This is a genomic window from Cupriavidus sp. U2 (assembly GCF_009663685.2).
GTDB lineage: Bacteria > Pseudomonadota > Gammaproteobacteria > Burkholderiales > Burkholderiaceae > Cupriavidus > Cupriavidus necator_C.
Genome location: NZ_RCOG02000031.1, coordinates 1 through 55404 on the forward strand (window position 1 = coordinate 1; position 55404 = coordinate 55404).

The following is a 55404-nucleotide window of genomic DNA, read 5'->3' on the forward strand; positions in this document are numbered from 1 at the left end:
CATCACGTATGTGCGCACGGGGGAAGGCTGGTTGTATCTGGAGGTGGTGTTGGACCTGTATTCGCGCAAGGTAGTGGGCTGGGCCAGCGCAGCGGCCATGCCCGCCGCGCTGGTGGCGTCGGCCTTGAAGATGGCCATCGTGCAGCGCAATCCGGCGCCTGGGCTGATCGTGCATTCGGACCGGGGCAGCCAGTATGCAAGCGAGGAGTACCAGGGATTGCTGGCGCGCCACGGCCTGGTTTGCAGCATGAGCCGGTCGGGCGATTGCTGGGATAACGCCGTAGCCGAACGCTTCTTCCTGAACCTGAAGATGGAGCGCGTCTGGCAAAGGCGGTACGCCGACCGCGCCGAAGCCCGGCGCGACATCACACAGTACATCGTGGGCTTCTACAACCCGGTGCGCTTGCATTCGACACTGGGCTACGCGTCGCCAACAGACTACGAGGACAAGTTCCAACAGACCACCCTAACACCTGTCTGAAAAAACTTGACCACTACAGAGCAACCCGGTGGCGCTGGGCATGCTTCGGGTGTTCTCCCTCTCCCGAAGGAGCAAGCCGGTGGAGCTCTGGATGCCTGGTGTGTTCTCCCCTCTCCCGCGCGCGGGAGAGGGGCGGGGGAGAGGGCCGGCGCTGGCGTCGCGGTTGTGTCTACCGCAGCGGCCGCCGCCGCGTGCCGAAGCCGACCAGCCCGATCACCAGCAGCACCGCCGCACTCCACGGCGAGAACGCACCGCCGCCACCGCCACCGCCGCTATCGGCGGCCGTGCTGGTCGATGTGGACCCGGTGGACGGCGGATTTGGTGCCGCCGCCAGCGCAGCGTCGGCATCGAGCAGGCCCGCGCCGCACTTGCCGGTGTTGGCGCTGCGCGTGCAGTACGTCCCCGCCGGATGGGCGCGTGCCGTGTTCTTCAGCACCGCGGTGACCTGGGCGGGCGTCAGCGCCGGGTTGACCGCCAGCATCAGCGCCGCCACGCCCGACACCATCGGCGCCGAGAAACTGGTGCCCTGCGAGCTGATGATGTTGTAGGTGGTCGGTCCGGCCGTGCCCGCGTTGGACAGCGTGCGGATGAACGACTGGCCGCCCGTGCAGCCTGTCGCCACATTGTTGGAAACGATGACCTTGGAGTTGCCGCAGCCGCCTCCGGGCGCGCTGATGGTCACTTGCGGGCCCACGTTGGCAAAGCTGGCGTTTTCGCCATCGTTGGCGTGTGCCGTGACGGCGATCACGCCCGCGCAGTCGGCCGGAGCCTCGACCGCGCCGGCCGAATTGCCGGCGGCGGCCACCACGATCACCCCTGCGGCGTTCAGGTCGTTCACGGCCTGCTGCTCGATGCTCGAACAGGTGCCGCCGCCCAGGCTGACGTTGACCACCTTGGCCGGCGTGGGGTTGTTCGGCACCCCGGGCACGGTCAGGCCGCCCGCCCACCGCATGCCATCGACCGTATCGGACAGCAGGGCGCCGCAGCGCCCCGACACACGCACGGGCTGGATGCGCGCATTCCAGTCGACCCCCGCGATACCGCTGCCGTTATTGGTCACCGCGCCCAGCACGCTGGCCACGCGCGTGCCATGCCAGCTGCTGTCTGTGGCGCCGGAGCCATCGGGGCAGGTGCTGCCGGACGGCACGTAGTCGCCGGGGTCATGTGCGTCGGTGTCGCGTCCGTCGCCATCGACCGATACCGAGGTGGCACTGATGAAGTCATAACCGGCAACCAGCCGGCCCGCCAGGTCGGGGTGATCGAGATAGCCGGTGTCCACCACGGCGATCACCACGCTGGCGCTGCCCCGCGAACGGTCCCAGGCGCGCGACAGGTTGGCCGCGCCGGGCGTCACTACCGGCGATCCCATATAGAGCGACTGGGTCGCGAAATCGGGGTCGTTCGGTGCGGTGTCGTGCAGTTGCAGCCAGCGGTCGGGCACGGCGTCGGCCACGCGCGGGTCCTGGCGCAGCCGCCTGGCCACGGTTTCCGGATCGTCGCCCCGGCTGTCCTTGACCGTCAGCAACTGCATGGCGTTGGCCATCGGCCGCCTGACCGACAGTGCCAGGCCGGTATTGGATTCCACGCGGCGCATGCGCGTGGTGTCGGCGCTGGTGTCGATGGTCTGGCCGCCGTCGCGCCAGCGGACGATGTAGTTGCCGGTGTAGCGTGGCCCCGGTCGTCCGATGCGGGCGGTGGCGGCCGAGGCGGGCGCGACAGCCGATGCCGACGTGGATGCTGACGGCGATGCCGCCGGCATGCCGGCGTCGGCCCGGGAGATGCCCGGCAGGCCGAGCAGGGCGCTGGCCGCCATCGCCAGCAAGATCGGCGCGATCGAACCTTTGCGGAATTTCAGCGTTGCGTACGACATCTGCACTCCCGTGGAGAACGTTTGATGCGGACTGCTGACCGAACTGCTGATAAATCAGTATGGGTGGCGTTGCGCGCCGGGTGCCTTGGGCTTTGGGCTTACGGGTTGGGCATGTCGCGGCTGACCGGCTTGCCGCGATGCGGTCGCAGCATCCGGTCGGGCGTGGCCGATGCCACGCGCGGCGCGGCCTGCAGCGTGGCCACGGCCTGATCCAGCGTGACATCGGCCGATGCCGTGATCGCCGTCACCAGCCAGACGCCGCCCGACATCGGCCGCTTGACGACGTAGCGCACCGGACCCTGCACCTCGGCCAGCAGCTTGCCGGCATCCTCCGATGCCGTGACCTCCGGCGGTGCGAACTTGACCAGGATGTCGCCGATGGCACGGTCGTCGGTGATGCTGCCGCGCGGCGGCGCGAACGACTTCGATTCCGAAGCGCAGCCCGACACGGCGGTCAGCGCGGTCAGGCCCAGCGCCACCAGTACGGAGGCACCCAGGTGACGGGCGAACCGGCCGGCGGTCGGTACAGCAACCGGGCCAACCGTGGTGCGGCGGGTTGATGGCAGCTTGCCATGGGTCATCGGTTTGAAACTCCTGTCCTTGTTTGCGTGGGGGCCGGTTTGCACGGGCGAAGGGGCTCAGCCCGCCGCGCGGCGCGGCTTCCTGCCGCCGCCTTCGCGCGGCGCATTGGCCGCCTGCGCCGCCGCGCGGGCACCCTGCGCCAGCATCTCTTCGGCGTGTTGCACCGTCGTGGCCGTGACCGTGGCGCCGCCCAGCATGCGCGCGGTCTCGCTGACGCGGCCTTCGGCATCCAGCAGGCGGATGCGCGAACGCGTGACCGCGCCGGCCTTGTCGGTCTTGCTCTCCTTGCTGACCAGCAGATGGGCGCCGGCCTGCGCGGCCACCTGGGGCAGGTGCGTCACGCACAGCACCTGGCGCGAGCGGCCCAGTTCCTGCAGGCGACGGCCCACCACCTCGGCCACGGCACCGCCGATGCCGGTGTCGACCTCGTCGAAGATCAGGGTCGGGGTGGGCGCGGCCTCGCTGGTGATCACCGAGATCGCCAGGCTGATACGCGCCAGTTCTCCGCCCGATGCCACGCGCGCCAGCGGCCGCGCCGTGACACCCGCGTGGCCGGCGACCAGGAATTCCACCTGTTCCAGCCCATGGCTCTGGCCTTCTTCGAGCGGGTGCAGGGCCACGGCGAATGTGCCGCCGGCCATCGACAGCCCCTGCATGGCATCGGTGACGGCGGCCGACAGGGCGGCGGCGGCCACCTTGCGGGCGGCCGACAGGTGCTGCGCCAGCGTCAGGTAGGCGGCGCGGGCGGCGGCTTCGCGCGCCAGCACCTTGTTGATGTCCTGGGCGGCCTGCAGGTCGTCCAGTTGCTGCTTGCGGGCCAGCAGTTCGTCGGGCAGCTGCTCCGGCGGCAGCCGGTACTTGCGCGCCGTGGTGTGCAGCGCCTGCATCCGTTCTTCCACGGCCTGCAGCCGCTCGGGATCGAGTTCGAGCCGGTCCACGTAGCGGGTCAGCGAATGGGCCGCCTCCTCGACCTGCACCAGCGCCGGTTCCAGGGCGGCCAGCACGTCGCGCAGGCCCGGATCGACATCGGCAAGCTGCTGCAGCCGGTGCACCACGCCGTTGAGCACCGAGGCCACGGCGCCATCGGATTCGGACAGCGCGTCGAGCGCCGCGCGGCTGCCGTCGATCAGGCCGGCCGCATGCGACAGGCGGTTGTACTCGGCCTGGATCTCTTCCCACTCGCCGGCTTGCGGCGCGAGCTTGTCGAGCTCGCCCACCTGCCATTCGAGCCGCTCGCGTTCGAGCTGCATCTCGCGCGACTGGTGTTCCACGGCTTCGCGCTGCGCACGCGCGGCACGCCAGGCGCGCCAGGCCTCGGCCACCGCGCCGGCCTGCTCGGTCAGCCCGGCGTGGGCGTCGAACAGGTGCCGCTGGGCATCCGGGCGCAGCAGTTGCTGGTGCGCGTGCTGGCCGTGGATGTCCACGAGCTGGTCGCCCACCTCGCGCAGCTGCGCCAGCGTGGCGGCGGCGCCGTTGATGAACGCCTTGCCGCGGCCCGAGGCATCGACGGTGCGGCGCAGCAGCACGGTGTCGTCGTCGCCGGCCAGTTCGCGCTCGGCCAGCCAGGCATCCAGCGCGGGGTGGGTCAGGAACGTGGCGCTGATGCTGGCGCGCGCCGCGCCCTCACGGACCACGCCGGCATCGGCGCGTTCGCCCAGCACCAGGGCCAGCGCATCGATCAGGATCGACTTGCCGGCGCCGGTTTCGCCGGTAAATACGGTGAATCCGGCCGAAAAGTCGAGGTCGAGCGTGTCGACGATGACGAAATCGCGGATGGACAGGCTGCGCAGCATCTTGAGCGGTTGGTGGCGTCAGGCGGAAACGGGGAAGGGCGGGCTCAGAGCCGGTTGTCTTCGGTCGGATACTCGTGCCAGTGCAGCTTCTTGCGCAGCGTGGCGTAGTAGTTGTAGCCCAGCGGGTGCAGCAGGTTGACGGTCTTGGCAGCGCGGCGCACGACGATCCGGTCGCCGGGCAGCAGCGACGCCAGCGACTGCATGTCGAAGTTGACGCTGACATCGCGCGCGCTGGCGACCTCGATCGTGACTTCCGCGTCGTGCGGCAGCACGATCGGCCGGTTCGACAGGGCATGCGGGGCGATCGGCACCAGCACCAGGCCCGACAGCGTGGGATGCAGGATCGGTCCGCCGGCGGCCAGCGCATAGGCGGTGGAGCCGGTGGGCGTGGATACGATCAGGCCGTCCGAACGCTGGTTGTACATGAAATAACCGTCCACGGAGACGGCCAGTTCCACCATGCCCGAGATGCCCGAGCGGTTCACCACCACGTCGTTGAACGCCAGCGCCGAGAAAATGACGGCATCGTCGCGGATCACGCGCGATTCCAGCAGCATGCGGCATTCGGCCTCGTAGCGGCCGGCCAGCATTTCGGGCAGCGTCCGGGTGACGTCCTCGAGCGGAATGTCGGTCATGAAGCCCAGCCGGCCATGATTGACACCGATCACCGGCACCTCGTGGCCGGCCAGCTGGCGGGCCAGGCCCAGCAGCGTGCCATCGCCCCCGAGCACCACGGCGACGTCGGCCTCGCGGCCGATTTCGTCTGGACTGAGCACCGGATAGCCGGTCAGTCCGGTCGCCATGGCGGTCTCGCGCTCGAACACCACATCCTGGCCATTGCGCAAGATGCAGGACGCCAGTTCCTCCAGCGGGCCTTCGATACCGGCGGTCGAATGCCTGCCCACCAGGGCGACGGTCTTGAACGGAGCGCGCAAGGCGCTGGTCTTTGAGGGGGCAGACATGGCGGGATTAGAACATACCGGGATGACCATTGCCAGCTTCGGCCCGGCGCCGCCGGAACGGGTGCCGGCGGCACCTGCCGGCCGCGCCGATCGTGCGCCCGCCATGCGCGGGCGGACGCCCGAACGGGCCAGTTTTGATTAAAATCCCCAGCATCATGGACGAACGTTCTAAAACGCTGCTCAAGACCCTGATCGAGCGATACATCGCCGAGGGGCAGCCCGTGGGCTCGCGGACCCTGTCGAAGTACTCGGGTCTGGACCTGTCGCCGGCGACCATCCGCAATGTGATGTCGGACCTCGAGGAAATGGGTTTCATTGCCAGCCCGCATACGTCGGCCGGCCGGGTTCCCACGCCCCGCGGCTACCGGCTGTTCGTCGACACGATGCTGACGGCGCGCCCGCTGGAAGGCACGCCCGGCCTGAACGCCGAACTGGCCGGCCTGAAGGACGAGATACAGGGGCAGATGGCCAGCCAGCAACTGGGCCCGCAGCGGATGATCACGGCGGCGGCCCATACGCTGTCGAACCTGTCGCGCTTTGCCGGCGTGGTGATGACGCCACGGCGCGCCCAGGCGTTCCGGCAGGTGGAATTCATGCGGCTGTCGGACAAGCGCATCCTGCTGATCATCGTCAGCCCCGAGGGCGACGTGCAGAACCGCATCATCCAGACCGAACTGTCGTACACCCCGGCCCAGTTGATCGAGGCCGCCAACTTCTTCAACACCCACTACGCGGGCATGAGCTTCAATGCCGTGCGCGACCATCTGCGCGGCGAACTGCAGGCGCTGCGGCGCGACATGTCGTCGCTGATGCAGGCCGCCGTGGAGGCCGGCAGCAGCGCGATGGCCGAGGACAATACCGAGCAGGTGGTCATCTCGGGCGAGCGGCGGCTGCTGGAGGTGGAAGACCTGTCGTCGAGCATGGACAAGCTGCGCCGGCTCTTCGACGTGTTCGAGCACAAGACCAGCCTGTTGCAGCTGCTGGACGTGTCCAGCCACGCGCAGGGCGTGCAGATCTTTATCGGCGGCGAAAGCCAGCTGGTGCCGCTGGAGGACATGGCCGTCATCACCGCGCCCTACGGCGTCGATGGCCAGATCGTCGGCACGCTGGGCGTGATCGGCCCGACACGGATGGCCTACGAGCGGGTGATCCCGATCGTCGACATCACGGCCCGGCTGCTGTCGAGCGCGCTGAGCCAGAACTCCTGATGCGGTGCCGGTGTCTGTCCTTACGGGCCGGGCACCGCCGGCCGACTACCATTGCATGCTCCAGACCCAATTCCCGATTGCCAGCGCCCCGGCATCCGAAACGGAAACCCCATGACGTTTTCGCCTGAACCGGCATACCAGCACGGCCAGCCGCCGCGCACCGCGATCCTGCTGATCAACCTTGGCACCCCCGACGCCCCCACGCCCAAGGCGGTGGGCCGCTATCTGAAGGCGTTTTTGTCCGATCCGCGCGTGGTGGAGATCCCGCGCCTGGCCTGGCTGCCCATCCTGCATGGGCTGATCCTGCCGTTCCGTTCGCGGGCGTCGGCCATGAAATACGAATCGATCTGGCTGCGCGAAGCGCATATGACCGGATCGCCGCTGCTGGTCCACACCGAGCGCCAGGCGCATGCGCTGCAGCTGCTGATGCAGAAGCTCGGTCATGACGTGACCGTGGCCTGCGCCATGCGCTATGGCAATCCGTCGATCGGCTCGGTCATGGAGGCGCTGCGCCGGCAGGGCACCGAACAGATCCTGGTGCTGCCGCTTTATCCGCAGTACTCGGGCACCACCACGGCCACCGCGTTCGACGCGCTGTTCCGTGTGCTGGCCGGATGGCGCAATCAGCCCGAAGTGCGGCTGATCAAGCACTTTCACGATCATCCCGCCTATATCGCGGCCCTCGATGCCCAGGTCAGGGCGTACTGGACCCGCCATGGCGTGCCCGACTTTGCGCAGGGCGACAAGCTGATCCTGTCGTTCCACGGCCTGCCGCGCCGGCTGCTGGACTTGGGCGACCCCTATCACTGCGAATGCCTGAAGACCGGCCGCCTGCTTGGCGAGGCGCTGGGCCTGCAGCCGGGCCAGTACCAGGTGACGTTCCAGTCCCGTTTTGGCAAGGCCGAATGGTTGCAACCCTATACCGCGCCGACGTTGACGGAACTGGGCCGGGTTGGCACGCAACGTGTCGATGTGTTCTGCCCCGGTTTTCCGGCAGACTGCATCGAGACGCTTGAGGAAATCGCGATGGAAGGGCAGAGCGAGTTCCGGGTGGCAGGCGGGCAGGACTTCCATTTCATTCCATGCATGAATGATTCCGAGCCCTGGATCGCCGGTCTGGCCGACATTGCCCTGCAGCATCTGCAGGGCTGGCCGCTCGCCATACCCCACCCGCACGAACTGGAAGCGCGGCGCGGGCGCGCCCAGGCACGCGGCGCGGCGGCCTGAGGGGCAGCCATGGCGGCGGGCAAGCAGTCAGGAAGGATTTGACCGATGCAAGTGGATTTCGAGGCGGGTGCGCGGATGCGCATCGACAAGTGGCTGTGGTGCGCGCGGTTCTTCAAGACCCGTTCGCTGGCGGCCGAGGCGGTTGACCGTGGCCGGGTGACGGTCAACGGGCAGCCGGTCAAGAATTCAAGGGAAGTGAAGCCCGGCGATACCGTGGTGCTCGAAGCCCATCAGCAGCGTTGGGAGGTGGTGGTGAAGGGCGTGCCGGCGTCGCGCGGCGCGGCGCCCATCGCGCAGAGTACTTATGAGGAAACCCCGGAAAGCCAGGCCCGGCGCCAGGCGGAGTCTGATCGGCGGCGCATGCAGCCGGAGCCGACCGCGGAATTGCAGGGGCGCCCGACCAAGCGCGACCGGCGCAGGATCGACAATTTCAGAGGGTAGGAAATCGGAAATGTCAGCGATCCGGTCACGGCAGGGCTGCCGCGGCCGGGCGGTGTGAGGGCGGGGTTAACGGACGTACTGCACGAGGTAGTGCTTGAATACAGCCTTGCCGCTGCCATACTCGGTGTCGCGTGGCGCCACCGCTTCGGACAGACAGATAAAGGCCGTCATCGCCGACAGAACGGCGACCACACAGAACGTCACGACTGGTAGCTTGTGCATGGCGAAGCGTCCCGAAGATGCACCAAATTGATCCACCTTTCTGCTCCCGTTATTTTTGTCATTTTTTCCTGCATTGAATCTTAGTGTTTGCGTTGCAGCAAATCAATGAACAGGGGATTGCATCAAACAGGCCTTTGTAACGGCGTATTTCGGGGTCTCTGAACCCGCACACTTGAAAAACTGGAAGCGTGGCGCCATGTGCGGCTAGACTTGCCGATTGGCATCCGATCCACCCCGCGGTCCGCAGACGTTGCGGGCCGAGGTTTTGCATTTTTGATACGAATCGACATGGAAGAACAGAATCAGACGCCAGATACGAACACGCAGCAGGCGGCCAACGCCGCGGCAGCGCCGGCGCCCGAGGCTGCGGCCGCCGGTCCCGACGACGTGGCACGCTTGACCCAGCAGGTGGCCGAGCTGGAAGCCAAGGTCAAGGAAACCTACGACCTGTTCATGCGTGCCACGGCCGAGGGCGAAAACATCCGCCGCCGCTCGCAGGAAGAGATCGCCAAGGCACACAAGTTCGCCATCGAGAACTTCGCCGACAATCTGGTGCCGGTCATGGACAGCCTCCAGGCTGCGCTGGCCGACAACACCGGCGACCTGGCAAAGATGCGCGAAGGCGTGGAGCTGACGGCGCGTCAGCTGGCTGCTGCCTTCGAGCGCGGCAAGATCGTCGAGGTGAACCCGGTCGGCGAGAAGTTCGATCCGCACCGCCACCAGGCCATTTCGATGGTGCCGTCCGAACAGGAACCGAACACCGTGGTCGCGGTGCTGCAACGCGGCTATACGATCGCCGATCGCGTGCTGCGTCCCGCGCTGGTGACCGTCTCGGCGCCGCGCTGAGCCGTATTCGTTTCGATGTAACGCTTGAAGGACGCCCGGTGGCCGCGAGGTTGCCGGGCGTTGCTGTTTCCGGAGGTCCCCAACGATGTCCGACGCGCAAGACCCTGAGCATGCACCCCACCTCGATCACCGCGCCTTCGAAGCGCTCGGCATGCAGCCGGTAGGCCCCGACACCATCGATGCCGCCATCGCGGGGGCAGGCGACGACCTGGTCTGCGTTTTCTTCTGGGGTGTGGACTGCTTCAATTGCGAAATGGCCAAGAAGGCGATCCTGGCCGATCCCGACAAGCTGCGCGTGCTGAACCTGCGCTGGCTGCACACCAACGTCTACGCGCATCCCGAACTGGGCCGCCGCTTCGGCCTGCACGGCATTCCCGTGTTCATGTTCTTCCACAGGGGCAAGAAGCTCGGGCGCGCCACCGGCTGGCACGGCTACGGCCAGTTCGCGGCGGCGGTCGGCAATGCGCGCCTCAAGGCCGAGGGCAAACCGCTGGCGGGTTGACCGTCGTCACGCGAAGGCGAATTCGCGCGCTCAGCGCGACAGCGCGTACCCGATGCGGAACTGCCACGGCGTCTTCTGGTTGTAATAGAGCAGGCTCTCGCCGTAGCCGTAGAAGAACCCTGCCATGAGGAAGCCCGCCGTGCCCGGCAGCAGCCGCGCCAGGGGGTAGGTCAACTGCGTATCGACGCTGCCATAGCCCTTGCGCGTGCCCTTGCGCAGCGTGGCGGCCAGCTCCCAGGAATCGGGCTTGCCGTAGGCGATGTTCAGGTCCATGTAGCCGCGATAGTGGGCGATGTCCTCGTTGTCGCTCTTGCCCACATAGGCGTAGAGCTTGGGCGCCACGCGCCAGTGCCAGTCGGTCTGATCGCCGAAATACATCGTCGGCTTGACGAACAGCGTGTTGATCCCGCGCGATTCGTCGCCGGAGCGGCCATTCGATTCGTGCTCGAACCCGGTGGCGACCGACAGGCGGCTCAGCACGCTGTTCTTCACGCCGGTATCCGACAGGTAGTAATACAGGCTGGGCCGGTAGTTGGTGTCCTTGAATGGGCGCGAATCGCCGGCCAGGTCCCAGAGCGAGAACTGCGTGTAGGCGAAGTACAGGTTGTCCAGCACCGACTTCGAATTCGGGTCCTTGCCTTCGAAGATCCGGTACTTGAAGCTGATCTGGAACTTGGCGTTGGCGCCGTCGTGCGCGCCGAACATGAGGTACATCGGCTCGTTGAACGACAGGCGCTGGGCATCGCGCAGGTCGGCCGGGGCGGGCGCCGGGGCGTTGTTGTCCGCGGTGACGATGGGCGTGACAGGCGGCTTGGCGTCCGGGGCGGAAGCCGCAGGCGTGGCGGCCGCCTGGGGCGCTTGCGACGTCCCGGGCGCTGTCTGGCCCGGCACCGGCGCGCGGTTGAGCGTCACCAGAACCGGCGCGGCGTCGATGCCGGTGACGTCCAGGCGCACCTGGCCGCGCAGGTCGGCTGGCCATTCGGCGCGGTAGCTGATCGTACGGGATTCGCCAGGACGCAGGTTCAGCACAGCCGGCCCCCCGCCCACGCGCGTCAGTTCGATGCGGATCGGGGCGGCCAGGTCCCCGGAGGCCGTCACCTGCAGCGAATCGGGCACGGCGTAGCGGCGGGTATCGGCATCGGCACTGACCAGCAGCGTCAGCGTCAGTGGCCGGGTGCCGTCGATCTGGCGCGGCGGCTGCAACAGCGCCACGGCACCGTGGGCCGCCATCGGCACCATGACGGCGCCCGCGATGACTAGCGCGGACACCAGCGCAGACACCAGCGCGGACACAGGCCGGCTAGCGGCGCGCCGCCGGGCAGCGCGCACGGGAAGGGTAAATGGCATGGGACAACGAGCACGCCGCACCGGAAGGCACAACCGTCGGGGTCGGGCAGGGCGGGCATGGCCGGGAGTTGCGACCGCAAGAGGTTAGCATGCGGCGCCCAAGGCGCTTGTCGGTGTTTGTCGGACGCTCAGCCCGCCGCGCGGCGCTTGATATCGTCCACGTAGGCTTGTCCGTCGGGCGGCATGCCGTTGCGCTGGGCATTCCAGAGCATCTGGCCCAGGGCTTCCATGATCTCGTGCTGGGCGGCGTGCGGCGAATCCAGGCGGCGGGTCAGTGCCTCGTACGCGGCGCGGATACCGGGCGGCTGGTCGATCGACACCTGTTCGGAGATCGACAGGTGCATGGCCAGGTGCAGGAACGGGTTGGTCTGGCCGCCTTCGGGCGTGTAGTCGCGTGCGACGGCGCCTTCGGCATCGTCGAGCTGGTCGTGGTATTCGGGATGCTGGTCGATCCAGTCGACCGCGATGGCCTCGAGCGGGGTGAGGACATTGCCCGCGACGCGCTTCTGCCAGGCTTCGCAGAAGAAACGGCGGACTTCTTCTCGTGAGGGATTGAACATGATGGCCGCTATTGTAGTGCAGCGGTCCGAATGCTGCCGGGGCAGCCCGCCGCGTGAGTAGAATGCGAGCTTTCGGATTCCGTTCGCCCCTATGACCGCCTCCGCCACCGGCACCCTGGGCCACGCCCGCGACACGCTCGCGGGCGTGCTGCTGATCGCGCTGTCGGCCAGCGCCTTTGGCGCCATGGCCATCTTCGCGCGATTCGCCTACGCCGCAGGTGCCGATGTCTATGGCCTGCTGGCCGTGCGCTTCGTGGTGGCGGCCATCGCCATGGCGTTCGTCATGCGCACGCGCGGCATCGCACTGCCGCCATGGCGGCGCGTGCTGGCGCTGGCCGCGATGGGCGGCATCGGCTACGTCGGCCAGTCCTATTGCTTCTTCACGGCGCTGAACCATGCGCAGGCCAGCCTGGTGGCGCTGCTGCTCTATCTCTATCCGCTGTTCGTGACGATCCTGGCGGCGATCTTCCTGAAGGAGCGGCTGACCACGGCGGCGGTGATCGCACTGGTGCTGTGCTCGGTCGGCGCGGGCCTGACCGTGGGGGGTGGCGAGGGCGAGCCGCTCGGCATCGCGCTGGGCGTGGCAGCCGCCGTGATCTATTCGGTCTACATCGTGGTGGGCGCGCGCGTGACGGCGGGCATCCATGCCATCGCCACGACCACGGTGATCTGTTCGGCGGCGGCGCTGGTCTATGTGACGGTCGGCATCCTGCGCACCGGTGCCGGCGTGCCGCCGCAGTTTCCGACCACGGGCGGCGGCTGGCTGGCGCTGGTGGCCATCGCGCTGGTATCGACAGTGCTGGCCATCCTGACCTTCTTCGCCGGCCTGCAGAAGCTGGGGGCGTCGAAGGCGTCGATGCTGTCGACGCTGGAACCGGTCGTCACGGTGGCGCTGGCCGCCGCGCTGCTGGGCGAGCATATCGGCGCCACGCAGGCCGTGGGCGGCGCGCTGATCCTGCTGGGTGTCCTTTGGCTCACCCGCCGCGCCAGCGGCACGCCGCCGCTGGATGCCGCCGACGAACGGAATTGAACGGATTCATCAAACCGCTTGTGGGCCGACGGCCCTCGCTTGGGTACAATCGCGCTTCCTTCCTTCACAAAACCCGGAAAACGCGCAATGAAATCCGTCGATCAGGCCGCCATCGCACAATTGTTCACCGAAGCCCGCACCCATAACGTGTGGCAAGACAAGCATGTGGACGATGCGCTGCTGAAGCAGGTCTACGAAGCGATGAAGTTTGGCCCCACGGCGGCGAACAGCTCGCCGGCCCGCATCGTGTTCGTGAAGTCGGCCGAGCAGAAGGCCCGCCTGGTGGAGTGCGTGTCCGCCGGCAACGTGGAAAAGACGCGTTCGGCGCCGGTCACCGCGATCATCGCCTTCGACAACGCGTTCCACGACCAGCTGCCGAAGCTGTTCCCGCACGCCGACGCGCGGTCCTGGTACGCCGGCAACGACGAGAAGATTGCCCGCGATGCCCTGATGAACAGCTCGCTGCAGGGCGGCTACTTCATCCTGGCCGCCCGTGCGCTGGGCCTCGACTGCGGCCCGATGGGCGGCTTCGATGCCGCCAAGGTCAACGCCGCGTTCTTCCCCGACGGCAAGTGGTCGGTCAACTTCCTGATCAACCTGGGCTATGGCGAGGCCGACAAGCTGCATCCGCGCCTGCCGCGCCTGTCGTTCGACGAAGCCTGCCGCATCGTCTGATCCGGGCTTCCAGCGAGTTTGCCGCAAACGAAAAAGCGACCCACCGGGTCGCTTTTTTGTGGCCGGATGGGGCGGCGTGCCGATGGGCCGGCTCAGGCCGACCACTCCTGCGCCGGATTGCAGGCCTGGTAGCGCACCGGCTCGGCAATGCCCAGCCGCGCACGTGCCGCCTCGAACGGTTCGTTCAGCAGTGTTTCGTAGTCCTCGCCCAGCAGCCAGGCGGCGCGGCGCCCGTGCCGGTAGCCTTCGAGCACCGCGCGGGCGAAGGCCAGGCTGCGCGTCACGCGCCAGCTTTTCAGCGATGCGGCGATGGCGATAAAGGCCCAGCCCTTGCCGCCGGTCTGCGCGTAGCTGAACGCCACCAGCGCCGCTTCGCCCAGACTCTCGTCGGCGCGATATCCGGTCAGCACATGCCAGATGTCATGGACGTCGCGCGTGCGCCGGCCAAACCACATATAGGCGTCCTCGACGATGGGCTCCTGATTCAGGTTCGACACCTTGGCCAGGCCATCGGCGCTGTAGCCCGTTTTTTCCAGGAAGGCGCGATACGCGGCACCTACCGTGCCCGGTGCGAAGCGCGCCACATAGTCCGGATCGGATAGTTTTTCCGCCAGTTCGACGCGCTGGTAGGCCATGCGCCGGCCGTCGGGGGTGGAAAGCAGGCGGCTGAAGTTGCGCGGCATCGACGGGCCGTTCAGCGCGCGCATGATCTTGAACACCTGTTCGGTGTCGTTGCCGTCGGCCAGCAGCTTGCGGATGGCCTGGAACGCGGTGCCCAGGTCGCGCCTGTAGGGGTTGTAACCGGTGGAGGAAGCCATGGCGAGTCCTTTCGGTGGGGGCTGCAGGTCAGGCGGTTGCCGGCTCGCGCAGGCGGGCGGCCGCGTTGCGCACGAAATCGACGCTGGCATCGATCGCGGTGACCGGCAGCATATGCCCGCCGGTCACCAGCGTCAGCCGGGCGGCCGGCACCCGGGCGACGAAGGCTTCGCCATTCTTGCGGTAGTCCAGAATCCGGTCTTCGCGGCCGAACAGGATGCTGACCGGCACGCGCAGGTCGCCATATTGCGCCACCAGCGGCGGCAGGCTGTGTGCGGCACCGATCAGGTCTTCGGACGCGCCCAGGAAATGTCCGGGTCGCAGTGCCAGCAGTCCGCCCCCGCGCACGGGGAAGTCGGCCGGCACGGCATCGGGGCCGAAGACGATATCCATGACCTGCTCGCGATTGCGGATCGACATGGGGATCAGCAGCGTCCAGGCGATCAGCTTGCGCATGGCTGCGCTCGGAATCGTCATGGCCTTGAACACCGGCGAGATTTCCTCGGGCGGATGGGTCAGCGGGGCGATCAACGCCAGCCCGCCCACGCGCTCGGGATGGTAGGTGGCCAGCGCCAGCGCAATGGCGCCGCCGAGCGAATGGCCCACCACCAGCGGTTTTTCGAGCCCGAGCCGGTCGATCAGCGCGGCGAGCGTATCGGCCTGGGCGCGCAGGTCGGCCGGCGCGCCGGGCGTGCGCGTGGACCACCCTGCGGCGGGCCGGTCGACGGCCACCACGTGGAAATCGCGCGCCAGCGGCTCGACCATCCCGTAAGCGAAGTTGGCAAGCTGGCCGGACAGCCCGTGAACCAGCAGCACCGGCTGGCCCTGGCCCTGCTCGACGACGTGCAGGCGGGCGCCGGGTACATCGACGAAGCGGCCGGTGGGCGGCAGTCCGGCTTCGATCTTGCGCACCGTCTGGCGGGTGAACAGGAACAGCAGGACGAGCAGGGCGGCGGCCAGGGCCACCACCACGGCGATCAGCGCAAGAAAAATGTTCAAGATTGAGCCTCGGCAATCGGATCGTTGGTCGGCAGCGTGGCGGCCACGCGGTCGAAGCGCAGCACGCCATCGTCGATGCGGCCATGCCGGATGGTCAGCATGTCCATCAGGTAATTCTGATACACGCGCCACGGCTTGCGTTGGCCCTGCCGGGGCAGCACCGACGCCGCGCGCTGCACGTAGCCGGACGAGAAATCCAGGAACGGCACGGTCTGCACGGTCGGATCGACTTCGGGCATCGCCATGCGGTGGCCGCGCCGGTCCATGAACCGCAGCAGGCGGCAGACGTATTCGGCGGTGAGATCGGCCTTGAGCGTCCATGATGCATTGGTGTAGCCGAATGCCAGCACCAGGTTCGGCACGTTGCCCAGCATCATGCCCTTGTAGGCCAGCGATTCGGACGGGCGGCGCGCCTGCCCATCGACGGTCAGCGCGATATCGCCCAGCATGTTCAGCTTCAGCCCGGTGGCGACGACCACCACATCGGCAGGCAGCGTCTGGCCCGACTTCAGCACGATGCCGTCGGCGGTAAAGCGGTCGATCTGGTCGGTCACCACCGACGCGCGGCCATTGCGGATTTCGCGGAACAGGTCGCCATCGGGCACCAGGCAGACGCGCTGGTCCCACGGGTTGTAGCGCGGCGTGAAATGGGTGCCCACATCGAAGCCCGGTGTCAGCTGCGCGGCGGCCATGCCCACGATGCGCTCCTTTACCTTGGCTGGCCGGCGGCGCGCCAGCTGGAAGAAGAACATGCCAAGCAGCACGTTTTTCCAGCGCGTGGCGCGGTAGGCCAGGCGCTCGGGCAGCATGCGGCGCAGCTTGTGCGCGATGGGGTCTTCGCCGGGGCGGGTCACGATATACGTGGGCGAACGCTGCAGCATCGTCACATGGGCGGCGGTTTCGGCCATGGCCGGCACCAGCGTGACGGCCGTGGCGCCGCTGCCGATCACCACCACGCGCTTGCCGGCATAGTCGATCGACGGGTCCCAGAACTGCGGATGGACCATCCGGCCGCGGAATTCGTGCTCGCCCGGAAACTCGGGGCGGTGCCCTTCGGCATAGCTGTAGTAGCCGGCGCAGACATAAAGGAGGCGCGCGCGCAGGCGCTGGCGGCTGCCATCGGCGCTGCGGTCGGCGTCTATCGTCCAGCAGGCTTCGTCGCTGCGCCAGGCGGCGCCCACGACCTTGTGTCCGAACCGGATGTGACGGGTAATGCCCGTTTCTTCGGCTGTCTCGCGGATGTAGGCCAGGATCGACGGGCCGTCCGCGATAGCCTTGGCGCCACGCCAGGGCTTGAAGCGGTAGCCCAGCGTGTACATGTCGGAGTCGGAGCGGATGCCCGGGTAGCGGAACAGGTCCCAGGTGCCGCCGATGGCGTCGCGCGCTTCCAGGATGGCGAAGCGCTTGTCCGGGCACCGCTGCTGCAGTTGCCGCGCGGCGCCGATGCCGGACAAGCCGGCGCCAACGATCAGGACATCCAGAACATCGTCATCAGGACTTTGAGGGCGCATGACGGCTACCGGGGCGAGTGGGTATTCTGACAACATAGGTTGTCAGAAGCCATCTGACAATAGGGAATGTCATAATGGCCGCCATGACCACAGAGCTATCTCCCGCCCGCCGCTACCGCGGCGCCGAGGCCGAAGAGCGCCGCGCCCAGCGGCGCGCGCAGCTGATTGCTGCCGCCGTGCAGGTCTACGGCGAGCGCGGCTACCAGAACGCCACCGTCAAGGCGGTGTGCGAAGCCGCCGGGCTGACGGAACGGTACTTCTACGAATCGTTCGCCAACAGCGAGGCATTGCTGCTGGCATCGTATGAAACGGTCACGCATCGCCTGCTTCAAACGCTGGCAAGGGCCGGGGAAGAAGCCGGCGGCAGCGGCGAACATCGCGTGCTGGCGATGCTGCGTGCCTATTTCGGGGCGCTGCAGTGCGAGCCGCGCTCGGCGCGGGTGTTCCTGGTGGAGATTCGCGGGGTCAGCCGGCTCGTGGACGAGGCGCTGGCGGTATCGCTATGCGATTTCGGCGCACTGGTGGCCCGGACGCTGCTGCCGCCCGGGGCGAAGGTGGATCCGATGCTGGCCGCCGGCGTGGCGGGCGGCATCGTCCACGTGGCGCTGTACTGGATTCGCAACGGCTACACGCCTGACGTGGACACCGTGGCGCGCACCGCCTTGCAACTGGCGCTGGTCCTGAAGGGGCCGAACCCTGCCTAGACGTTCGGTGCCGGGGTCTTCGGCCTGAACTCGCAGAGCGGCTCGATGGCGCAATGCCAGCATTCGGGCTTGCGTGCCTTGCAGACGTAGCGGCCGTGCAGGATCAGCCAGTGGTGGGCGTCGTGCAGGAATTCGGTCGGCGTGACCTTCAACAGTTTCTGTTCCACGGCATCGGGGTTCTTGCCCGGCGCCAGCCCGGTGCGGTTGGCCACGCGGAAGATATGCGTGTCGACGGCAATCGTCGGCTGGCCGAACGCCACGTTCAGGACCACGTTGGCGGTCTTGCGGCCGACGCCCGGCAACGCCTCCAGCGCCTCGCGCACGGGCGGCACCTTGCCGCCATGCTGCTCGACGAGGATCCGGCAGGTTTCCATCACGTGTTTGGCCTTGGTCTTGTAGAGACCGATCGTCTTGATGTACTCGATCAGGCCGGGCTCGCCCAGATCGAGGATCTGCTGCGGGGTATGGGCCACCGGAAACAGCTTGCGCGTAGCCTTGTTCACGCCGACATCGGTGGCCTGGGCGGACAGCAGCACCGCGATCAGCAACTCGAACGGCGAGCTGTATTCGAGCTCCGTTTCCGGGGTGGGATTGACCTCACGCAAGGTTTCGAAAATGGCAAGGCGCTTGGCGGGATTCATGAGCGGGAATCGTCGTTCTTGCTGGGGTCGCCGGACGCGGTGCTGCCGTCCGGGCTTTGGCATTCCTGGCCGGGCTGGCCTGGCTGGTCGGTCAGGCCCCGTTTCGCGCGGCGCGCTTCGGCGGCATCGATCTGCGCCTGCACGGCGGGCGACACATTGTCGGTGTTGCGGGGCTGCACGGCGGCCGCCTTCTGGCGCGCGCGTTCGATGGCGGCCTGGATGATCGCCTTCTTGCGCGCCTGCGCGGCCTGTTCCGCCTCGCTGGCCGCGGCTTCGGCCTCCAGTGCTTCCAGCTTGGTCGCGGCCTTGGCGGCCAGGCGGGCATCGTTTTCCTCGCGCTCGCGCACCAGACGCACCTTGCGCGACTGATAGCGGGCGTACGCGGCATCGGCCTGTTCCTGCGACCAGGCGGCCCAGCCCGTCTTCGCGCCCGTGACCGGAATCATCGCAATGCAATCGACGGGGCAGGGAGCTACGCAGAGGTCGCAGCCGGTACACCAGTCGGGCAGCACGGTATGCATCTGCTTGGCGGCACCGACGATGGCGTCCACCGGACAAGCCTGGATGCACAGCGTGCAGCCGATACATAGCGATTCGTCGATACGGGCCACGGCACGGGCCTGTTCGACGCCGCGCTCGGGGTCCAGCGGCTGGGGCGGGACGCCCAGCACGGCCGACAGCCGCACGATGCCCTCGGCGCCGCCCGGCGGGCAGCGGTTGCTTGCCGCCTCGCCCGCCGCCATGGCTTCGGCGTAGGGGCGGCAGCCGTCGAACCCGCATTTGGTGCATTGGGTTTGCGGCAGCAGGGCTTCAAGGCGGTCTGCCAGGCTGGCTTCGCCGGCAACGGACGAGGGGGAACGGATCACGACGGCAACACGGAATCAGGGGGACGACTGGCATCTTGCACGCCTCTGCGGACGTGTGTGCGGCAAGGATTATCCCCGATTTCGCCGCGGTGCAGAAAAGGCGATGATTCGCCGTCACCCGAACGGGAAGAGGAGCCCGGACGAGGTGGCGGGCTGTGCCATAATCCGCGCAACTGACAGATCAGATATTCATGTCGAACGAGCCAAAAACCAAGCGGGACCCCGAAGGCACGCGCCGACGCATCATGGCCGCCGCCACGGAGGAATTTGCCAAGGGCGGGCTGGCGGGTGCACGTGTCGACCAGATCGCACGCCGCGCCGAGACCAACGAGCGCATGCTCTATTACTACTACGGCAGCAAGGAAGGCCTGTTCCTGGCCGTGCTCGAAAAACAGTACGCCGAGTTTCGGGCGGCCGAGGAGCAGCTGCATATCACCGACGAAGACCCCGTGGCGGGGGTGCGCACGCTGGCCCGCTTCGTCTGGGACTGGTACTACGCGCATCCGGAGTTCATCCGGCTCGTGAACAGCGAGAACCTGCATGAGGCGCGCCATCTGAAGAAGTCGGCCCAGCTCCATCAGCTGATCAATCCGGTGGTGGACGTGCTGGCCGACATCATCCGGCGCGGCCAGCAGCAGGGCGTGTTCCGCGACAACATCGACGTGCCGCAGTTCTACCTGACCATTTCGGCGCTGGGCTACTACGTGCTGTCGAACCGGTACACGATCAGTGCCGTCATCGGCCGCGACGTGGCCACCGAGGAAGAACACGCGCGCTTTGCCGACCTGCATACCGACATGCTGCTGTCGTACCTGACCAATCGCTGAGACATCGCTCAGCGGCATAGCCGATCGGCCAGAAACAAGAACGCCCGCGAGGATCTCGCGGGCGTTCTGCCATGCCGGCCCCCGGGCGGGGCCCGGCTACGCTCAGTACTTGCGAATGAAGTCGCGCAGTTCCGGGTAGATATTCTCGCGCCAGCGGCGGCCCGAGAAGATCCCGTAGTGGCCGCACTTCGGCGCGGTGATGTGTTGCTTGCGCGTTTTCGGAATGCCGGCGCACAGGTCGTGCGCGGCGGCCGTCTGGCCCGCGCCCGAGATGTCGTCGAGTTCGCCTTCGATGGTCAGCAGCGCCGTGCCCTTGATGTCCTGCGGGCGCACCGGGTCGCCGTCGATTTCCCACGTGCCGTTGGCCAGGCGGAATTCCTGGAACACTTCGCGGATCGTGTCGAGGTAGTACTCGGCGGCCATGTCCAGCACCGCGTTGTATTCGTCGTAGAAGCGCACGTGCGCTTCGGCGTCGTCGGCGTCGCCCTCGATCAGGCTCAGGTAATAGTCATAGTGCGACGACAGATGGCGGTCCGGATTCATCGCCACGAAGCCGGCGTGCTGCAGGAAGCCCGGATAGACCTTGCGGCCATGGCCCGGATAATTCGCCGGCACCGTGTAGATGACGTTGTTCTCGAACCACTCGAACGACTTGTTGGTGGCCAGGGAGTTGACCGACGTCGGGCTCTTGCGCGCATCGATCGGGCCACCCATCATCGTCATCGTGCGCGGCGTCTTTTCGCCGGCCGACGCCATCAGCGAGATCGCGGCCAGCACCGGGACGGTGGGCTGGCAGACCGAAATCACGTGCAGCTTGTCGGCGCCGATATGCCGGATGAATTCCTGGATGTAGTAGATGTAGTCGGCCAGGTGGAACGCGCCTTCCTCGGCCGGCACCATGCGGGCATCGACCCAGTCGGTCACGTAGACCTTGTGGTCCTGCAGCAGCGTGCGCACGGTGTCGCGCAGCAGCGTGGCATGGTGGCCCGACAGCGGCGCGCAGACCAGCACCACCGGCTCGTCCTTGAGCAGCTTGATGGTCTCGGGGTCGTCGGCATACCGCTTGAACCGCACCAGCTTGCAGAACGGCTTTTCCAGCACGGTCTGTTCGACGATGGGGATCTCGCGGCCATTCGAGCGCACGCTCTTGATGCCGAACTCCGGCTTCTCGTATTCCTTGCCGAGCCGGTACAGCAGCTCGTATCCCGCAGCCATCCGGGGCGCGCCCGGGATCAGCGAAAGGGGACTGAGGGGATTTGTAAACGTCTTGGCGGTCGCCTGGGCCCACGCGGTCAGCGGGTTCAGCATCGAACGCTGGAATTCATGCAGTTGGTAAAGCATGCCGGTACCTGTCTAGCCTTTCTTGTCGCGAGTGCTTGTCGCGCAACGGATTATGCCCGCAATCGAACGATCGTGCTTTGCAGCATACGCTTCCAAATTACGCCGGCAAGCGGGGAAGACAATAGGACATTGGCGCTAAATCTGGATGACACCGACTGACAATGACAAAAAAGGCGACCCGAGTGGCCTCCAGGTCGCCTTTTGCCGTTGACGCCGGGTCAGGTGTTGCTTTTTAGTACACGGCCGCGATGGCGTTGACCACGGCGTCGATGTTGCGGCTGTTCAGCGCCGCCACGCAGATGCGGCCGGTGCCGACGGCGTAGATGCCGTGCTCGGTGCGCAGGCGGTCCACCTGCGCCGAGGTCAGGCCCGAGTACGAGAACATGCCGCGCTGGGCCTTCACGAACGAGAAGTCGCCCGGCACACCCTTGGCCGCCAGCTTGTCCACCAGTGCGTTGCGCATCAGCTTGATGCGGTCGCGCATTTCGGCCAGTTCCTGCTCCCACATGGCGCGCAGTTCCGGGCTGTTCAGCACGGTAGCCACCACGGTGCCGCCGTGGGTCGGCGGGTTGGAGTAGTTCGTGCGGATCACGCGCTTGATCTGCGACAGCACGCGCTGGGCTTCGTCCTTGCCCGTGGTGACGATCGACAGCGCGCCCACGCGCTCGCCGTACAGCGAGAAGCTCTTCGAGAACGAACTCGACACGAAGAACGGCAGGCCCGATTCCGCAAACAGGCGCACGGCGGCGCCGTCCGGCTCGATGCCTTCGGCAAAGCCCTGGTAGGCCATGTCCAGGAACGGGATCAGGTTGCGTTCCTTGACCAGTTCCACCACCTGCTTCCACTGGGCGTCGTTCAGGTCCACGCCGGTCGGGTTGTGGCAGCACGCGTGCAGCACGACGATCGTGTTGGCCGGGTACGACTTCAGCGATTCCACCATGCCGGCGAAGTTCAGGCCGTGCGACGGGGCATCGTAGTAGGCGTAGTTGACCACCGGGAAACCGGCGGATTCGAACAGCGCGCGGTGGTTTTCCCAGCTCGGATCGCTGATGGCGACCGATGCGTCCGGGTACAGGCGCTTCAGGAAGTCGGCGCCGATCTTCAGGGCGCCCGTGCCGCCAAGTGCCTGAGCCGTCACGACGCGGCCTTCGGTAATGAGGGCCGAATCCTGGCCGAACAGCAGGGTCTGCACGGCCTGGTCGTAGGCGGCGATGCCTTCGATCGGCAGGTAGCCGCGCGGGGTGGCGCTGGTCAGGCGGGCCTTTTCGGCTTCCTGCACGGCGCGCAGCAGCGGAATTTTCCCTTCGTCGGTGAAGTACACGCCAACGCCCAGATTCACCTTGGTGGCACGGGTATCGGCATTGAATGCTTCATTCAGGCCCAGAATCGGGTCGCGCGGGGCCATCTCGACGGCAGAAAACAAACTCATTTGGGATCTCGTGGTCAGCTGTGTAAGAAAACGGAGGGCGTAGAATGCTTCGAACTGCGCTGTGGCTGCGGCGGCACCGGCGACGGGCTCCTGACTGACTTCCTGTCAATCCTGACAGAACCTGACAGTATCCCTTCGGCAAACTATGGCCAACCGGGCTTGAACCGATCCGCGCAACCCCCAGATTCTAGCGTATCCCGCCAGTTTCCCTCAGGTTTTTCCCTACGTTTATGACGAATCTCGCTGAAGTCGCCCCGCCCCTGGACGAAGACAAATTCGTCACGTTTCCGGGCTCGCCGTTCCAGCTGTACCAGCCGTATCCGCCCGCCGGCGACCAGCCCGAGGCGATCCGGCAACTGGTGGAGGGCATCGAGGACGGCCTGTCGTTCCAGACGCTGCTGGGCGTGACCGGCTCGGGCAAGACCTTCACGATGGCCAATGTGATCGCCAGGATGGGCCGGCCGGCTATCGTATTTGCGCCAAACAAGACGCTGGCGGCGCAGTTGTATTCGGAATTCCGCGAATTTTTCCCGCGCAACGCGGTGGAATACTTCGTCAGCTACTACGACTACTACCAGCCTGAGGCCTATGTGCCGCAGCGGGACCTGTTCATCGAAAAGGACTCGTCGATCAACGAGCATATCGAGCAGATGCGGCTGTCGGCCACCAAGAGCCTGCTGGAGCGGCGCGACACGATCATCGTGGCAACCGTGTCGGCGATCTACGGTATCGGCAATCCGAGCGAATACCACCGGATGATTTTGACGCTGCGTACCGGCGACAAGCTGAGCCAGCGCGACGTGATCGCGCGGCTGATCGCCATGCAGTACACGCGCAACGAGACCGATTTCCAGCGCGGCACGTTTCGCGTGCGCGGCGACACGCTCGACATCTTCCCGGCCGAGCATGCCGAGATGGCCGTGCGTGTGGAGCTGTTCGACGACGAGGTGGATTCGCTGCAGTTCTTCGACCCGCTGACGGGCCGGGTCCGTCAGAAGATTCCGCGCTTCACCGTCTACCCGTCGAGCCACTACGTGACGCCGCGCGAGACCGTGCTGCGGGCGATCGAGGACATCAAGGTTGAGCTGCGCGAGCGGCTCGACTTCTTCTACAAGGAAAACCGGCTGGTCGAGGCGCAGCGGCTGGAGCAGCGCACGCGTTTCGACCTGGAAATGCTGTCGGAGCTGGGCTTCTGCAAGGGCATCGAGAACTATTCGCGCCACCTTTCGGGCGCCAAGCCGGGCGAGCCGCCGCCGACGCTGGTGGACTACCTGCCGCCCGACGCGCTGATGTTCCTGGATGAATCGCACGTGCTGATCGGCCAGTTGAACGGCATGTACAACGGCGACCGGGCGCGCAAGACCACGCTCGTGGAGTACGGCTTCCGGTTGCCGTCGGCGCTGGACAACCGGCCGCTGAAGTTCGAGGAATACGAGCGCAAGATGCGCCAGGCGGTCTTCGTGACCGCCACCCCGGCGAACTACGAGAAGGAGCACGCCGGGCAGGTGGTGGAGCAGGTGGTGCGGCCGACCGGCCTGGTCGACCCGATCATCCACGTGCGGCCCGCCACCACGCAGGTGGACGACCTGCTCAGCGAGATCCACCTGCGGCTGCAGGCCGGCGAGCGTGTGCTGGTGACCACGCTGACCAAGCGCATGGCCGAGCAGCTGACCGAGTTCCTGTCCGAAAACGGCATCAAGGTGCGCTACCTGCATTCGGACATCGATACGGTCGAGCGCGTGGAAATCATCCGCGACCTGCGTCTGGGCACGTTCGACGTCCTGGTGGGGATCAACCTGCTGCGCGAGGGACTGGATATTCCGGAAGTGTCGCTGGTGGCCATCCTCGATGCCGACAAGGAAGGCTTCCTGCGTGCGGAGCGATCGCTGATCCAGACCATCGGGCGGGCCGCCCGTAACGTCAATGGCACCGCGATTCTCTACGGCGACCGCATGACCGATTCGATGCGGGTGGCGATCCAGGAAACCGAGCGCCGCCGCGCCAAGCAGATCGCGCACAACGAGGCCCATGGCATTACGGCGCGCGGCGTGGTCAAGCGGATCAAGGACATCATCGATGGCGTTTACGACGCCGACGAGGTCAAGGCCGAGCTGACCGCCGCGGCGGAACGCGCGAAATACGAGGATATGAGCGAAAAGCAGGTGGCCAAGGAAATCAAGCGTCTGGAGAAGCAGATGCTCGACCACGCCAAGAACCTGGAGTTCGAAAAGGCGGCGCAGGTACGCGACCAGCTCGCCAAGCTGCGTGCGCAGGTGTTCGGGGCCGGCGCCGAAGGCGACCATCTGCTGCCGCCGTCAAGCTGAGGGAAGACCTGATCGGCCCCCGATGGGCATGGTGCGCCACGGCATCCTATAGTGATTAGGCAATCCGCCCAGCGCGGGACGCCCGATCACGAACCAGGGAGTGTGCCATGGTGACACAGTTCGAATATGGTGGTTATACGGTCGTTGCCCGTGCCGTTGCGCATGCGGGCGGCGGTTTCGCCGGGGTACTGACCATTTCCGATGCGTTCGGCGAACCCGGCGGGCCCACGTTTGAAACCGAGACCGGCTCGGCCGATACGCCAGAGGCAGCCCTTGCGCTGGCGGAAGCCGAAGCCATGCGGACAATAGATGCCGGCGAGGTGAGCTGAAACCGAATCAGCCCCCAATCACACCCGAAGAAGGCCGGCACGCCAGGAGACACTGATGTCCTATAGCAGTGAATGGAAAAAGAGGGTTTTCGAAACGCACGAGATCCAGGTACTGGTGAAACCCCGGTCGCCCATCGAATGGGACTACACGGTACGCGTGTGCCGCAAGGGCACGAACATTCGCGCGGCCGACACGCTGGTGGAAACTTCGCCGACGTCAGAGCACTACAAGTCGCCCACCGACGCCGAGGCAGCCGGGTTCGCGCGCGGCAAGCTGCTGGCCGAGCGGCTGTAGCCGCTGGCGACGCTATCGCCTGGCGTAGGTTTTCGACGGTGTGCGTGACGGTAAAATCGCGTCGATGAAAAAATACGCCGTTCTGATGTGCTGCATGGGCAACATCTGCCGCTCTCCAACGGCGGAGGGCGTGCTGCGCGCCAAGCTTGAGGCCGCCGGCCTGTCCGATCGGGTTGAACTGGACTCCGCAGGTACCCATGGCTACCACGTTGGCCGGGCGCCCGACGCCCGCAGTCAGCGCGCGGCGTTGCAGCGCGGCTATGACCTCTCCGCGCTGCGGGCCCGTCAGGTGGACGTGGCCGACTTCGATCGCTTCGATCTTGTGCTGGCCATGGACCTGGAGAACATGGCCGGGCTACGCCGGCTGCTTCCCGGGGTCAGCGCCGACAAGCTGCGCCTGCTGATGAGCTTTGCCACGCGTTATCGGGTCGAGGAAGTGCCGGACCCGTACTATGGCGAAGGTGACGGCTTCGAGCGCGTGCTGGACTACATCGAGGATGCCTGCGACGGCGTGATCGACATGCTGCGGCGCCAACTGGCCTGAGCCGGACTACCGGAATTGCCTGATATGCCATGCGGGAAATCAAGCCGGCGGGCTTTGCATGGCCGTTTTCCGACGCCGCGCCGGCGGGATCGTTATGGGGCGTGGAATAGTGCGTTGCGGGATGGGGTACTTGACTGATTTAGTCGGGATATCTTAAACTCGAGCGAAATTCTCAAGTATTCCCTCTCCCCGAGCATCATGAGACTGACCACCAAAGGCCGCTTTGCGGTAACCGCCATGATCGACCTGGCCATGCGCCAGGATCAGGGTCCTGTCACGCTGGCAGGCATCAGTCAGCGCCAGAAGATCTCGCTGTCGTACCTGGAGCAGCTGTTTGGCAAGCTGCGCCGTCACGAGATCGTCGAGAGCGTGCGCGGTCCGGGCGGTGGTTACAGCCTCGCGCGCAAGGCCGAGGACGTCACGGTGGCAGACATCATCATTGCCGTGGACGAGCCGCTCGATGCCACCCAATGCGGGGGGAAGGGCAATTGTAACGGAGATGACGGAACCGGGCGCTGCATGACCCACGAGCTTTGGGCCACGCTGAACCAGAAGATGGTCGAGTACCTGGACTCCGTATCGCTGAAGAATCTCGTTGACCAGCAACGTGCCCGCCAGCCTGCGGTGCTGCACGACATGCGCGAAGACGCCGCGCAGCAGCCCGTCACCGTGTCGCGCAGCAAGGCCGAGAAGCAGGAAAAGCCGGCGCGCGCCCGCGTTGTCAACTCGGTGTTCAGCCTCGCGCAGTCCTGAGCAAGGTTGCAGCACCTGCATTAAACTATCGGTAGGCAGTACGCGATTAGCGATCCCTATAAGGCAGTCATAAGATGAGCACCACCCCACATTTCCCGATCTACATGGATTACTCGGCCACCACGCCGGTGGACCCGCGCGTGGCGGACAAGATGATTCCGTATCTGCGCGAGCAGTTCGGCAATCCTGCGTCGCGCAGCCACGCGTACGGCTGGGAAGCCGAGCGCGCCGTGGAAGAAGCGCGCGAGCAGGTGGCGGCGCTGGTGGGTGCCGATCCGCGCGAGATCGTGTGGACGTCGGGTGCGACCGAGTCGGATAACCTCGCCATCAAGGGCGCGGCCAATTTCTACTCGGGCAAGGGCCGCCACATCATCACCGTGAAGACCGAGCACAAGGCCGTGCTGGACACCACGCGCGAGCTGGAGCGCCAGGGCTTCGAGGTGACGTACCTCGACGTCAAGGACGACGGCCTGATCGACATGGATGTGTTCAAGCAGGCGATCCGCCCGGACACGATCGTGGTGTCGGTGATGCTCGTGAACAACGAGATCGGCGTGATCCAGGACGTCGAGCAGATCGGTGAGATCTGCCGCGAGAAGGGCATCATTTTCCACTGCGATGCCGCGCAGGCCACCGGCAAGGTTGCGATCGACCTGTCCACGCTCAAGTGCGACCTGATGTCGTTCTCGGCCCACAAGACCTACGGCCCGAAGGGCATCGGCGCGCTGTACGTGCGCCGCAAGCCGCGCGTGCGCATCGAGGCGCAGATGCACGGCGGCGGCCACGAGCGCGGCATGCGTTCGGGCACGCTGGCCACGCACCAGATCGTCGGCATGGGCGAGGCGTTCCGCCTGGCCCGCGAGGAAATGGCCACCGAGAACGAGCGCATCCGCATGCTGCGTGACCGACTGTGGAACGGCCTGTCGTCGATGGAAGAGGTGTATCTGAACGGTTCGATGGAACACCGGGTGCCGCACAACCTGAATGTCAGCTTCAACTTCGTCGAAGGCGAATCGCTGATCATGGCCATCAAGGACGTGGCCGTGTCGTCGGGTTCGGCCTGCACGTCGGCGTCGCTGGAGCCGTCGTACGTGCTGCGCGCGCTGGGCCGCAACGACGAGCTGGCGCATAGCTCGATCCGCTTCACGGTTGGGCGTTTTACGACCGAAGCCGAGATCGACTACACCGTCGAGCTGCTCAGGAACAAGATCGGCAAGCTGCGCGATCTGTCGCCGCTGTGGGAGATGTTCAAGGACGGCGTCGACCTGAATTCGATCCAGTGGGCCGCGCACTGATTGCGGTCCACGGCAAAACCAGAACCCCATAAAGATTCGTCAGAGGTAACCAAAATGTCTTACAGCAACCAGGTTCTCGACCACTATGAAAATCCGCGCAACGTCGGTTCGTTCGACAAGAACGACGACGCGGTGGGCACCGGCATGGTCGGCGCCCCGGCCTGCGGCGACGTGATGAAGCTGCAGATCAAGGTGAACGAGGCGGGCGTGATCGAAGACGCCAAGTTCAAGACCTACGGCTGCGGCTCGGCCATCGCGTCGTCGTCGCTGGTGACCGAATGGGTCAAGGGCAAGACCGTGGATCAGGCGCTGGAGATCAAGAACACCCAGATCGCCGAGGAACTGGCGCTGCCGCCGGTGAAGATCCACTGCTCGATCCTGGCCGAAGACGCCATCAAGGCGGCCGTCGAGGACTACAAGAAGAAGCACGGCGGCGCCGAGCAGAAGGCTGCCTGAGCGGCGCGGTCCGCTTCAGACGGGTTGGTATGGCCGCGTGCGGTGCGGTATCGCGCGCGGCGTTTCGACAGCAAGGCAAAGATGATCACGATGACCGAAAAGGCGGCGAAACACGTTTCCCGCTACCTGGAACGCCGCGGCAAGGGCCTGGGCCTGCGCGTGGGCGTGAAGACCACCGGCTGCTCGGGCCTGGCGTACAAGCTGGAGTACGTGGACGAACTGCAGCCCGAAGACCAGGTGTTCGAGACGCGCGGCATCAAGGTGATCGTCGATCCGAAGAGCCTGCCGTACATCGACGGTACCGAACTGGACTTCGCACGCGAGGGGTTGAACGAAGGCTTCAAGTTCAACAACCCGAACGTCAAGGACGAGTGCGGCTGCGGCGAGTCGTTCCGGGTCTGATCACCCGTGCCGCACCCGGATCGGCAACCGATGCGAGGGCGGCGACACGACAAGGGGCGGCATGACCGCTCCTTTTTGTTGTGAATGTTTTGGAAAGACGCGCTTTGGAAGACGATTTTTTCTCGCTGTTCGGGCTGCCTGCCCAGTATGAAGTGGACGAAGCCGCGCTGGACGCGGCCTATCGCACCGTCCAGTCGCAGGCGCACCCTGACCGCTTTGCCAATGCCGGCGATGCCGAGCGGCGCGTGGCAATGCAGTGGGCCGCGCATGCCAACGAGGCATACCGCACGCTGCGCCAGCCGCTCAAGCGGGCAATCTACCTGCTGCATCTGCGCGGCGTGGACATTCAGGCCGAAAGCAATACGGCGATGGCGCCGGCATTCCTGATGCAGCAGATGGAATGGCGCGAGGCGCTGCAGGATGCGACGCAGGCGCGCGACGTGGACCAGCTCGACAGCCTGTTGCGCGACCTGCGCCAGGAAAAGCGCGAGCGCCACGCGGCACTCGGCGCGCTGCTCGATGCCGGTGACAACGAAGCCGCCGGCGCCGCCGCGCGCCAGCTGATGTTTATCGAAAAGATCGAACATGACGCCAGCGAGGCGATCGATCGGCTCGAAGATTAGAAGATTCTCATGGCACTGCTCCAGATTTCCGAACCCGGCATGTCGCCCGCGCCTCATCAGCGCCGGCTGGCCGTTGGCATCGACCTTGGCACCACCAATTCGCTGGTGGCCGCCGTGCGCAACAGCATTCCCGAAGTCCTGCCCGACGACGATGGCCGCTCGCTGCTGCCGTCGGTGGTGCGCTACCTGCCCAACGGCAACGCGCATATCGGCTTCAAGGCCCAGGACGAGGCCGTGCGCGACCCCAAGAACACGATCGTTTCCGTGAAGCGGTTCATGGGCCGTGGCCTGCGTGACGTGGCCAATATCGAACACAGCCCGTACGACTTTGTCGATGCGCCGGGCATGGTGCAACTGAAGACCGCGGCCGGCATCAAGAGCCCGGTGGAAGTGTCGGCCGAGATCCTGGCCACGCTGCGCCAGCGTGCCGAGGATTCGCTGGGCGACGAACTGGTGGGTGCCGTGATCACGGTGCCCGCATACTTTGACGATGCGCAACGCCAGGCCACCAAGGATGCCGCGCAACTGGCGGGCCTGGAGGTGATGCGCCTGCTCAACGAGCCGACCGCTGCCGCCATTGCCTACGGCCTGGACAATGCCGCCGAAGGCATCTACGCCGTGTACGACCTGGGCGGCGGCACGTTCGATATCTCGGTGCTCAAGCTGACCAAGGGCGTGTTCGAGGTGATGTCCACCGGCGGCGATTCGGCGCTGGGCGGCGACGACTTCGACCAGCGCCTGCTGTGCTGGGTGGTCGAGCAGGCCGGCCTGCAGCCGCTGTCGGCCGAGGACACGCGCCTGCTGATGATGCGCGCCCGTGCCGCCAAGGAAGCCCTGTCCGCCAGCGACAGCACCGTGATCGACGCCGTGCTGACCACCGGCGAGATCGTGCATCTGCCGCTGGACTCGCAAACGTTCATCGCCATCACCGCCAACCTGGTGCAGAAGACGCTGGCCCCGGTGCGCAAGGCGCTGCGCGATGCCGGTGTGACGCCCGAGGATGTCAAGGGCGTGGTGCTGGTGGGCGGTGCCACGCGCATGCCGGCCATCCGCAAGGCCGTGGGCGATTATTTTGGCCAGCAGCCGCTGACCAACCTGGACCCGGACAAGGTGGTGGCGCTGGGCGCCGCCATGCAGGCCAACCTGCTGGCGGGCAACCATGCACCGGGCGAGGACTGGCTGCTGCTCGACGTGATCCCGCTGTCGCTCGGCGTGGAGACGATGGGCGGCCTGGTCGAGAAGATCATTCCTCGCAACAGCACGATTCCGGTCGCGCGTGCGCAGGAATTCACCACCTTCAAGGATGGCCAGACCGCCATGGCCATTCACGTGCTGCAGGGCGAGCGCGAACTGGCCAGCGACTGCCGGTCGCTGGCGCGTTTCGAGCTGCGCGGCATTCCGCCGATGGTGGCGGGCGCCGCGCGCATCCGTGTGACCTATCAGGTCGATGCGGACGGACTGCTGTCGGTGTCGGCACGCGAGACCAATTCGGGCGTGGAAGCGTCGGTATCGGTCAAGCCGTCGTACGGGCTGGCCGACGACGATATCGCGCGCATGCTGCAGGAGAGCTTCCGCGAGGCCGAGCACGACATGAAGAGCCGCGCGCTGGCCGAGGAACGCGTCGAGGCCGCGAGGCTGGTGGAGGCCACCGCGCGTGCGCTGGAAGTCGATGGCGACCTGTTGTCGGCCGACGAACGCGCGGCCGTGGATGCGCTGATGGCCCGCGTGACCGAGATCGCGCGCGGTGACGACCACCACGCGATCAAGGCGGCCGTCGAGCAGTTGTCGCATGGCACCGACGAATTTGCCGCCCGCCGCATGGACCGCTCGATCAAGAGCGCGCTGGCCGGAAAGAAGGTGCAGGAGCTCGGCTGAGTCACACGCAGCGCACCTGCCTAGAGAGAGAAAACAGGAATCACATGCCACAGATCATCGTTTTGCCCCACGTCGAATTGTGTCCCGAGGGCGCCGTCTTCGAGGCCGGCACCGGCACCAGCATCTGCGACGCGCTGCTGAACAACGGTATCAACATCGAGCACGCCTGCGAGAAGTCGTGCGCCTGCACCACATGCCACGTGGTGGTGCGCGAAGGTTTCAACTCGCTGGAAGATGCCGAGGAAAAAGAGGAAGACCTGCTGGACAAGGCGTGGGGCCTGGAGCCCAACTCGCGCCTGTCGTGCCAGGCCATCGTCGCGGACACGGACCTGACCGTCGAAATCCCGAAGTACACGATCAACCACGCCAAGGAAGGCCACTAAAGGCCCGCGCGAGGAGTTTTCCCATGAAATGGACAGATACCTACGATATCGCCGCCGCGCTGTACGACAAGTTTCCTGACGTCGACCCGGTAACGGTGCGCTTTACCCAATTGCGCCAGTGGGTGCTGGAACTGGACGGTTTCAGCGATCTGCCGGAACGCTCGGGCGAGAAGATCCTGGAGGCCATCCAGCAAGCGTGGATCGAGGAAGCGGAATAAGTCCGGTTGATCCAAGGCAAATGAAGCAAAAAGCACGGCTGTCACGCCGTGCTTTTTTGTTTGTGTCGGGATCGGGCTCGCCTGGGCGGCACCGAAACCGAAGGGGCATCAGCCAGTCACAAGCACGCCGCGCTCCAGATGCACGCGCTGGCCCACCTCGACTCCCGGAGGATTCTGGTACGTGAAAGTACGGCGCGAGCCATCGTCCATCTTCACGCTGACGCGGTACGACTTGTTGGTGTTCAGCTTCTTCTCGGCGTAGTTGCCGCCAAAGCCGCCCGCAGCCGCGCCGGCCACGGTGCCGAGAATCCGGCCATTGCCCGAGCCAATCTGGTTACCCAGCAGGCCGCCCACGACTGCACCGCCAACGGCGCCCAGGCCGCTGGTCGGCTTTTCGGCTTCCACTACCTGCACGCCGGTCACATGACCGGCCGTATGGCTGGGCCGGGCGGCCGGCTTTTCTTCAGCCTGGGCCTGCTGCACCGGCTGGGCCGGCGGCGGCGCCATGTTGTTCTGGGCCTGGCGAGCGTCATAGGCGGGTGGCCGCGTCGTCGATCCCGGTGCCGGCTGGCTCGTGAGCGGGGGCGGCTCGTTCACGACGGGCTGGGTGCCGGTTTGATTGCCGCTGTACGAGCCCCCGGATGCGCCGCTGTATGAACTGTACGAAGCCTCGGCCGGCGCCTGCGTGGCCTTGGTAATCGGCAGCACGCCCGTGACGGCTGCGACCACCGTCAGGCTGGCCACCACAAGTGCGACGGCAGCCGCGCCCACGAGCGGGTTCAGGCGGCGTTGCGACGGCAGGGCGGGGAGGGTTTCCGGACCAGACATTTCTTGTTCTCCAAGTCACCCCATCAGGGTGGATACCTAGAGTCTGGCGGAATTACGATTCGGTTTCCGTTTGATTTTGTAAGGATGTGTAGCCAGAAATCTGCCGGAAAATCAAAAGGTTACAGCGGAGGGAGGGGAAAGGTGCGCGGGCGTCTGTAACAGCCGGCAAATCAGGAGGTGGTGGGAGCGCCCCACGCCGCGAGCGGGCGTGGGGACCAAGACATGGTGCAGGCTGGCTGCGCCTGCCGATCAGTCTTCGCGACGCAGGTGCGGGAACAGGATCACGTCGCGGATGTTCGGGCTGTCGGTCAGCAGCATGACCAGGCGGTCGATGCCGATGCCGCAGCCGCCGGTCGGGGGCATGCCGTATTCGAGCGCGCGGATGTAGTCGGCGTCGAAGTACATGGCTTCCTCGTCGCCGGCGTCCTTCTGCTCGACCTGCTTGCGGAAGCGGTCGGCCTGGTCTTCCGGATCATTCAGTTCCGAGAAGCCGTTGGCGATCTCGCGCCCCGTGATGAACAGTTCGAACCGCTCGGTGATGCCCGGCTGCGTGTCCGAGGCGCGCGCCAGCGGCGACACTTCCACCGGGTAGTCGACGATGTAGGTCGGCTCCCACAGCTGCGACTCCGCCGTTTCCTCGAACAGCACCAGTTGCAGCGTGCCCACGCCGGCGTTCAGGAACTGCGGCGCGCTGGTGTTGATCTTGAATTTGCCCTTCAGCTCGGCACGCAGGAAGTCGGCGTCGGCCAGTTGGGCATCGGTATATTCCGGTGCGTATTTCTGGATCGCCTGGCAGATCGTCAGGCGATGGAACGGCTTGGACAGGTCCAGCTCGCGGCCCTGGTAGTTCAGCACGGCGCTGCCGCTGGCGTCGATGGCGGCCTGGCGGATCAGGTTCTCGGTGAAGTCCATCAGCCAGCGGTAGTCCGTGTAGGCCGCGTAGAACTCCATCATCGTGAACTCGGGGTTGTGGCGCGGGCTCACCCCTTCGTTACGGAAGTTGCGGTTGATCTCGAACACGCGCTCGAAGCCGCCGACGATCAGGCGCTTCAGGTACAGCTCGGGGGCGATGCGCATGAACATCTGCATGTCCAGCGCGTTGTGGTGCGTGATGAACGGCTTGGCTGCAGCGCCGCCCGGAATCGGATGCAGCATCGGCGTTTCGACTTCCATGAAGCCGGCATCGGACATATGGCGACGCAGCGACGACATCGCCTTGGTGCGGGCGCGGAACGTGTCGCGCGTTTCCGGCGAGACGATCAGGTCCACATATCGCTGGCGGTACTTCATTTCCTGGTCGGCCAGGCCGTGGAACTTGTCCGGCAGCGGGCGCAGGCTCTTCGACAGCAGGCGCAGTTCGCGCACCTGCACCGACAGCTCGCCCTTGTTGGTGCGGAACAGCTCGCCGCGCGCGCTGATGATGTCGCCCAGGTCCCAGTGCTTGAACGCCGCGTAGACGTCCTCGCCCACCTTGTCGCGCGTGATGTAGAACTGGATCTGGCCGCTGCCGTCCTGCACGGTGGCAAAGCTGGCCTTGCCCATCACGCGCTTGAGCATCATGCGGCCGGCGATCGACACTTCCACCGGGCTGGCTTCCAGCGCGGCCTGGTCGGTCTCGCCATACTGCGCGTGCAGCGCGCCGGCCTGGTGCGTCGGGCGGAAATCGTTCGGGAAGGCCACGCCTTGCTCGCGCAGGGCCTGCAGCTTCTCGCGCCGTTCGGCAATGATCTTGTTCTCGTCTACGGCAGGCGCGTCGGCGGGTGCGGCGGCAGGCGTGCGGGTCGGTTCGGTCATGGTGTCAGCTTCGGTCGTGCAGGGCACGGGGCCTTGCGCGATGGTTCAGTTCAATAGTTGCGGATGTCGTCGAGTTCGGTCTTGCCGAAGTCGGCGCGTTCCAGATAGGCGGCGATGCGTTGCGCGACATCGTCGGGCGACGCCAGCTGGTCATTCGCCTTCAGGTCGCGGAAACGCTGCACCTGGGCAAAATCGGCGCCGCGGATGGTTTCCTGCATGCCCGTGTCCACCACGCCCGGCGCCAGCGCCACCGCGCGTACCGCGCGATCGCCGGCCAGGCCGGCGTACTCGGCATTGACCGAGCGGATGAACATGTCCAGGCCCGCCTTGCCGGCGCAGTAGGCGCTCCAGCCCGGCACCGGGTTGCGCGCGGCGCCCGACGAGATGGCCAGCACCTTGCGCGGGCAGTCGAAGCGCGCGGTGGCGTCGATGAACGCGCCGGTCATCGTCATCGGCGTGACCAGGTTGGTCTGCAGATGCGGCACCAGCGAGTTTTCGTGCAGTTCGGTGATCGGGCCGATGGGTGCCACCACACCCGCGTTCAGGATCAGCGTCACGCTGGCCGGGGCGTCGTCCACCGCTTCGAGCACGCTGGACAGCCAGCCGGCCGACGGGCCGGGCTGCGACAGGTCCTGCAGATGCCACGCCACCGGCACGCCGCTGGCCGAGGCTTCGCGCTCGAGGTCGGTGTTGCGGCTGCGCGCCACGCCGATGATGCGGTTGCCCGGCTTGAGCAGCGCGCGCACGAGCGATGCGCCCAGGCCGCGCGAGGCGCCGGTGACGATGTAGAGATGGGTGGAGCGGGGCGTTCCGGTGGTCATGACGTGGACCTTGTTCGATGAAACGGCGACTTCGGGATGGAGACTCTTGGTATTTGCCGCGCCGCCATGCCGGCACGGGGCGGGCATGGCGGCACGGCAGCGGCGGCAGTCTTGCCGGTGTTACAGGCCCTGTTTCAGGCTGGCCTCGATGAACGGGTCGAGGTCGCCGTCGAGCACCTTCTGCGTGTTGGACATTTCCACGTTGGTGCGCAGGTCCTTGATGCGGCTCTGGTCCAGCACGTACGAGCGGATCTGGTGGCCCCAACCCACATCGGTCTTGCCGGCTTCGAGCTTGTCGGCCTCGGCCTGGCGCTTGCGCATTTCATGCTCGTACAGGCGCGACTTGAGCATCGACATGGCTTCGGCGCGGTTGCGGTGCTGCGAACGGTCGTTCTGGCACTGCACGACGATGCCGGTCGGGATGTGCGTGATCCGCACGGCCGAATCGGTCTTGTTGATGTGCTGGCCGCCGGCGCCCGATGCGCGATAGGTATCCACGCGCAGGTCGGCCGGGTTGACTTCCACCTCGAACGAATCGTCCACCTCGGGGTAGACGAACACCGACGAGAACGACGTGTGGCGGCCGCCCGACGAATCGAACGGCGACTTGCGCACCAGGCGGTGCACGCCGGTCTCGGTACGCAGGTAGCCGAACGCGTATTCGCCCTCGATCTTGATCGTGGCGCTCTTGATGCCGGCCACGTCGCCCTCGGACTCTTCCAGCACCTCGGCCTTGAAACCCTTGCGCTCGCAGTACTTCAGGTACTGGCGCAGCAGCATCGATGCCCAGTCGCACGCCTCGGTACCGCCGGCGCCGGCCTGGATGTCGATGAAGGCGTTGGCCTGGTCCATCTCGCCCGAGAACATGCGGCGGAATTCCATGTCGGCGACGATCGCCTCGAATCCCTGCACGTCGGCTTCGATCGATACCAGCGTCTCGTCGTCACCTTCCTCGCGCGCAAGCTCGAACAGCTCCTCCGCGCCGGCGAGGTCGGCGGTGAGCTTGCCCAGCGTCTGCACGACGGCTTCGAGCGCCTTCTTTTCCTTGCCCAGGTCCTGGGCACGCTTGGGGTTGTTCCAGACGTCCGGGTCTTCCAGAAGTCCGTTGACTTCGTCTAGGCGGTTTTCCTTGACATCGTAGTCAAAGATACCCCCGTAGATCTTCCGTTCGCGAACGGAGATCGGAGATGGCACCGGAGATGGCGTTGAGGCGTTCTGCTTCCATTGATATTCCTGGTAATTCTGCGCGTGCAAAGCGTGGAATTATAGCGGATCGGCGCCGCGAAACCGGCCGGCGTGCACGTCGGATTTGCAGCCGGGGCTGGGTCCCCGCCCCACGCCCGGCTGAACCGTTCGCATGGCGAACGGTCTATTGCGTGACTTTCCCCGCTTATCGCTGCAAGGTTCCGTTCCAACTTCGGCGACAATAGCGGCCACGATCAGGAGTTTCCCCGTACGCATGACAGGAATCCACGCAGTCCATCACGACGTGCCGCGCCCGCAGGGTGCGCGCCGACGCACACTTGGGCGCCTGGCCGCGATCTCGCTGGCCGCCATGCTTGCCGCCTGCGGCACCACGCCCAGCGAGCCAGCGCCCGAGGGCTATTACCGCGTCGAGCGCGGCGACACGCTGTATTCGATCGCACGGCGCCACAACCGCTCGGTGGCCGACCTGGCGCGCTGGAGCAACATTTCGGACTCTAGCCAGATCGAAGTGGGTCAGCTGATTCGCGTCAAGCCGCCTGCCGGCGCCGGTATCTCGGCCGCCAAGGCCACCGACAAGCCCGTCGCGACTTCCGGCCAGCGCGCCGCCGCCCCCGACACCACGCCGTCGAAGCCGCCCGCCAGCGCCATCCGCCTGCAATGGCCGGCCGATGGGCGCGTGGCCGGCAGCTTCGCGCCGCCGGCGGAAAAAGGGTTGCGTATCGAAGTGCCCGCTGGCGGCAAGGTGCGCGCCGCGGCGCCGGGCTGGGCCATCCACGTGGGTACGCTGCGCGGTTACGGCCAGCTGGTCATCATCAAGCACAACGACGACTGGCTGACCGTGTACGGCAACCTCGACCGCCCCCTGGTCAAGGAAAACGACCGGATTTCGGCCGGGCAGGAGATCGGCACCATGAGCCGCGACAACGAACTGCACTTCGAGGTGCGCGGCAACGGCAAGCCGGTGAATCCGGCCCTCTACCTGCCGCCGCGCGGATAACGGCCCGCGCTTGCCGCCGTCGGGCGGGCCGGCTGACCGCCGCCCCGGCCTACTGGGCGTGCTCCACCACCAGCTGCACGCGTGTCACGCCATTGAAGGTGTTGTTGTCGAGCCGGTAGGCCACCAGGGCGCTGGCGCCGTCCAGCGCGTCGGCGTGGTTGAACCAGATCGCGTCGAAACGCTGGCTGCCGCGCCCCAGTTGCAGCTTGAGGTGCTTGCCCTTCAGCACGGTCTGGCGCAGTACCTCGAATTCGCCCGAGAACGTGGGAGGCGGAAAGCCCTGGCCCCACACCTGGCCTTCGAGCAGGGTCACGAATTCTGGGCTGAAGCAGCCGTCGTCGATATCGCCGTCGGTCTCGATCACCCGGGCCAGCTGCTCTTCGTTGAGCCATTCGCGGCCGACGTCCTCGAAGGCCGCCACGAAGGTGTCGAAATCCTTCGCGCGCACGGTCAGGCCGGCCGCCATGGCGTGGCCGCCGAATTTCACCAGCAGGCCGGGATGGCGCTTGGACACCAGATCCAGCGCATCGCGCAGGTGAAAGCCCGGGATCGACCGGCCAGACCCCTTGATGTGCTCCTCGTCGCCCGGCGCGAACGTGATGGTCGGGCGGTGGAATTTTTCCTTGAGCCGCGACGCGACAATGCCAATCACGCCCTGGTGCCAGGTCTCGTGAAACACGCTCACCGTGTAGCGTGACGCCGGATCGAGCCCGGCCAGCGGCTGCTCCAGGATCTGCAGCGCCTCCTGCTGCATGCCGGCCTCGATATCGCGGCGCTCGCGGTTCATGCCGTCCAGTTCCTGCGCGATTTCCCAGGCGCGGTTGGCGTCGTCGGTCAGCAGGCACTCGATGCCCAGCGACATATCGGCCAGGCGGCCCGCCGCATTGAGGCGCGGCCCCAGCCCGAAGCCCAGGTCGAACGTATTGGCGCGCTGGGCTTCGCGGCCGGCGGCGCGGAACAGGGCGGCCACCCCGGCATGCATCCGGCCCATGCGCATGCGCTTCAGGCCCTGCGCCACCAGGATGCGGTTGTTGGCGTCGAGCTTCACCACGTCGGCCACGGTGCCCAGCGCCACGAGGTCGAGCAGCGTCTGCAGCGGCGGCTGGGTGTCCTTGGTATAGACCCCGCGCTGGCGCAGTTCGGCGCGCAGCGCCAGCAGCACGTAGAACATCACGCCCACGCCTGCCAGGTTCTTGCTTGGGAATTCGCAGCCGGGCTGGTTCGGATTCACGATCACGGCAGCATCGGGCAGCACGGCACCGGGCAGGTGGTGATCGGTCACCACCACGTCGATGCCGCGCGCGTTGGCGGCCGCCACGCCATCGACGCTGGCGATGCCGTTGTCGACCGTCACGATCACGTCTGGCCGCTGCTGCGCGGCCAGTTCGACGATCTCGGGCGTCAGGCCATAGCCGTACTCGAAACGGTTCGGCACGATGTAGTCCACGCGCGCGCCCAGCATGAGCAGCCCGCGCACGCCCACGGCGCAGGCCGTCGCGCCGTCGCAGTCGTAGTCGGCCACGATCAGCAGCTTGCGCTGGGCGGCGATGGCGTCGGCCAGGTAAGCGGCGGCGTGGTCGATGCCCTTCATGGCGGAAGGGGGCACGAGTCCGGGCAGTTCGGTGGCCAGTTCGGCCGGGTCCAGCACGCCGCGCGCGGACAGGATCCGCGCCAGCGTGGGGTGCAGGCCGGCGGCGGCCAGGACGCTGGCGTGGTCGTCGGAATAGGAGCGGATGGCAATCCGGGTCATGATCTTCGTTCCGGTGGCGTTCGGGCGGCTAGGCGGCCATGGCCAGGTTCGACAGCAGTGCGCGCCAGTCGCCGCGCGCACCCAGGCCGCGCCAGAACTTGCGCAGGTCGGCCCGCGTGACCGTGAATTCGGCAAAGTGGTTCTCGCCGCCCAGCACCATCGTGACGGCCTGGATCTGGCCGGCGGTCAGCGCATCGAGCACGGGCTGGAACCACTCGGCGTCCAGCGCATGCATCCGTTCGAGCCACAGGCCCCAGTCGGATGCAATATGGGCTTCGGTGGCGCTTTCCAGCAGGCACATGACGCTGCCTTCCGCGTTGGCCACCTCGGCAAAACGGGACGGCGGCGGGCCAACCCGGCTGCCGGCGGCCAGCGCCAGGCCGGCCATGAACGGGTCACCTGTCAGTACCGTGTCGGCCAGCTTGCGGGCGGTGCCCGCCTTGCCGCCGCCATGCAGCCAGACCGAATTGACCGGCAGGCGGCCCGCGGTCTCGCGGGCATCGTTTACCGGATGGCCGTGCCACGTCATCTGGATCTCATTCTGCAGCCGGCGCCATTCGCGCGCGCGCGGGCCGGCCTGCATCCAGATATCGATATTGCGGCCGGTGGCGCGCACCGGCGTGGTCGCCGTCAGTTCGCCGAAGATGCCGTCCGGCACGTACCAGCGCGCAGGCTGCGGCGCTTCCAGCCGGATGCCGGTTTCATCGAGCAGTTCGGCGATGGCGGCACGCAGCGCGTCGGCCTCGTCGGCGCGGATGTCGAGCTGGTCGGGGTGCATCAGCACCAGATGATCGCGCGCGGCATGGATATGCACCGGCTGCAGGCACGCCCAGCCCGTGTCGGCGTCAGGGCTGGCATCGGCGGGCAGGCCGGCGGCGGCGCGGTCGGCCAGGCGCATAAAGGGCGCAGTCGGCACCTGGACGGTATCCAGGCCGGCGCGGCCGGCCAGCCAGCGTTCCTGGGGCAGGGTGCGCAGGTAGGGGTCGTCGTGTGTTTCGCGGGGTCCCGGGGTGGCGCGCGTCAGCAACTTTCCGAGCGCGGGCAACTCCAACTGGCGCAGCAGCGCGCCGGGGACGACATCGTCCGTGGCGTCGTCCCCGGCGCCAGGCGGGACGGAAAAAGGCACAATCAGGGTCAGGTGCGTCATCATGGTTGCCGAGATTGTAAACTTCCGGCTGGCCGGCGCCAGTCTTCCGTCACCCCGGGGTGGCAAAATTGGCGCCGACGCGTTTCCAGAACAACAGGATTCCTCTTGAACTTTCCTTACGAGTGGCAGATCGGCTGGCGGTACACCCGCGCAAGCAAGCGCGCCAGCCGCAACACGTTCATTTCGTTCATCTCGATGATCTCGATGCTGGGCATCGCGCTGGGCGTGGCCGCCCTGATCGTCGTGCTGTCGGTCATGAACGGTTTCCAGAAGGAGGTGCGCGACCGCATGCTGTCGGTGCTGTCGCACATCGAGGTGATCGGGGCGGGGCCGCTGCAGGACTGGCAGAAGACCGCCGCCGAGGCCGAGCGCAATCAGGAAGTGATCGGCGCCGCGCCCTATGTGGCGGCGCAGGCCATGCTCACGCGCGACGACGCCGTGCGCGGCGTGCTGCTGCGCGGCGTGGATCCGAGCCAGGAACCCAAGGTATCCGACATCGGCAGCCAGTTCCGGGCCGGCAGCATGAACGCGCTGGTGCCGGGTGGCTTCGATATCGCGCTGGGCAGCGAACTGGCCAACGCCCTGGGCGTGCGCGTGGGCGACAAGGTTACGCTGGTGGCGCCGCAGGGCACCATCACCCCGGCGGGCATCCTGCCACGCCTGAAGCAGTTCACCGTGGTGGGCGTGTTCTCGTCGGGTCACTATGAATTCGACAGCGCGCTGGCGCTGGTCAACATGGAAGACGCCGAACTGCTGTTCCGCCAGAACGGGCCGACCGGCGTGCGGCTCAAGCTGCAGGACATGCAGCGCGCCCCGCAGGTGGCGGAGGCGTTGTCCACCACCATGTCCGGCGATCTGTATCTGCGTGACTGGTCGCGCCAGAACCGCAACTGGTTTGCCGCCGTGCAGACCGAAAAGCGCATGATGTTCATCATCCTGACGCTGATCATCGCCGTGGCCGCCTTCAACCTGGTGTCCACGCTGGTCATGACCGTGACCGACAAGCAGGCCGACATCGCCATCCTGCGCACGATGGGGGCCCAGCCGCGCTCGATCATGAAGATCTTCATCGTGCAGGGCGTGGCCATCGGCTTCATCGGCACGGTGCTCGGCGTGCTGGGCGGCACGCTGATCGCGACCAATATCGACGTGATCGTGCCGTTCATCGAACGCGTGCTGCACGTGCAGTTCCTGCCCAAGGACATCTATTTCATCAGCGAATTGCCTTCGGACCCCCGCGTGAACGACATCGCCACCATCGGCATCATTTCCTTCGTGCTGGCCACGCTGGCCACGCTCTACCCCAGCTGGCGCGCCGCCCGCGTGAATCCCGCGGAGGCACTGCGCTATGAGTGACACGACGCTGATTCCGGACCTGGCGGCCGTGCCTGCCGCGTCGATCCAGACCGGCGGCTCGCCGGTGCTGGTGGCCGAGGGGCTCACGAAGCGGTTCCAGCAGGGCGGGCTCGATGTGGAGGTGCTGCGCGGCGTGGACGTGCGCGTCAATGCCGGCGAGAAGGTGGCCATCGTGGGCGCGTCCGGGTCGGGTAAATCGACGCTGCTGCATGTGCTGGGTGGGTTGGACAACCCCGACGCCGGCCGCGTGGCGCTGCTGGGCAAGCCGTTCACGTCGCTGCGCGAGAAAGAACGCAACATCGTGCGCAACCGCTCGCTGGGCTTTGTCTACCAGTTTCACCACCTGCTGCCGGAGTTCACGGCACTGGATAACGTGGCGATGCCGATGCGCATCCGGGGCCAGACCGAGCGCCAGGCGCGCGAGGCGGCCCAGGCTGTGCTGGAGCGCGTGGGCCTGGGCGGCCGCTCGAAACACCGTCCCGGCGAGCTGTCGGGCGGCGAGCGCCAGCGCGTGGCCATTGCGCGGGCGCTGGTGGGGCAGCCGGCCTGCGTGCTGGCCGACGAGCCTACCGGCAACCTGGACGATCACACCGCCGGGGGCGTCTATGACCTGATGCTCGACCTGTCGCGCACGCTGGGCACGAGCTTCGTGATCGTGACGCACGACATGGACCTGGCCGGCCGTTGCGACCGCGTGTTCAGGCTGCGCGACGGGCACCTGCACCAGGAACGCTGACCCGCGCCGGCTTATGTGGATCGACACCCATTGTCATCTGGACGCCCGCGAATTCGACGCCGACCGCGAGGGCGTGATCGAAGCCGCCCTGGCGGCCGGCATCTCGGGCATCGTGCTGCCGGCCGTGTCGGTGTCGAACTTCGACGCCGTGCGCGCGCTGGCCCGCGAGGGATCGCGCTGCGTCTACGCGCTGGGCATCCATCCGCTGTGCACGCCGGGCGCCGGGCAGGCCGACCTCGACGCGCTGCGCCAACAGGTGGCGGCATCGATCGATGATCCGCGCCTGGTCGCCATCGGCGAGATCGGGCTCGATTTCTTCGTGCCGGGTCTGGACGCCCAGCACCAGACCTGGCTTTACACCGAACAACTCAGGATTGCCCGCGAATTCGACCTGCCGGTGCTGCTGCACGTGCGCAAGTCGCAGGATCAGGTCTATGCCGGCCTGCGCCGCGCGGGCGTGCGGCAGGGCATCGCGCATGCCTTCAACGGCAGCCACGAGCAGGCGCGCCGCTATGTCGAGCACGGCATGAAACTTGGATTCGGCGGCAACGTGACGTTCTCGCGCGCCAGGCAGATCCGGCGCCTGGCCACGGAGTTGCCCATCGAGGCCATCGTGCTGGAAACCGATGCGCCCGATATCGCCCCGGCATGGCTGTCCGACGACCAGTTCGGCGAACAGCACAAGGCTCGCAACACGCCCGGGGAGGTGGCCGGCGTGGCACGTGTCATGGCCGAATTACGCGGTGTGCCGGAGCGCGAACTGGCGCACATCATGTGGCGCAACGCGGTCGCCGCATTGCCCCGCCTGGGCGCGTTCGCGGACATCATGGCGCCGCGATAGTCATCGTTTTTTCGCCATTTCTGGCGCCACACCGCCCGGTGCGATGCAGATTTAACGTTTTGACACACCGGCGCATCATTCGGACACGTTTTCCCCTGCCATTGCACGGTACAAAGCCCCCTTCGTGACATCGATCGGGGGGCTTCATGCGCTTGCTGTTGCTGGCGTTCGTGGTGGGGTGCTGGCTGCTGCAACAGCAGGGCATGCTGCCGGGCCGCGCCGAATGGCTGGCCGGTGGTGGGATTGCCATCGGACTGGCCGGTGCGGCATGGGCCTCGGCACACTGGCGTGGCCGATGGGCGCCGCATGGGCGTCTGGCACTGGGCGCCGCGCTGGCGCTGCTGATCGGCGTGGGCTGGTCCGCGTGGCGCGCAGACGTCCGCATCGCACGCTGGTTGCCACCGGAGATGGCGGGCAAGGATCTGGTGGTGGAAGGCATCGTTGCGGGGCTGCCCGATGCCGTACCGCACGGCACACGTTTCCTGTTCCGCGTCGAGCACTGGCCGGACGGCCCGGCGCGGCAGTCGCTGCCGGCGCGACTGCTGCTGACGTGGCGCGACGAGGCGTCCGGCGACGCCGCCGCGCGCGGGGCATCGCCTGCGATCGATGCGCTACGGCCGGGCCGGCGCTACCGCCTGACCGTACGCCTGCGCCGTCCGCGCGGGCTGGCGAATCCGTACGGCTTCGATTATGCGTACTGGTTGCTGGGGGAAGGCGTGCATGCCACGGGCTACGTGCGCGGAGCCGCCGCGCTGGGCGCTGATGGGCCGGTGCCGTGGCCCGTGCGCGTCGCGATGTGGCGCGCCGGCCTGCGCGATCGCCTGCGTGCCGCCTTGCCGCCCGACGCCCGCTACGGTGCCGTGCTGATCGCGCTGGTGATCGGCGACCAGCGCGGCATTGCACAGGCGGACTGGGACGTCTTCCGGCGCACCGGCATTTCGCATCTGGTCAGTATCTCGGGCCTGCATATCACCCTGATTGCCGGCGCGACGGGCGCCCTGGCGCGCATGCTGTGGCGGCATTCGTTCGGGCTGGGGCGGCGGCTGCGCCGTCCGTTGCCGCTGGTGTGGCCGGCGCAGCAGGCCGCGCTGGCGGTGACCGTGCTGGCCGCGCTCGGCTACGGCCTGATTGCCGGCATGCAGATTCCGGCGTTGCGCACCGTGGCGATGCTCGTCGTGGCTGCCCTGGCGTTGTGGAGCGGCCGGGCGACGCCACTGTCGGTGGTGCTGGCGTGGGCTGCCGGCATGGCGGTGGCGATTGACCCCTGGGCGGTCATGTCGCCGGGGTTCTGGCTGTCCTTCGGTGCGGTGGCCGTGATCTTTCTCCATGCGCGCGACGGTCCGGAAGACAGCCGGCCAACGCCGGCGGAGAAGGGCGCCGGTCGGCGCATGGCCCGCCTGCGGGCCGGCATCGTCAATGCGGCGCGTACGCAGTGGGCCGTAACCATCGGGCTCGTCCCACTGACGCTGCTGCTGTTTGGTCAGGTGTCTCTGGTGTCCTGTGTGGCCAATGCGGTGGCGATTCCGGTGGTAAGCCTGCTCGTGACGCCGCTGGCGCTGGCCGGGGCCGTGCTGCCGGGTGCGTTCGCCGCGCCGTTGCTGGCCGTGGCGCACACTGCGCTGGCGTGGCTGGTGAGCGGGCTGGGGTGGCTGGCCGCGCCGGCATGGGCGGTCTGGGAGGCCGCGCATCCGGGCTGGTGGCGCACGGCGCTGGCCGTCGGCGGGGTCTGGCTGTTGCTGGTGCCGCGACGGCCCGTGTGGCCGCACATGTTCCGGTCTCGCAAGGGCTGCGCGCAGGTCGCGCGGCCGGTTCCACGCTGGGCTGGCGCGGGCCTGATGGTGCCGATGCTGATGGCCGGGCGCGCGGCCGTGGCCGAAGGCGAGATGCGCGTGACGGCGCTCGATGTCGGGCAGGGCACGGCGGTGCTGGTGGAAACGCGCCGGCATGCGCTGCTGTATGACGCGGGGCCGGCCTACGTGTCAGGCACCAGTGCCGGAGGACAGGTCGTCGTACCGTTCCTGCGCGCATCGGGGGTGCGCCGGCTGGACGCGCTGATGGTCAGCCACGAAGACGCCGACCATGCCGGAGGCGTGCGCGATGTCATGCAGGCGGTGCCTGTCGGATCGCGCCTGACGGCGGCACCGCGCGGGCATCGGCTGATGGCGGGAGCGGAAGGTGCCGACTGGCAGCCTTGCGCGAGCGGGGACGGCTGGCAATGGGACGGGGTGCGGTTCGACATCGTCCATCCCACGACGGAGGAACTGGCCGCCGGCAGGCTCCAGAGCAATGCGCGCAGTTGTGTGCTGCGCGTGGCCACGGCGCGGCGCAGCGTGCTGCTGACCGGCGACATCGGTGTGCGAGAGGAACTGGGGTTGGTCGAGCGCCTGCCGCCGGACCAGTTGCGTGCCGACGTGCTGCTGGTGCCGCATCACGGCAGTGGCACGTCATCGCATGTGGCGTTCCTGCGCGCCGTCCAGCCGGAATTGGCGATTTTCCAGCTTGGGTTTGCGAACCGCTACCGCCATCCGCGCGAAGATGTCTGGCGGCGCTACGAGCGGGCCGGTGTCGCCCGCTATCGCACGGACGAGACCGGTGCCGTATCGATCTTGACGTCGGGCGACGCACTTGAGGTCGTGCCGTATCGGCAGCGATATCGCCGCTACTGGCGCGATGGGCCGCCCGCGCCGCGTTGATGCGTGTCAGTTGGCCCGTGCGGGCGCCTTGGCGGATTTGGCCGTGGAACCGCGGCGAGGCTGGGTGCTGGTCTTCGGGCTCGCACTTGCGCTGGCGCTTGCACCGGGCTTGGCTGCGGCCGGCTCCGCGCCGGCAATGCGACGCTCGCGAAGATGGGCCTTGGCGCGCTGCAGTCCGCCCGCGACCGACTCCGCCCGCTCCAGTGCCACGCCGGCGGCCAGCACATCGCCCAGCACCAGATGGCAGATGCGCGACGTCATCGGCGTGTAGACCTCGCTGTCCTCTTCGACGTCGGAGAACACGCAGACGTCGGCCAGCTTGGCCAGCGGAGACCCGCTGTGGGTCAGCGCCAGGACGCCGGCGCCGCTGCCCCGTGCCAGCGTGGCGGCCGCCAGCATGTCCCAGGTGCGGCCGCTGTTCGACACCAGTACGGCCACGTCGCCCGGCCGCAGCAGCGCGGCGGACATGCTGAACACGTGCGAATCGGAATAGGCCGTGGTGGGGATGCCCAGGCGGAAGAACTTGTGCTGGATGTCGAGCGCGACGATGCCCGAATTGCCGCAGCCGTAGAACTCGATGCGCCGCGCGCTGGCCAACAGGCGGATGGCGTGCTCGATCTGGTCGGCGGACAGCGCATTGCGCACGGACATCAGCGTGGCGATGGTGCGGTCGAACACCTTGCCGGCGATGTCGGCGGGCCGGTCGTTGGCCTCCACGTCCTGATGCACGAACGGCGTGCCGCCGCCCACGTTCTGGGCGAACTGGAGCTTGAACTCCTTGAAGCCGTCGTAGCCCAGCGCGGCGCAAAAGCGCGCGATGGTCGGCTGCGAAACGCCAGCACGTTCGGCCAGTTCCGGCATGGTCAGCCGGATGACGCTGGCGCCGTGGCGGGCCACATAGTCGGCCAGCCGGCGTTCGGACGGGCGTAGCGTGTCGTAGACGGCAAGGATTCTGTCGCGCATGGTGAAGGTCGTGCGGGAAACGGTGCGTGGGATTCGTGACAGCGCGCCTCGGGTGGCCGCGTCTTTTGATATGTAGAGATTCTACACATTCGACTGTCGGATTCGCAGCCCCTGGCGCGCGGTTTTCATCCTAGGATTTACCCGGATTTGCGCGCGTAACGCCATTTCTGCGCGGTGGCAAGGCTTCCGGCCAAGTGTCGGCCGTGGCTATAATGTAGAAAATCTACAGATCCGGTGGCCTGTGGCGACTTGTCAGACCTGTCGCGCGGTTGTCCGGATCGCCCCACGAGGATCCATTCCGCCATGACCCAAGCCGCCAAGGGCCACGTCCGCGCCGAAGTTTCGGCCGTCACCGACCGCATCGTCGAACGCAGCCGCGCCAGCCGCGCCGCCTACCTGGCGCGTTGCGAGCGCGCCCAGCAAGACCTGGGGCCGCTGCGCGGCATGTCATGCGCCAACCTGGCCCATGGTTACGCGGCACTGCCGGCCGACGACAAGCTCAAGCTGCGCGTCGAACACGCCCCGAACCTGGGCATTGTCACCGCTTACAACGACATGCTGTCGGCCCACCAGCCCTACGAACGCTATCCGGCCGTCATTCGCGAAGCCGCGCGGGCCGTGGGCGCCGTGGCGCAGGTGGCGGGTGGCGTGCCGGCGATGTGCGACGGCATCACGCAGGGCAATGCAGGCATGGAGCTGTCGCTGTTCTCGCGCGATGCCATTGCCATGAGCACCGCCGTGGCGCTGTCGCACAATACGTTCGACGCCGCGCTGATGCTGGGCGTCTGCGACAAGATCGTGCCGGGCCTGCTGATGGGCGCGCTGCAGTTCGGCCATTTGCCGGTGGTGTTCGTGCCGGCCGGCCCGATGGCCTCCGGGCTGTCGAACAAGGAAAAGGCGCGCGTGCGCCAGCTCTATGCCACCGGACAGGTCGGGCGGGACGCGCTGCTCGAAGCCGAATGTGCGGCCTACCATGGCGCCGGCACCTGCACGTTCTACGGCACCGCCAACAGCAACCAGTTCCTGATGGAAATCATGGGCCTGCACATGCCGGGCGCGGCGTTCGTGCATCCGGACAGCGGCCTGCGCGATGCGCTGACCACGGCGGCGGCCCAGCGCGCGGTGGCGCTGATCGCGCGGGGGCGCGAATATACGCCACTGGCGCAGATCGTCGACGAGCGGGCCGTGGTCAACGCCATGGTTGGCCTGCTGGCCACCGGGGGTTCGACCAACCACACGATCCACCTGGTGGCCATGGCGCGCGCAGCCGGCATCGTGATCGACTGGAACGACTTCGACCGCCTGTCGGCCGTCACGCCGCTACTGGCGCGCGTCTATCCCAACGGCTCGGCCGATGTGAATCACTTCCACGCGGCGGGCGGCGTGGCCTACGTGATCGGCCAACTGCTGGAAGCAGGGCTGCTGCACGAAGATGTGAATACCGTGGTGGGCCGTGGCCTGGCACGCTACACCGAAGAGCCGGTCATGACCGACGGCGCGCTGCGCTGGCGCGATGGCCCGGCCACCAGCGGCGATACCGCCGTGCTGGCCCCGGCATCGGCGCCGTTCTCGGCCGAAGGCGGCCTGCGGCTGATGGCGGGCAACCTCGGGCGTGGCGTGATCAAGGTCTCGGCCGTGGCCGACGCGCATCGCATCGTGCAGGCCCCGGCGCGCGTGTTCGATTCGCAGGAGGCGCTGCAGGCGGCGTTCGAGGCCGACGAACTCAATCGCGATGTGGTTGCGGTAGTGCGCTTCCAGGGCCCGAATGCCAACGGCATGCCTGAACTGCACCGGTTGACCCCGGCGCTGGGCGCGCTGCAGGACGCCGGCCACAAGGTGGCGCTGGTTACCGATGGCCGCATGTCGGGGGCGTCGGGCAAGGTGCCGGCCGTGATCCATGTCGGCCCCGAGGCACTTGTGGGCGGCCCGCTGGCACGGGTGCGTGACGGCGACATCATTCGCGTCGACGCCGTGGCCGGTACGCTCGAACTGGTGGGCGACGCCCGCGTGCAGGCCGAATTCGCCGCGCGCACGCCGGTGGCGGCGCCGGCCGACGATTTCGCGAATTTCAGCATGGGCCGTGGCCTGTTCGGGCTGTTCCGGCGCCATGCGCGCATTGCCGAGGAGGGTGGCAGCGCGCTCGACCTGTCCGAGGCCGATGCCCCGTCGTCGGCCACGGCCGGTGCGGCTGTCAAAACCGCGTCCGCCGTCGCACAATAGGCGGACGTCCGGCCAGGCCCGACCCGCTACAGCCAATCTTCCGACATTCCGTTATCCCCGCGGCGCTGGCGCTCCGGGGCACTGCCGGGCCACGCCGACGTGTGCCCGGCGGCTACCGACAAGGGTGGCAATACCACCCGACACCATGTTCGATGGAGCAGACATGATCTATATCCTGATGGGCGTTTCCGGCAGCGGCAAGACCACCGTGGGCCAGCTGCTTGCAGAGCGGCTGCACTGTGGCTTCCATGATGCCGACACCTTTCACAGCGAGGCCAACAAGGCCAAGATGCACGCCGGCGTGCCGCTCACCGACGAAGACCGCTGGCCCTGGCTGGCTGCCATGCGTGCGGCCATCGACGCCGCCCGCGCCGAGGGCCGCACCCATGTCTTCACCTGCTCGGCGCTGCGCCAGACGTACCGCGACCGCCTGACGCCGCCCGACGGCGGCGTGACGTTCGTGTTCATGAAAGGCGACGCCTCGACGATCGGCGGCCGCCTGTCGGCCCGCGCCGACCACTTCTTCAACCCGGCACTGCTGCAAAGCCAGTTCGACACCCTGGAAGAGCCCCGGGACGCGCTGGTGCTTGATATCCGCCGGGCGCCCGAAGTCCTGGTGGAGGACATCCTGGCCAAATGCCCGCCGGAGTCGGTCTCCTGCGCTGGCCAGGCAAAGACGGCCCACTGATCCCTGCACCAAGGCCGGCCAGGCGTGGCTGGCAAGCATCTTGCTAAACCGTTTTGCGTACCGGCGCATGTCTTGGGCATGCAACCCCTTGCGGGATTTACCGGTGCGGATATGCTGGAAGCGTCGACTCGACGAGGCATCGATAAACGGGTGGCCGGCGGTATTGCCGTGCAGCAGGGCCGAAGAGCAGTCAGGCGGCACGGACCGCGGCAGGCGCCCATTTCCACGAAGGAGCGGCCATCATGGCGGCGCGGTTTTTCGACGAGATGCTGGAAGGGCGAGAGGACGGCACGGTGACGGCCGTCGAGGCCGGACAGGTATTGCCGCCAGGGGCGGTCCGGACTCACTACCGAAGTTTTGCGGACTGGCTCGGCCGGCAGTCCGTGTCCACCATGGACAACAAGCGCGCGGAGGCGGATCTGATCTTCCGGCGCGTGGGCATTACCTTCGCCGTCTATGGCGACAAGGACGAGTCCAACAGCGGCACCGAGCGGACCATTCCGTTCGACGTGATACCGCGCGTGTTCCCGGCCAGCGAATGGGCCACGCTGGAACGCGGCCTGCGCCAGCGGGTGGCGGCGCTGAACCGCTTCATCCATGACATCTACCACGGCCAGGACATCATCCGCGCCGGCGTGATTCCGCCCGACCAGATCTATAACAACGCCCAGTACCGGCCCGAGATGCTCGGTATCGACGTGCCGCGCGACATCTATGCCCATGTGGCCGGCATCGACGTGGTGCGCGCGGGCCAGGGCGAGTTCTACGTGCTGGAAGACAACCTGCGCGTGCCGTCGGGCGTGTCGTACATGCTGGAAAACCGCAAGATGATGATGCGGTTGTTCCCCGACCTGTTCGCCCGCAACCGCGTGGCGCCGGTGGCCCACTATCCAGACCTGCTGCTGGACATGCTGCGCAGCGTGTCGCCGCAGAATATCGCCGACCCTACCGTGGTCGTGCTCACGCCGGGCATGTACAACTCCGCGTATTTCGAGCATGCGTTCCTGGCCCAGCAGATGGGCGTGGAACTGGTGGAGGGCAGCGACCTGTTCGTCGAGGACGATCACCTCTACATGCGCACCACGCAGGGGCCGCAACGGATCGACGTGATCTACCGCCGCGTGGACGACGACTTCCTCGATCCGCTGGTGTTCCGGGCCGATTCGGCGCTGGGTGCGGCGGGGCTGCTGTCGGTCTATCGCGCCGGCAACGTGACGATCTCGAACGCCATCGGCACCGGCGTGGCCGACGACAAGTCGATCTATCCGTATGTGCCGGACATGATCCGCTTCTACCTGGGCGAAGAGGCCATCCTGTCGAACGTACCCACCTACATGTGCCGCCGGCCCGATGACCTGCAATACGTGCTCGACCACATGGCCGAGCTGGTCGTGAAGGAAACCCACGGCGCCGGCGGGTACGGCATGCTGGTGGGCCCGGCCGCGACGAAGGCCGAGATCGACCAGTTCCGCGAGGTGGTCAAGGCGCGGCCCGAGCAGTACATCGCCCAGCCCACGCTGGCGCTGTCCACCTGCCCGACCTATGTGGAATCGGGCATCGCGCCGCGCCATATCGACCTGCGGCCGTTCGTGCTGTCGGGCAAGGAAGTGCGCATGGTGCCGGGCGGGCTGACGCGCGTGGCGCTGCGCGAGGGGTCGCTGGTGGTGAATTCCTCGCAGGGCGGGGGCACCAAGGATACCTGGGTGCTGGAACGCTGAAGCCGAACACACTGATCGCCGGGAGACCCCATCATGCTGAGCCGTACCGCCGACCACCTGTTCTGGATGGCCCGCTACACCGAGCGCGCGGAAAACACCGCGCGCATGCTTGACGTCAACTACCAGACCTCGCTGCTGCCGCAATCGGCCGAAGTGGCCGAGCAGGGCTGGTGGGCGATGCTCGACATCTCCGAGCTGACCCAGGCCTACGACCACAAGTACGGCCTGCTGCACCGTGACGACGTGATCGACTTCATGGTGCGCGACATGACCAACCCGTCGTCGATCATGAGCTGCCTGCGCGCGGCGCGCGAGAACGCGCGGGCGGTGCGGGGGTCGCTGACAACCGAGGTCTGGGAAACCATCAACACCACGTGGCTGGACGTGCAGCGCATGATCACCGAGGGCGAGTTGCGCGACGATCCGTCGCGCTTCTTCGAATGGGTCAAGTTCCGCTCGCACCTGGCGCGCGGCGTGCAGTTCGGCACCATGCTCAAGGACGATGCGTTCCACTTCATGCGGCTGGGCACGTTCCTGGAGCGCGCCGACAACACGGCGCGGATTCTGGACGTCAAGTTCCAGGCATCGGGCCGCGACGACAGCGATCCGAACCGAGAGCAGAACGACTTCTACCACTGGGCGGCCGTGCTGCGGTCGGTGTCGGGCTTCGAGGTCTACCGCAAGATCTACCGGGCCGTGATCACGCCGCAGCGCGTGGCCGAACTGCTGATCCTGCGGCCGGACATGCCGCGCTCGCTGGTGTCGAGCATGGACGAGGTGGTGTCGATCCTGGCGCTGGTGGCCAACCAGCAATCGTCGGAGACCGAGCGCCAGGCTGGTAAACTCCACGCCGACCTCAAATACGCGCGCATCGACGACATCTTCGCCGTCGGCCTGCACGCCTACCTGACCAGCTTCCTGGAGCGCATCGGCGATCTCGGCAATGGCATCAGCCGGGATTTCCTCGTGCCGCTGCTGGCCGCCTGAATCGTCATGCCTGTGCCCGGCGCATCACGCGCCGGGCCTGTGAAGCACCGGCGGGTGGCGTGCCGGGCGCGCGATACGCATCGTGAAATACAGGATCCACCACAAGACCATCTATCAATACACCGAACCGGTGCGTCGCAGCGTGCATGAACTGCGCCTTGCACCGCGCTCGGGGCCGCTGCAATCGGTGCAGGACTGGCAGCTTTCGGCGCCGGGCAACCTGACCGAGGCGCGCGACGGTTTCGGCAATATCGTCCACAACTTCACCATGGCCGGCCCGGCCCGCACGATTGCCATCACCGCCACCGGCGAGGTGGAAGTGCAGGGCGGGATGGGGGGTGAACACGGCGGACACCATGCGTTCGTCGATCTGCCGGACGCGGGCGAGGCGCGCGTCTCGCCGTTGTACTTTGTGGCGACTACGCCTCTTACGCAAGCGCCAACCGGCCTTCAGGCGTTTGCGGCGCCCTATGTGGCGGCCGGCCACGATGTGCCGGCGCTGCTGGCCCTGGCCGGCGGCATTGCCGATCGCGTGCGCTACCAGGCCAATACCACCGATGTCGGTACGTCAGCCGCCCAGGCCTTCGCGCTGGGGAGCGGCGTCTGCCAGGACCAGGCGCAGGTGATGGTGGCCGCCTGCCGTGCGCTTGGCATTCCGGCGCGGTATGTCAGTGGCTACTTCTACGATCCGGCCGCCACGGCGCTGGCCAGCCATGCCTGGGCCGATGTCTGCCTCGATGCCGGCCAGGGCCTGTGGTGCAGTATCGACGTGACGCACCGCTGCGTGACAGATGCCCGCCATGTACGGCTCGCGGTGGGGCGCGACTACGCCTCGGCTGCACCAATTCGGGGCATTCTCGAAGGTGGCGCGGGCGAAACGCTCGACGTCGATATCGCCATCACGCCCGCGGCCTGACCGGGCTGCGCCGGCATTCAAACGGCATAGCGTTTTGCCGAGAAGCTAAAATGCAAGTTTGCCGCCTCATCAGAGGTACGGCGCCCCAACAAGACACCTGTTCATGACGTACTGCGTAGCGATGCGGCTGGATGCCGGTCTGGTATTCCTGTCCGATTCCCGAACCAATGCCGGGGTGGATGCCATTTCCACCTCGCGCAAGATGACCGTCTTCGAAGAGCCGGGCGACCGCGTGCTGGTGCTGATGACGGCCGGCAACCTGGCCATCAGCCAGTCGGTTCGGCAACTGCTGGCCGAGGCCCGCGACGAAAAGCGTTCGCTGTGGACGGCCCGCGACATGTTCGAGGCTGCCACGATCGTCGGCGACGCCGTGCGCGCCGTGCACAAGCGCGATGCCCACGCGCTGCGCGAGGCCGGCATCGACTTCAACGTCAGCATGATCTTCGGCGGCCAGATCCGCGGCGAGCGCACGCGGCTGTTCCATATCTATGCGGCGGGCAATTTCGTCGAGGCGTCGCCCGAGAACTGCTACTTTCAGATTGGCGAGGCCAAGTATGGCAAGCCGATCGTCGACCGCGTGGTGTCGCCGTCGCTGCCGCTGGGCGAGGCCGCCAAGTGCGCGCTGATTTCGATGGATTCGACGCTCAAGTCGAATATCTCGGTGGGCCTGCCGCTGGACCTGCTGGTGTACGAGGCCGATTCGCTGCGCGTGACGCGCTTTGTCAACATCGACGAGAAGAACGCGTACTTCCGCATGATCCGCGACACCTGGGGCCAGCGCCTGCGTCAGGTGTTCGGCGAGATCGCCAATCCCGAGTGGGATGCCGCCGAGCCGGCCGAGTTTCCGCTGGCGCGCGACGAGGCCGACCGCTGGGGCCAACCCGTGCGCGCACGCCGGGAACGGTAGAGGGAAACGTCTACCCCATTCGCGCCGGCGCGGGCGTCGAACGGCGGGGCGCCGCAGTACACTCTGCGGCGACTGCCACATTCCCATTGCACTTGTCTCATGCGCGACATCCTGCTGTTCTCCCACGCCAACGGATTTCCCGTGCCCACGTACCGCAAGCTGTTCGGGGCGCTGGAAGATGCCTTCGAGATCCGCGCCGTCGAACGCTACGGCCACGATCCAAAGTACCCGGTCACGCGCGAATGGCACAATCTGGTGGACGAATTGCTACGTGAGATCGAACGCGCGCGTCGCGAGGGCGCCGATACCCGCAAGGTCTGGCTGGTCGGGCATTCGCTGGGCGGTTTCCTGTCGCTGATGGCCGCGCTGCGCGAACCGCAGCGCGTGCGCGGTGTGGTGATGCTCGATTCGCCGATCATCGCCGGCTGGCGGGCGTCGCTGCTGCGGGCGTCGCAGGTC

At 66.8% G+C, this 55404-nt stretch carries 55 protein-coding genes (1 of these 55 only partly in view); 34 read left to right on the plus strand and 21 right to left on the minus strand.

Annotation, left to right across the window (positions count from 1 at the left end):
- On the plus strand, positions 1–481 hold a 481-nt coding region (locus D9X30_RS23590; RefSeq protein ID WP_249641070.1), incomplete at its 5' end, for an IS3 family transposase.
- Positions 482–650: 169 nt separating this feature from the next.
- Here D9X30_RS23590 and D9X30_RS23595 read toward each other — a convergent pair.
- The 4 genes from D9X30_RS23595 to D9X30_RS23610 form a co-directional block, all read right to left on the minus strand.
- On the minus strand, positions 651–2351 hold the full coding sequence (locus D9X30_RS23595) for a rhombosortase-dependent MprA family serine protease (RefSeq protein WP_153948963.1): 1701 nt from the start codon (positions 2349–2351) through the stop codon (positions 651–653).
- A 98-nt stretch (positions 2352–2449) separates the two neighbouring features.
- The gene (locus D9X30_RS23600) at positions 2450–2932 is read right to left on the minus strand and encodes a hypothetical protein (protein WP_228770997.1); all 483 of its coding nucleotides are present in this window, start codon (positions 2930–2932) and stop codon (positions 2450–2452) included.
- Positions 2933–2989: 57 nt separating this feature from the next.
- Positions 2990–4726, minus strand: coding sequence for a DNA repair protein RecN (gene recN, locus D9X30_RS23605; RefSeq protein ID WP_153948962.1), 1737 nt, complete (start codon positions 4724–4726; stop codon positions 2990–2992).
- A gap of 44 nt (positions 4727–4770) precedes the next feature.
- Complete coding sequence (locus D9X30_RS23610; protein ID WP_153948961.1) at positions 4771–5688, minus strand: NAD kinase; 918 nt, start codon at positions 5686–5688, stop codon at positions 4771–4773.
- A 155-nt stretch (positions 5689–5843) separates the two neighbouring features.
- Between D9X30_RS23610 and hrcA the strand changes: the two genes are divergently transcribed.
- From hrcA to D9X30_RS23625, 3 genes are all read left to right on the plus strand, one after another.
- A complete protein-coding gene (gene hrcA, locus D9X30_RS23615) occupies positions 5844–6896 on the plus strand; it encodes a heat-inducible transcriptional repressor HrcA (protein ID WP_153948960.1) in 1053 nt (350 codons plus the stop codon).
- A gap of 111 nt (positions 6897–7007) precedes the next feature.
- Positions 7008–8123 carry a ferrochelatase gene (gene hemH / locus D9X30_RS23620; RefSeq protein WP_153948959.1) on the plus strand — a complete coding sequence of 372 codons (1116 nt, stop codon included), beginning with the start codon at positions 7008–7010 and terminating at the stop codon, positions 8121–8123.
- A gap of 45 nt (positions 8124–8168) precedes the next feature.
- On the plus strand, positions 8169–8564 hold the full coding sequence (locus tag D9X30_RS23625) for an RNA-binding S4 domain-containing protein (RefSeq protein WP_153948958.1): 396 nt from the start codon (positions 8169–8171) through the stop codon (positions 8562–8564).
- A 66-nt stretch (positions 8565–8630) separates the two neighbouring features.
- Here D9X30_RS23625 and D9X30_RS23630 read toward each other — a convergent pair whose 3' ends face one another.
- Positions 8631–8786, minus strand: coding sequence for a hypothetical protein (locus D9X30_RS23630; RefSeq protein ID WP_180863143.1), 156 nt, complete (start codon positions 8784–8786; stop codon positions 8631–8633).
- A 288-nt stretch (positions 8787–9074) separates the two neighbouring features.
- Here D9X30_RS23630 and grpE point away from each other — a divergent pair, with 288 nt between their 5' ends.
- Together grpE and D9X30_RS23640 are read left to right on the plus strand one after the other, a co-directional pair.
- Positions 9075–9632, plus strand: a complete 558-nt coding sequence (gene grpE / locus D9X30_RS23635; protein WP_153948957.1) for a nucleotide exchange factor GrpE — start codon at positions 9075–9077, stop codon at positions 9630–9632.
- A gap of 85 nt (positions 9633–9717) precedes the next feature.
- Positions 9718–10134, plus strand: coding sequence for a thioredoxin family protein (locus tag D9X30_RS23640; RefSeq protein WP_153948956.1), 417 nt, complete (start codon positions 9718–9720; stop codon positions 10132–10134).
- 30 nt (positions 10135–10164) lie between these two features.
- Here D9X30_RS23640 and D9X30_RS23645 read toward each other — a convergent pair whose 3' ends face one another.
- Complete coding sequence (locus tag D9X30_RS23645) at positions 10165–11481, minus strand: phospholipase A (RefSeq protein WP_153948955.1); 1317 nt, start codon at positions 11479–11481, stop codon at positions 10165–10167.
- A gap of 128 nt (positions 11482–11609) precedes the next feature.
- A complete protein-coding gene (locus D9X30_RS23650; RefSeq protein WP_153948954.1) occupies positions 11610–12041 on the minus strand; it encodes a DUF1841 family protein in 432 nt (143 codons plus the stop codon).
- A 91-nt stretch (positions 12042–12132) separates the two neighbouring features.
- On the opposite strand from D9X30_RS23650, the gene D9X30_RS23655 reads away from it, so the two are divergent.
- Positions 12133–13071, plus strand: coding sequence for a DMT family transporter (locus tag D9X30_RS23655; protein WP_153948953.1), 939 nt, complete (start codon positions 12133–12135; stop codon positions 13069–13071).
- 87 nt (positions 13072–13158) lie between these two features.
- Positions 13159–13746, plus strand: a complete 588-nt coding sequence (locus D9X30_RS23660) for a malonic semialdehyde reductase (protein WP_153948952.1) — start codon at positions 13159–13161, stop codon at positions 13744–13746.
- A gap of 92 nt (positions 13747–13838) precedes the next feature.
- On the opposite strand, the gene D9X30_RS23665 is transcribed toward D9X30_RS23660, so the two are convergent.
- The 3 genes from D9X30_RS23665 to D9X30_RS23675 are packed head-to-tail and all read right to left on the minus strand — an operon-like array spanning position 13839 to position 17072.
- Positions 13839–14564 (minus strand): Coq4 family protein, encoded by a 726-nt coding sequence (locus D9X30_RS23665; protein ID WP_153948951.1) that lies wholly within the window; start codon positions 14562–14564, stop codon positions 13839–13841.
- 28 nt (positions 14565–14592) lie between these two features.
- Entirely contained in the window at positions 14593–15561 is a 969-nt protein-coding gene (locus tag D9X30_RS23670; protein ID WP_153948950.1) for an alpha/beta fold hydrolase, read from the minus strand.
- The gene (locus D9X30_RS23675) at positions 15558–17072 is read right to left on the minus strand and encodes a flavin-containing monooxygenase (protein WP_153948949.1); all 1515 of its coding nucleotides are present in this window, start codon (positions 17070–17072) and stop codon (positions 15558–15560) included. Before D9X30_RS23675 ends, D9X30_RS23670 begins: the two co-directional genes overlap by 4 nt.
- Positions 17073–17146: 74 nt before the next feature.
- Between D9X30_RS23675 and D9X30_RS23680 the strand changes: the two genes are divergently transcribed.
- The gene (locus tag D9X30_RS23680; RefSeq protein WP_153948948.1) at positions 17147–17776 is read left to right on the plus strand and encodes a TetR/AcrR family transcriptional regulator; all 630 of its coding nucleotides are present in this window, start codon (positions 17147–17149) and stop codon (positions 17774–17776) included.
- On the opposite strand, the gene nth is transcribed toward D9X30_RS23680, so the two are convergent.
- Both nth and rsxB read right to left on the minus strand, forming a co-directional pair.
- The gene (gene nth, locus D9X30_RS23685) at positions 17773–18417 is read right to left on the minus strand and encodes an endonuclease III (protein ID WP_153948947.1); all 645 of its coding nucleotides are present in this window, start codon (positions 18415–18417) and stop codon (positions 17773–17775) included. The genes D9X30_RS23680 and nth overlap by 4 nt on opposite strands.
- Positions 18414–19280 carry an electron transport complex subunit RsxB gene (gene rsxB / locus D9X30_RS23690; RefSeq protein ID WP_502799681.1) on the minus strand — a complete coding sequence of 289 codons (867 nt, stop codon included), beginning with the start codon at positions 19278–19280 and terminating at the stop codon, positions 18414–18416. Before rsxB ends, nth begins: the two co-directional genes overlap by 4 nt.
- A 194-nt stretch (positions 19281–19474) precedes the next feature.
- Between rsxB and D9X30_RS23695 the strand changes: the two genes are divergently transcribed.
- Positions 19475–20110 (plus strand): TetR/AcrR family transcriptional regulator, encoded by a 636-nt coding sequence (locus D9X30_RS23695; RefSeq protein ID WP_153948946.1) that lies wholly within the window; start codon positions 19475–19477, stop codon positions 20108–20110.
- A gap of 102 nt (positions 20111–20212) precedes the next feature.
- On the opposite strand, the gene D9X30_RS23700 is transcribed toward D9X30_RS23695, so the two are convergent.
- Both D9X30_RS23700 and D9X30_RS23705 read right to left on the minus strand, forming a co-directional pair.
- On the minus strand, positions 20213–21451 hold the full coding sequence (locus D9X30_RS23700) for a polyhydroxyalkanoate depolymerase (RefSeq protein WP_153948945.1): 1239 nt from the start codon (positions 21449–21451) through the stop codon (positions 20213–20215).
- Between the two features lie 232 nt (positions 21452–21683).
- Positions 21684–22880 (minus strand): amino acid aminotransferase, encoded by a 1197-nt coding sequence (locus D9X30_RS23705; RefSeq protein WP_153948944.1) that lies wholly within the window; start codon positions 22878–22880, stop codon positions 21684–21686.
- Between the two features lie 230 nt (positions 22881–23110).
- Here D9X30_RS23705 and uvrB point away from each other — a divergent pair, with 230 nt between their 5' ends.
- From uvrB to iscX, 12 genes are all read left to right on the plus strand, one after another.
- A complete protein-coding gene (uvrB, locus tag D9X30_RS23710) occupies positions 23111–25204 on the plus strand; it encodes an excinuclease ABC subunit UvrB (RefSeq protein ID WP_153948943.1) in 2094 nt (697 codons plus the stop codon).
- Positions 25205–25311: 107 nt separating this feature from the next.
- A complete protein-coding gene (locus D9X30_RS23715) occupies positions 25312–25533 on the plus strand; it encodes a hypothetical protein (RefSeq protein WP_092596350.1) in 222 nt (73 codons plus the stop codon).
- A 55-nt stretch (positions 25534–25588) separates the two neighbouring features.
- Positions 25589–25828 carry a hypothetical protein gene (locus tag D9X30_RS23720; protein ID WP_153948942.1) on the plus strand — a complete coding sequence of 80 codons (240 nt, stop codon included), beginning with the start codon at positions 25589–25591 and terminating at the stop codon, positions 25826–25828.
- 64 nt (positions 25829–25892) lie between these two features.
- Positions 25893–26372 carry a low molecular weight protein-tyrosine-phosphatase gene (locus D9X30_RS23725; RefSeq protein WP_153948941.1) on the plus strand — a complete coding sequence of 160 codons (480 nt, stop codon included), beginning with the start codon at positions 25893–25895 and terminating at the stop codon, positions 26370–26372.
- Between the two features lie 198 nt (positions 26373–26570).
- Positions 26571–27125 carry a Fe-S cluster assembly transcriptional regulator IscR gene (gene iscR / locus D9X30_RS23730; protein ID WP_153948940.1) on the plus strand — a complete coding sequence of 185 codons (555 nt, stop codon included), beginning with the start codon at positions 26571–26573 and terminating at the stop codon, positions 27123–27125.
- 74 nt (positions 27126–27199) lie between these two features.
- On the plus strand, positions 27200–28420 hold the full coding sequence (locus D9X30_RS23735) for an IscS subfamily cysteine desulfurase (protein ID WP_153948939.1): 1221 nt from the start codon (positions 27200–27202) through the stop codon (positions 28418–28420).
- Positions 28421–28474: 54 nt separating this feature from the next.
- Positions 28475–28876 carry a Fe-S cluster assembly scaffold IscU gene (gene iscU, locus D9X30_RS23740; RefSeq protein ID WP_066738828.1) on the plus strand — a complete coding sequence of 134 codons (402 nt, stop codon included), beginning with the start codon at positions 28475–28477 and terminating at the stop codon, positions 28874–28876.
- A gap of 81 nt (positions 28877–28957) precedes the next feature.
- On the plus strand, positions 28958–29278 hold the full coding sequence (gene iscA, locus D9X30_RS23745) for an iron-sulfur cluster assembly protein IscA (protein ID WP_066738950.1): 321 nt from the start codon (positions 28958–28960) through the stop codon (positions 29276–29278).
- A 104-nt stretch (positions 29279–29382) separates the two neighbouring features.
- A complete protein-coding gene (gene hscB / locus D9X30_RS23750) occupies positions 29383–29901 on the plus strand; it encodes a Fe-S protein assembly co-chaperone HscB (RefSeq protein ID WP_153948938.1) in 519 nt (172 codons plus the stop codon).
- Positions 29902–29910: 9 nt separating this feature from the next.
- Entirely contained in the window at positions 29911–31776 is a 1866-nt protein-coding gene (gene hscA, locus D9X30_RS23755) for a Fe-S protein assembly chaperone HscA (protein WP_153948937.1), read from the plus strand.
- A 44-nt stretch (positions 31777–31820) separates the two neighbouring features.
- Positions 31821–32159: an ISC system 2Fe-2S type ferredoxin gene (gene fdx, locus D9X30_RS23760; protein ID WP_092596329.1), complete on the plus strand. Its 339-nt coding sequence runs from the start codon at positions 31821–31823 to the stop codon at positions 32157–32159.
- Between the two features lie 23 nt (positions 32160–32182).
- Entirely contained in the window at positions 32183–32377 is a 195-nt protein-coding gene (iscX, locus tag D9X30_RS23765; RefSeq protein WP_066738820.1) for a Fe-S cluster assembly protein IscX, read from the plus strand.
- Positions 32378–32485: 108 nt separating this feature from the next.
- Here the strand turns inward: iscX and D9X30_RS23770 are convergent, their stop codons facing one another.
- The 4 genes from D9X30_RS23770 to prfB form a co-directional block, all read right to left on the minus strand.
- Positions 32486–33205, minus strand: coding sequence for a glycine zipper 2TM domain-containing protein (locus tag D9X30_RS23770; RefSeq protein WP_153948936.1), 720 nt, complete (start codon positions 33203–33205; stop codon positions 32486–32488).
- Between the two features lie 249 nt (positions 33206–33454).
- Positions 33455–34999, minus strand: a complete 1545-nt coding sequence (lysS, locus tag D9X30_RS23775) for a lysine--tRNA ligase (protein WP_153948935.1) — start codon at positions 34997–34999, stop codon at positions 33455–33457.
- Positions 35000–35049: 50 nt separating this feature from the next.
- Positions 35050–35820: an SDR family oxidoreductase gene (locus D9X30_RS23780; RefSeq protein ID WP_153948934.1), complete on the minus strand. Its 771-nt coding sequence runs from the start codon at positions 35818–35820 to the stop codon at positions 35050–35052.
- Positions 35821–35940: 120 nt separating this feature from the next.
- A protein-coding gene (gene prfB, locus D9X30_RS23785) for a peptide chain release factor 2 (RefSeq protein WP_153948933.1) occupies positions 35941–37045 on the minus strand; the annotation gives its coding sequence in 2 pieces (ribosomal slippage) (positions 35941–36963 and positions 36965–37045; 1104 coding nt in all).
- 234 nt (positions 37046–37279) lie between these two features.
- Between prfB and D9X30_RS23790 the strand changes: the two genes are divergently transcribed.
- Positions 37280–38023, plus strand: a complete 744-nt coding sequence (locus D9X30_RS23790; protein ID WP_153948932.1) for a peptidoglycan DD-metalloendopeptidase family protein — start codon at positions 37280–37282, stop codon at positions 38021–38023.
- A 49-nt stretch (positions 38024–38072) separates the two neighbouring features.
- Here the strand turns inward: D9X30_RS23790 and recJ are convergent, their stop codons facing one another.
- Together recJ and D9X30_RS23800 are read right to left on the minus strand one after the other, a co-directional pair.
- Positions 38073–39773, minus strand: coding sequence for a single-stranded-DNA-specific exonuclease RecJ (gene recJ, locus D9X30_RS23795; protein WP_153948931.1), 1701 nt, complete (start codon positions 39771–39773; stop codon positions 38073–38075).
- Between the two features lie 28 nt (positions 39774–39801).
- On the minus strand, positions 39802–40923 hold the full coding sequence (locus D9X30_RS23800; RefSeq protein ID WP_153948930.1) for a hypothetical protein: 1122 nt from the start codon (positions 40921–40923) through the stop codon (positions 39802–39804).
- A gap of 102 nt (positions 40924–41025) precedes the next feature.
- Here D9X30_RS23800 and D9X30_RS23805 point away from each other — a divergent pair, with 102 nt between their 5' ends.
- The 4 genes from D9X30_RS23805 to D9X30_RS23820 all read left to right on the plus strand — a co-directional run bounded on the left by D9X30_RS23805 (position 41026) and on the right by D9X30_RS23820 (position 46546).
- On the plus strand, positions 41026–42276 hold the full coding sequence (locus D9X30_RS23805; protein WP_153948929.1) for a lipoprotein-releasing ABC transporter permease subunit: 1251 nt from the start codon (positions 41026–41028) through the stop codon (positions 42274–42276).
- A complete protein-coding gene (gene lolD / locus D9X30_RS23810) occupies positions 42269–43012 on the plus strand; it encodes a lipoprotein-releasing ABC transporter ATP-binding protein LolD (protein ID WP_228770996.1) in 744 nt (247 codons plus the stop codon). Before D9X30_RS23805 ends, lolD begins: the two co-directional genes overlap by 8 nt.
- Positions 43013–43025: 13 nt before the next feature.
- A complete protein-coding gene (locus D9X30_RS23815; protein ID WP_153948928.1) occupies positions 43026–43853 on the plus strand; it encodes a TatD family hydrolase in 828 nt (275 codons plus the stop codon).
- 146 nt (positions 43854–43999) lie between these two features.
- Positions 44000–46546: a DNA internalization-related competence protein ComEC/Rec2 gene (locus tag D9X30_RS23820; RefSeq protein WP_153948927.1), complete on the plus strand. Its 2547-nt coding sequence runs from the start codon at positions 44000–44002 to the stop codon at positions 46544–46546.
- A 6-nt stretch (positions 46547–46552) separates the two neighbouring features.
- Here D9X30_RS23820 and D9X30_RS23825 read toward each other — a convergent pair whose 3' ends face one another.
- Positions 46553–47509, minus strand: coding sequence for a MurR/RpiR family transcriptional regulator (locus D9X30_RS23825; protein ID WP_153948926.1), 957 nt, complete (start codon positions 47507–47509; stop codon positions 46553–46555).
- A 303-nt stretch (positions 47510–47812) separates the two neighbouring features.
- On the opposite strand from D9X30_RS23825, the gene edd reads away from it, so the two are divergent.
- From edd to D9X30_RS23860, 7 genes are all read left to right on the plus strand, one after another.
- Entirely contained in the window at positions 47813–49729 is a 1917-nt protein-coding gene (gene edd, locus D9X30_RS23830) for a phosphogluconate dehydratase (RefSeq protein WP_153948925.1), read from the plus strand.
- A 163-nt stretch (positions 49730–49892) separates the two neighbouring features.
- The gene (locus tag D9X30_RS23835) at positions 49893–50417 is read left to right on the plus strand and encodes a gluconokinase (RefSeq protein ID WP_153948924.1); all 525 of its coding nucleotides are present in this window, start codon (positions 49893–49895) and stop codon (positions 50415–50417) included.
- 242 nt (positions 50418–50659) lie between these two features.
- Positions 50660–52135: a circularly permuted type 2 ATP-grasp protein gene (locus D9X30_RS23840; protein WP_153948923.1), complete on the plus strand. Its 1476-nt coding sequence runs from the start codon at positions 50660–50662 to the stop codon at positions 52133–52135.
- Between the two features lie 33 nt (positions 52136–52168).
- Positions 52169–53122, plus strand: coding sequence for an alpha-E domain-containing protein (locus D9X30_RS23845; protein ID WP_153948922.1), 954 nt, complete (start codon positions 52169–52171; stop codon positions 53120–53122).
- Between the two features lie 82 nt (positions 53123–53204).
- Positions 53205–54038 carry a transglutaminase family protein gene (locus tag D9X30_RS23850; protein WP_249641072.1) on the plus strand — a complete coding sequence of 278 codons (834 nt, stop codon included), beginning with the start codon at positions 53205–53207 and terminating at the stop codon, positions 54036–54038.
- A gap of 103 nt (positions 54039–54141) precedes the next feature.
- On the plus strand, positions 54142–54945 hold the full coding sequence (locus tag D9X30_RS23855) for a proteasome-type protease (RefSeq protein WP_092596288.1): 804 nt from the start codon (positions 54142–54144) through the stop codon (positions 54943–54945).
- A 99-nt stretch (positions 54946–55044) separates the two neighbouring features.
- Positions 55045–55404, plus strand: the start of a protein-coding gene (locus D9X30_RS23860) for an alpha/beta fold hydrolase (protein WP_153948921.1). Its footprint extends 462 nt past the window's final position; the window shows 360 of its 822 coding nt (coding positions 1–360); its start codon is at positions 55045–55047; the stop codon falls past the right edge of the window.

Bases quoted from the DNA above. Each gene is read 5' to 3' on its own strand.
- D9X30_RS23595 (WP_153948963.1), bottom strand. From the start codon at position 2,351: ATGTCGTACGCAACGCTGAAATTCCGCAAAGGTTCGATCGCGCCGATC.
- D9X30_RS23600 (WP_228770997.1), bottom strand. From the start codon at position 2,932: ATGACCCATGGCAAGCTGCCATCAACCCGCCGCACCACGGTTGGCCCG.
- recN (WP_153948962.1), bottom strand. From the start codon at position 4,726: ATGCTGCGCAGCCTGTCCATCCGCGATTTCGTCATCGTCGACACGCTC.
- D9X30_RS23610 (WP_153948961.1), bottom strand. From the start codon at position 5,688: ATGTCTGCCCCCTCAAAGACCAGCGCCTTGCGCGCTCCGTTCAAGACC.
- hrcA (WP_153948960.1), top strand. From the start codon at position 5,844: ATGGACGAACGTTCTAAAACGCTGCTCAAGACCCTGATCGAGCGATAC.
- hemH (WP_153948959.1), top strand. From the start codon at position 7,008: ATGACGTTTTCGCCTGAACCGGCATACCAGCACGGCCAGCCGCCGCGC.
- D9X30_RS23625 (WP_153948958.1), top strand. From the start codon at position 8,169: ATGCAAGTGGATTTCGAGGCGGGTGCGCGGATGCGCATCGACAAGTGG.
- D9X30_RS23630 (WP_180863143.1), bottom strand. From the start codon at position 8,786: ATGCACAAGCTACCAGTCGTGACGTTCTGTGTGGTCGCCGTTCTGTCG.
- grpE (WP_153948957.1), top strand. From the start codon at position 9,075: ATGGAAGAACAGAATCAGACGCCAGATACGAACACGCAGCAGGCGGCC.
- D9X30_RS23640 (WP_153948956.1), top strand. From the start codon at position 9,718: ATGTCCGACGCGCAAGACCCTGAGCATGCACCCCACCTCGATCACCGC.
- D9X30_RS23645 (WP_153948955.1), bottom strand. From the start codon at position 11,481: ATGCCATTTACCCTTCCCGTGCGCGCTGCCCGGCGGCGCGCCGCTAGC.
- D9X30_RS23650 (WP_153948954.1), bottom strand. From the start codon at position 12,041: ATGTTCAATCCCTCACGAGAAGAAGTCCGCCGTTTCTTCTGCGAAGCC.
- D9X30_RS23655 (WP_153948953.1), top strand. From the start codon at position 12,133: ATGACCGCCTCCGCCACCGGCACCCTGGGCCACGCCCGCGACACGCTC.
- D9X30_RS23660 (WP_153948952.1), top strand. From the start codon at position 13,159: ATGAAATCCGTCGATCAGGCCGCCATCGCACAATTGTTCACCGAAGCC.
- D9X30_RS23665 (WP_153948951.1), bottom strand. From the start codon at position 14,564: ATGGCTTCCTCCACCGGTTACAACCCCTACAGGCGCGACCTGGGCACC.
- D9X30_RS23675 (WP_153948949.1), bottom strand. From the start codon at position 17,072: ATGCGCCCTCAAAGTCCTGATGACGATGTTCTGGATGTCCTGATCGTT.
- D9X30_RS23680 (WP_153948948.1), top strand. From the start codon at position 17,147: ATGGCCGCCATGACCACAGAGCTATCTCCCGCCCGCCGCTACCGCGGC.
- nth (WP_153948947.1), bottom strand. From the start codon at position 18,417: ATGAATCCCGCCAAGCGCCTTGCCATTTTCGAAACCTTGCGTGAGGTC.
- D9X30_RS23695 (WP_153948946.1), top strand. From the start codon at position 19,475: ATGTCGAACGAGCCAAAAACCAAGCGGGACCCCGAAGGCACGCGCCGA.
- D9X30_RS23700 (WP_153948945.1), bottom strand. From the start codon at position 21,451: ATGCTTTACCAACTGCATGAATTCCAGCGTTCGATGCTGAACCCGCTG.
- D9X30_RS23705 (WP_153948944.1), bottom strand. From the start codon at position 22,880: ATGAGTTTGTTTTCTGCCGTCGAGATGGCCCCGCGCGACCCGATTCTG.
- uvrB (WP_153948943.1), top strand. From the start codon at position 23,111: ATGACGAATCTCGCTGAAGTCGCCCCGCCCCTGGACGAAGACAAATTC.
- D9X30_RS23715 (WP_092596350.1), top strand. From the start codon at position 25,312: ATGGTGACACAGTTCGAATATGGTGGTTATACGGTCGTTGCCCGTGCC.
- D9X30_RS23720 (WP_153948942.1), top strand. From the start codon at position 25,589: ATGTCCTATAGCAGTGAATGGAAAAAGAGGGTTTTCGAAACGCACGAG.
- D9X30_RS23725 (WP_153948941.1), top strand. From the start codon at position 25,893: ATGAAAAAATACGCCGTTCTGATGTGCTGCATGGGCAACATCTGCCGC.
- iscR (WP_153948940.1), top strand. From the start codon at position 26,571: ATGAGACTGACCACCAAAGGCCGCTTTGCGGTAACCGCCATGATCGAC.
- D9X30_RS23735 (WP_153948939.1), top strand. From the start codon at position 27,200: ATGAGCACCACCCCACATTTCCCGATCTACATGGATTACTCGGCCACC.
- iscU (WP_066738828.1), top strand. From the start codon at position 28,475: ATGTCTTACAGCAACCAGGTTCTCGACCACTATGAAAATCCGCGCAAC.
- iscA (WP_066738950.1), top strand. From the start codon at position 28,958: ATGATCACGATGACCGAAAAGGCGGCGAAACACGTTTCCCGCTACCTG.
- hscA (WP_153948937.1), top strand. From the start codon at position 29,911: ATGGCACTGCTCCAGATTTCCGAACCCGGCATGTCGCCCGCGCCTCAT.
- fdx (WP_092596329.1), top strand. From the start codon at position 31,821: ATGCCACAGATCATCGTTTTGCCCCACGTCGAATTGTGTCCCGAGGGC.
- iscX (WP_066738820.1), top strand. From the start codon at position 32,183: ATGAAATGGACAGATACCTACGATATCGCCGCCGCGCTGTACGACAAG.
- D9X30_RS23770 (WP_153948936.1), bottom strand. From the start codon at position 33,205: ATGTCTGGTCCGGAAACCCTCCCCGCCCTGCCGTCGCAACGCCGCCTG.
- lysS (WP_153948935.1), bottom strand. From the start codon at position 34,999: ATGACCGAACCGACCCGCACGCCTGCCGCCGCACCCGCCGACGCGCCT.
- D9X30_RS23780 (WP_153948934.1), bottom strand. From the start codon at position 35,820: ATGACCACCGGAACGCCCCGCTCCACCCATCTCTACATCGTCACCGGC.
- D9X30_RS23790 (WP_153948932.1), top strand. From the start codon at position 37,280: ATGACAGGAATCCACGCAGTCCATCACGACGTGCCGCGCCCGCAGGGT.
- recJ (WP_153948931.1), bottom strand. From the start codon at position 39,773: ATGACCCGGATTGCCATCCGCTCCTATTCCGACGACCACGCCAGCGTC.
- D9X30_RS23800 (WP_153948930.1), bottom strand. From the start codon at position 40,923: ATGATGACGCACCTGACCCTGATTGTGCCTTTTTCCGTCCCGCCTGGC.
- lolD (WP_228770996.1), top strand. From the start codon at position 42,269: ATGAGTGACACGACGCTGATTCCGGACCTGGCGGCCGTGCCTGCCGCG.
- D9X30_RS23815 (WP_153948928.1), top strand. From the start codon at position 43,026: ATGTGGATCGACACCCATTGTCATCTGGACGCCCGCGAATTCGACGCC.
- D9X30_RS23820 (WP_153948927.1), top strand. From the start codon at position 44,000: ATGCGCTTGCTGTTGCTGGCGTTCGTGGTGGGGTGCTGGCTGCTGCAA.
- D9X30_RS23825 (WP_153948926.1), bottom strand. From the start codon at position 47,509: ATGCGCGACAGAATCCTTGCCGTCTACGACACGCTACGCCCGTCCGAA.
- edd (WP_153948925.1), top strand. From the start codon at position 47,813: ATGACCCAAGCCGCCAAGGGCCACGTCCGCGCCGAAGTTTCGGCCGTC.
- D9X30_RS23835 (WP_153948924.1), top strand. From the start codon at position 49,893: ATGATCTATATCCTGATGGGCGTTTCCGGCAGCGGCAAGACCACCGTG.
- D9X30_RS23840 (WP_153948923.1), top strand. From the start codon at position 50,660: ATGGCGGCGCGGTTTTTCGACGAGATGCTGGAAGGGCGAGAGGACGGC.
- D9X30_RS23845 (WP_153948922.1), top strand. From the start codon at position 52,169: ATGCTGAGCCGTACCGCCGACCACCTGTTCTGGATGGCCCGCTACACC.
- D9X30_RS23855 (WP_092596288.1), top strand. From the start codon at position 54,142: ATGACGTACTGCGTAGCGATGCGGCTGGATGCCGGTCTGGTATTCCTG.